The sequence below is a fragment of the Citricoccus alkalitolerans genome, assembly GCF_039528175.1.
Lineage (GTDB): Bacteria > Actinomycetota > Actinomycetes > Actinomycetales > Micrococcaceae > Citricoccus > Citricoccus alkalitolerans.
The window spans coordinates 71635-129305 of the sequence record NZ_BAAALH010000002.1; the positions used below are offsets into that span (position 1 = coordinate 71635).

At 69.5% G+C, this 57671-nt stretch carries 47 protein-coding genes, 2 tRNA genes and 1 riboswitch; of the genes, 24 read left to right on the plus strand and 25 right to left on the minus strand.

Annotated elements, in window-relative coordinates:
- The first annotated feature begins 213 nt into the window (after positions 1–213).
- Complete coding sequence (locus ABD134_RS06265; RefSeq protein WP_344227836.1) at positions 214–1110, plus strand: DUF2382 domain-containing protein; 897 nt, start codon at positions 214–216, stop codon at positions 1108–1110.
- A gap of 78 nt (positions 1111–1188) precedes the next feature.
- Here the strand turns inward: ABD134_RS06265 and ABD134_RS06270 are convergent, their stop codons facing one another.
- From ABD134_RS06270 to ABD134_RS06285, 4 genes are all read right to left on the minus strand, one after another.
- A complete protein-coding gene (locus tag ABD134_RS06270) occupies positions 1189–1881 on the minus strand; it encodes a hypothetical protein (RefSeq protein WP_344227838.1) in 693 nt (230 codons plus the stop codon).
- A gap of 23 nt (positions 1882–1904) precedes the next feature.
- The gene (locus tag ABD134_RS06275) at positions 1905–3599 is read right to left on the minus strand and encodes an ABC transporter transmembrane domain-containing protein (RefSeq protein WP_344227840.1); all 1695 of its coding nucleotides are present in this window, start codon (positions 3597–3599) and stop codon (positions 1905–1907) included.
- 206 nt (positions 3600–3805) lie between these two features.
- Positions 3806–4972, minus strand: coding sequence for a DUF1611 domain-containing protein (locus ABD134_RS06280; protein ID WP_344227842.1), 1167 nt, complete (start codon positions 4970–4972; stop codon positions 3806–3808).
- A gap of 110 nt (positions 4973–5082) precedes the next feature.
- Positions 5083–6282, minus strand: a complete 1200-nt coding sequence (locus tag ABD134_RS06285) for an MFS transporter (RefSeq protein WP_344227844.1) — start codon at positions 6280–6282, stop codon at positions 5083–5085.
- 61 nt (positions 6283–6343) lie between these two features.
- Here ABD134_RS06285 and ABD134_RS06290 point away from each other — a divergent pair, with 61 nt between their 5' ends.
- The gene (locus ABD134_RS06290; RefSeq protein WP_344227846.1) at positions 6344–7864 is read left to right on the plus strand and encodes a phosphohexomutase domain-containing protein; all 1521 of its coding nucleotides are present in this window, start codon (positions 6344–6346) and stop codon (positions 7862–7864) included.
- Positions 7865–7926: 62 nt separating this feature from the next.
- Here the strand turns inward: ABD134_RS06290 and ABD134_RS06295 are convergent, their stop codons facing one another.
- The 3 genes from ABD134_RS06295 to ABD134_RS06305 all read right to left on the minus strand — a co-directional run bounded on the left by ABD134_RS06295 (position 7927) and on the right by ABD134_RS06305 (position 13496).
- On the minus strand, positions 7927–9237 hold the full coding sequence (locus ABD134_RS06295) for a hemolysin family protein (RefSeq protein ID WP_344227848.1): 1311 nt from the start codon (positions 9235–9237) through the stop codon (positions 7927–7929).
- A gap of 41 nt (positions 9238–9278) precedes the next feature.
- Positions 9279–11486 carry a RecQ family ATP-dependent DNA helicase gene (locus ABD134_RS06300; protein WP_344227849.1) on the minus strand — a complete coding sequence of 736 codons (2208 nt, stop codon included), beginning with the start codon at positions 11484–11486 and terminating at the stop codon, positions 9279–9281.
- Positions 11487–11654: 168 nt separating this feature from the next.
- Positions 11655–13496: a phosphoenolpyruvate carboxykinase (GTP) gene (locus ABD134_RS06305; protein ID WP_344227851.1), complete on the minus strand. Its 1842-nt coding sequence runs from the start codon at positions 13494–13496 to the stop codon at positions 11655–11657.
- 280 nt (positions 13497–13776) lie between these two features.
- Here ABD134_RS06305 and ABD134_RS06310 point away from each other — a divergent pair.
- Positions 13777–13853, plus strand: a tRNA-Arg gene (locus ABD134_RS06310).
- Positions 13854–14093: 240 nt separating this feature from the next.
- Complete coding sequence (locus ABD134_RS06315; protein ID WP_344227853.1) at positions 14094–15284, plus strand: AI-2E family transporter; 1191 nt, start codon at positions 14094–14096, stop codon at positions 15282–15284.
- A 16-nt stretch (positions 15285–15300) separates the two neighbouring features.
- On the opposite strand, the gene ABD134_RS06320 is transcribed toward ABD134_RS06315, so the two are convergent.
- From ABD134_RS06320 to upp, 3 genes are all read right to left on the minus strand, one after another.
- The gene (locus ABD134_RS06320; protein WP_344227854.1) at positions 15301–15855 is read right to left on the minus strand and encodes a SixA phosphatase family protein; all 555 of its coding nucleotides are present in this window, start codon (positions 15853–15855) and stop codon (positions 15301–15303) included.
- Between the two features lie 27 nt (positions 15856–15882).
- Positions 15883–16719, minus strand: coding sequence for a winged helix-turn-helix domain-containing protein (locus ABD134_RS06325; protein ID WP_344227855.1), 837 nt, complete (start codon positions 16717–16719; stop codon positions 15883–15885).
- A gap of 397 nt (positions 16720–17116) precedes the next feature.
- On the minus strand, positions 17117–17752 hold the full coding sequence (gene upp, locus ABD134_RS06330) for a uracil phosphoribosyltransferase (RefSeq protein WP_344227857.1): 636 nt from the start codon (positions 17750–17752) through the stop codon (positions 17117–17119).
- A 91-nt stretch (positions 17753–17843) separates the two neighbouring features.
- Here upp and tadA point away from each other — a divergent pair, with 91 nt between their 5' ends.
- From tadA to sufU, 4 genes are all read left to right on the plus strand, one after another.
- On the plus strand, positions 17844–18320 hold the full coding sequence (gene tadA, locus ABD134_RS06335; RefSeq protein ID WP_344227859.1) for a tRNA adenosine(34) deaminase TadA: 477 nt from the start codon (positions 17844–17846) through the stop codon (positions 18318–18320).
- Between the two features lie 64 nt (positions 18321–18384).
- Positions 18385–18474: transfer RNA gene (locus tag ABD134_RS06340), tRNA-Ser, on the plus strand.
- Between the two features lie 149 nt (positions 18475–18623).
- Positions 18624–19925 (plus strand): cysteine desulfurase, encoded by a 1302-nt coding sequence (locus ABD134_RS06345; RefSeq protein WP_344227861.1) that lies wholly within the window; start codon positions 18624–18626, stop codon positions 19923–19925.
- Positions 19922–20380 (plus strand): Fe-S cluster assembly sulfur transfer protein SufU, encoded by a 459-nt coding sequence (gene sufU, locus ABD134_RS06350; RefSeq protein WP_344227863.1) that lies wholly within the window; start codon positions 19922–19924, stop codon positions 20378–20380. Before ABD134_RS06345 ends, sufU begins: the two co-directional genes overlap by 4 nt.
- Here sufU and ABD134_RS06355 read toward each other — a convergent pair.
- Entirely contained in the window at positions 20377–21738 is a 1362-nt protein-coding gene (locus ABD134_RS06355) for an aminomethyl transferase family protein (protein ID WP_344227864.1), read from the minus strand. The genes sufU and ABD134_RS06355 overlap by 4 nt on opposite strands.
- A gap of 121 nt (positions 21739–21859) precedes the next feature.
- On the opposite strand from ABD134_RS06355, the gene ABD134_RS06360 reads away from it, so the two are divergent.
- The 10 genes from ABD134_RS06360 to ABD134_RS06405 all read left to right on the plus strand — a co-directional run bounded on the left by ABD134_RS06360 (position 21860) and on the right by ABD134_RS06405 (position 35071).
- The gene (locus ABD134_RS06360) at positions 21860–22798 is read left to right on the plus strand and encodes a LysR family transcriptional regulator (RefSeq protein WP_344227866.1); all 939 of its coding nucleotides are present in this window, start codon (positions 21860–21862) and stop codon (positions 22796–22798) included.
- A gap of 12 nt (positions 22799–22810) precedes the next feature.
- Positions 22811–23269 carry a 23S rRNA (pseudouridine(1915)-N(3))-methyltransferase RlmH gene (locus ABD134_RS06365; protein WP_344227868.1) on the plus strand — a complete coding sequence of 153 codons (459 nt, stop codon included), beginning with the start codon at positions 22811–22813 and terminating at the stop codon, positions 23267–23269.
- Between the two features lie 234 nt (positions 23270–23503).
- Positions 23504–23773: a hypothetical protein gene (locus ABD134_RS06370; protein WP_344227870.1), complete on the plus strand. Its 270-nt coding sequence runs from the start codon at positions 23504–23506 to the stop codon at positions 23771–23773.
- A gap of 137 nt (positions 23774–23910) precedes the next feature.
- Entirely contained in the window at positions 23911–28956 is a 5046-nt protein-coding gene (locus ABD134_RS06375) for an ATP-dependent helicase (protein WP_344227871.1), read from the plus strand.
- Positions 28953–29444, plus strand: coding sequence for a VOC family protein (locus ABD134_RS06380; RefSeq protein ID WP_344227873.1), 492 nt, complete (start codon positions 28953–28955; stop codon positions 29442–29444). The genes ABD134_RS06375 and ABD134_RS06380 overlap by 4 nt, the downstream gene beginning before the upstream one ends.
- Before the next feature lie 3 nt (positions 29445–29447).
- A complete protein-coding gene (locus ABD134_RS06385; RefSeq protein ID WP_344227875.1) occupies positions 29448–30362 on the plus strand; it encodes a DNA-formamidopyrimidine glycosylase family protein in 915 nt (304 codons plus the stop codon).
- A 42-nt stretch (positions 30363–30404) separates the two neighbouring features.
- The gene (locus tag ABD134_RS06390) at positions 30405–31595 is read left to right on the plus strand and encodes a glucose-1-phosphate adenylyltransferase family protein (protein ID WP_344227877.1); all 1191 of its coding nucleotides are present in this window, start codon (positions 30405–30407) and stop codon (positions 31593–31595) included.
- A gap of 55 nt (positions 31596–31650) precedes the next feature.
- Positions 31651–32670: a pseudouridine synthase gene (locus tag ABD134_RS06395; RefSeq protein WP_344227879.1), complete on the plus strand. Its 1020-nt coding sequence runs from the start codon at positions 31651–31653 to the stop codon at positions 32668–32670.
- Between the two features lie 5 nt (positions 32671–32675).
- Positions 32676–33287, plus strand: a complete 612-nt coding sequence (locus ABD134_RS06400) for a DedA family protein (protein WP_344230757.1) — start codon at positions 32676–32678, stop codon at positions 33285–33287.
- Positions 33284–35071 carry a hypothetical protein gene (locus ABD134_RS06405; protein ID WP_344227881.1) on the plus strand — a complete coding sequence of 596 codons (1788 nt, stop codon included), beginning with the start codon at positions 33284–33286 and terminating at the stop codon, positions 35069–35071. The genes ABD134_RS06400 and ABD134_RS06405 overlap by 4 nt, the downstream gene beginning before the upstream one ends.
- Here ABD134_RS06405 and ABD134_RS06410 read toward each other — a convergent pair.
- A complete protein-coding gene (locus ABD134_RS06410; protein ID WP_344227882.1) occupies positions 35068–35376 on the minus strand; it encodes a hypothetical protein in 309 nt (102 codons plus the stop codon). The two genes, ABD134_RS06405 and ABD134_RS06410, sit on opposite strands and share 4 nt — an antisense overlap.
- Before the next feature lie 48 nt (positions 35377–35424).
- Between ABD134_RS06410 and ABD134_RS06415 the strand changes: the two genes are divergently transcribed.
- The 3 genes from ABD134_RS06415 (at position 35425) to ABD134_RS06425 (ending at position 38161) form a co-directional block, all read left to right on the plus strand.
- Entirely contained in the window at positions 35425–36621 is a 1197-nt protein-coding gene (locus ABD134_RS06415; protein ID WP_344227883.1) for an NADH:flavin oxidoreductase/NADH oxidase, read from the plus strand.
- A gap of 73 nt (positions 36622–36694) precedes the next feature.
- Positions 36695–37234, plus strand: coding sequence for an NUDIX hydrolase family protein (locus tag ABD134_RS06420; protein WP_344227885.1), 540 nt, complete (start codon positions 36695–36697; stop codon positions 37232–37234).
- Between the two features lie 3 nt (positions 37235–37237).
- Positions 37238–38161 (plus strand): DUF6707 family protein, encoded by a 924-nt coding sequence (locus ABD134_RS06425; protein ID WP_344227887.1) that lies wholly within the window; start codon positions 37238–37240, stop codon positions 38159–38161.
- 4 nt (positions 38162–38165) lie between these two features.
- Here ABD134_RS06425 and ABD134_RS06430 read toward each other — a convergent pair whose 3' ends face one another.
- Positions 38166–39296, minus strand: coding sequence for an FUSC family protein (locus ABD134_RS06430; RefSeq protein WP_344227889.1), 1131 nt, complete (start codon positions 39294–39296; stop codon positions 38166–38168).
- Positions 39297–39384: 88 nt separating this feature from the next.
- Here ABD134_RS06430 and tgt point away from each other — a divergent pair, with 88 nt between their 5' ends.
- Complete coding sequence (tgt, locus tag ABD134_RS06435; protein ID WP_378108274.1) at positions 39385–40740, plus strand: tRNA guanosine(34) transglycosylase Tgt; 1356 nt, start codon at positions 39385–39387, stop codon at positions 40738–40740.
- A 7-nt stretch (positions 40741–40747) separates the two neighbouring features.
- Here the strand turns inward: tgt and ABD134_RS06440 are convergent, their stop codons facing one another.
- Positions 40748–41638 carry an SRPBCC family protein gene (locus ABD134_RS06440; protein WP_344227891.1) on the minus strand — a complete coding sequence of 297 codons (891 nt, stop codon included), beginning with the start codon at positions 41636–41638 and terminating at the stop codon, positions 40748–40750.
- Between the two features lie 70 nt (positions 41639–41708).
- On the opposite strand from ABD134_RS06440, the gene ABD134_RS06445 reads away from it, so the two are divergent.
- Positions 41709–42779: an aldo/keto reductase gene (locus ABD134_RS06445; protein WP_344227893.1), complete on the plus strand. Its 1071-nt coding sequence runs from the start codon at positions 41709–41711 to the stop codon at positions 42777–42779.
- Between the two features lie 41 nt (positions 42780–42820).
- Here the strand turns inward: ABD134_RS06445 and ABD134_RS06450 are convergent, their stop codons facing one another.
- From ABD134_RS06450 to ABD134_RS06500, 11 genes are all read right to left on the minus strand, one after another.
- Positions 42821–44590 (minus strand): dipeptide ABC transporter ATP-binding protein, encoded by a 1770-nt coding sequence (locus tag ABD134_RS06450; protein WP_344227895.1) that lies wholly within the window; start codon positions 44588–44590, stop codon positions 42821–42823.
- On the minus strand, positions 44590–45459 hold the full coding sequence (locus tag ABD134_RS06455; protein WP_344227896.1) for an ABC transporter permease: 870 nt from the start codon (positions 45457–45459) through the stop codon (positions 44590–44592). The genes ABD134_RS06450 and ABD134_RS06455 overlap by 1 nt, the downstream gene beginning before the upstream one ends.
- On the minus strand, positions 45456–46496 hold the full coding sequence (locus tag ABD134_RS06460; RefSeq protein WP_344227898.1) for an ABC transporter permease: 1041 nt from the start codon (positions 46494–46496) through the stop codon (positions 45456–45458). Before ABD134_RS06460 ends, ABD134_RS06455 begins: the two co-directional genes overlap by 4 nt.
- 3 nt (positions 46497–46499) lie before the next feature.
- Positions 46500–48326 carry an ABC transporter substrate-binding protein gene (locus ABD134_RS06465; protein WP_344227901.1) on the minus strand — a complete coding sequence of 609 codons (1827 nt, stop codon included), beginning with the start codon at positions 48324–48326 and terminating at the stop codon, positions 46500–46502.
- A 51-nt stretch (positions 48327–48377) separates the two neighbouring features.
- Positions 48378–49808, minus strand: a complete 1431-nt coding sequence (locus ABD134_RS06470; protein ID WP_344227903.1) for an LLM class flavin-dependent oxidoreductase — start codon at positions 49806–49808, stop codon at positions 48378–48380.
- Positions 49809–49839: 31 nt separating this feature from the next.
- The gene (locus ABD134_RS06475; RefSeq protein WP_344227905.1) at positions 49840–51114 is read right to left on the minus strand and encodes an acyl-CoA dehydrogenase family protein; all 1275 of its coding nucleotides are present in this window, start codon (positions 51112–51114) and stop codon (positions 49840–49842) included.
- Positions 51111–52484, minus strand: a complete 1374-nt coding sequence (locus ABD134_RS06480) for an acyl-CoA dehydrogenase family protein (RefSeq protein WP_344227906.1) — start codon at positions 52482–52484, stop codon at positions 51111–51113. The genes ABD134_RS06475 and ABD134_RS06480 overlap by 4 nt, the downstream gene beginning before the upstream one ends.
- A gap of 92 nt (positions 52485–52576) precedes the next feature.
- Positions 52577–52691, minus strand: a riboswitch (SAM riboswitch).
- Between the two features lie 164 nt (positions 52692–52855).
- Positions 52856–53293 (minus strand): cyanase, encoded by a 438-nt coding sequence (gene cynS / locus ABD134_RS06485; protein ID WP_344227908.1) that lies wholly within the window; start codon positions 53291–53293, stop codon positions 52856–52858.
- Between the two features lie 14 nt (positions 53294–53307).
- Positions 53308–54153 carry a formate/nitrite transporter family protein gene (locus ABD134_RS06490; protein ID WP_344227909.1) on the minus strand — a complete coding sequence of 282 codons (846 nt, stop codon included), beginning with the start codon at positions 54151–54153 and terminating at the stop codon, positions 53308–53310.
- Between the two features lie 300 nt (positions 54154–54453).
- Positions 54454–55152 carry a queuosine precursor transporter gene (locus ABD134_RS06495; protein ID WP_344227911.1) on the minus strand — a complete coding sequence of 233 codons (699 nt, stop codon included), beginning with the start codon at positions 55150–55152 and terminating at the stop codon, positions 54454–54456.
- 192 nt (positions 55153–55344) lie between these two features.
- Complete coding sequence (locus ABD134_RS06500) at positions 55345–56343, minus strand: ABC transporter substrate-binding protein (protein ID WP_344227913.1); 999 nt, start codon at positions 56341–56343, stop codon at positions 55345–55347.
- A 158-nt stretch (positions 56344–56501) separates the two neighbouring features.
- Here ABD134_RS06500 and ABD134_RS06505 point away from each other — a divergent pair, with 158 nt between their 5' ends.
- The gene (locus tag ABD134_RS06505; RefSeq protein WP_344227915.1) at positions 56502–57524 is read left to right on the plus strand and encodes a VOC family protein; all 1023 of its coding nucleotides are present in this window, start codon (positions 56502–56504) and stop codon (positions 57522–57524) included.
- Positions 57525–57671 lie beyond the last annotated feature (147 nt).

A 57671-nucleotide genomic window follows, 5' to 3' on the forward strand; every position in this document is an offset into this window, starting at 1 on the left:
TGACGATGCCGCGACCCAGGCCTTTTGTGTGGGGTTCGGGCGGATGCTCAGGGTGCACTCCCCCGAACCTGTGCGCCGGCTGATGGTCCACTCTGAATGCGCCGACGGCAGCCTTCTCTCCTGTCGTACAGATGCATCAGGGTCTAGGGTCGAGAACGTGATGCCGGTCGGGCCATCGCTCGCCGGTCACCCTATGACGAAGGAGCGCACACCATGCAGGACTTCACATCAGTCGACCAGCTTCAGGACGCGACCGTTGTTGGCAATGACGGCGAAAAGATCGGAACGGTCGGCCAGGTTTACCTGGACGACCGGACCAACCAGCCCACGTTCGTCACGGTGAAAACGGGGCTGTTCGGGATGAAGGAAACGTTCGTTCCCGTCTCCGAGGCCACCCGAAACCAGGATGGGTTGCAGGTACCGTTCGACAAGGCGTTCATCAAGGACGCTCCGAATATCGACGCCGATGGCTCGCTCTCCCCCGAGGAGGAGTCGCGCCTCTACGAGTACTACTCCATGGACTACCGGAACACCGATGCCGCCGCTGATAGGCCTGACGACGGGGCACGCGGTACCGACTGGGACGCCGGCCTGGCTGCTTCCAATGGCACCGCTGCCACCGGCGTGGGTGGCCTGGGCACTGCGCGTGGCGGCACGGACCAATCGGCCGCCGACCTGGACGAGGATGTCAACGCTGCCGGCGGGGTCGGCGGTGCCGTCGATCAAGACCGCGAGACCGTGGTCGCCCGCGACGAGCACCTCAACGTGGGCACGGAGCGCCGCGAGTCCGGCAACGTCCGGTTGCGTAAGCACACCTACACGGACACCGAGACTGTTGAGGTGCCGGTGAGCCGGGAAGAGGTCGTCGTCGAGCGCGAGCCGATCGATCCGTCCTCCCCCGAGGACCTGCGCGATGGCGGAGACGAAGACGTCGTCGTGACCACCCATGAGGAGGTCCCCGTGGTGAACAAGACGGCAACCGCCGAGAAGGTGACCGTGGACAAGAACACCGTCCGGGACACTGAGCAGGTCAGCGGAACCGTGCAGCACGAGGACGTCGAGGTCGACGGTGACGACACCACCACCGGCCGGGAAGGCCGCCGCGGCTGACCCCGCCCCCACACGTCACCCTCACAGCCCGGCGGCGCCTGACCCATCACGGGTCGGGCGCCGCTGGCGGTTGGGTTCTCAGTCCTCCTGGCCCTGCTCGCGCTGGAGGATGTGGAGGAATTGCAGGGCCTCCTCCGCGGTGAGCACCGTGTGTGCGGAGAGTTCCAGGGCGGCGTCCTCCACCCGGCCATCACGGACCAGGGCGGTCAGCTGGTCCCGCAGGTAGGGCGGCAGGTCGTCCGAGGACACGCGGACGGTCGTCTCGTCCCGCACCACCTCGAGTTCGAACGGCCGGTCGGCCGGCAGGCTCTCCTCCAGCCAGTCCTCCGGGACCACGAGGTCGGTGGCGTCGGCGATGTCCGCCGGGGGCACACGGGTGCCAGAGGTCTCTGCGGGATTGACAGCGGCGGGCGAGGCGGGCTCGGCGGCCGGCTTGGTCCACATCTGCGGATAGGTGGCGAGGGCCTGGACGTCCATCATGGCTTCGAAGGTGCCGAGTCCGGTGGAGCGGCGGTAGGCGGTGACGGCCTCGGCGGTGCGGCCGGCCGCGATCAGCCGATAGACCTCGCGGTGCGCAGCCTGGTCCATCCGGTTCGAGGCGACCTTGGCGTTCTCAGAACTGATGCGGCCGGCCAGGGCCCCCCGCCGGGGGCGGTGACCTGACGTCCCGGAAGAGGTACCGGAGGCGGCACGGCGCGACAGCACCCATGCGCCGCCACCGACGACGGCGGCCACGACCACCAGGATCAACACCGGAATGAGGTACTCCATAATCCCAGTCTAGGGCGAGACCCTCAGGGTGCGTCGACGGTCCAGACCCGGTGTCCCGGGGCCATCCGTCCGGGATTCTGCGAGGTGAACAGGACCACCCCGGGATAGGTCTCCAGCTCGGCCTGCAACAGCCGCAGGCCCTCCGCGTCCAGGTCTGCATCGATGCCGTCCAGTATCAGCAGCGGCGGGTTGTCCAGCAAGGCGCGGCCCAGCTTGAGGCGGGCCACCTGCGAGCCCGTCAGCGGCTGACCCCCGTTCTTGAGCCGCGTGTCCTCACCGCGGGGGAACGCCTCCAGGACGCGGTCCAGACCCACCCGCTCGATGACCTCCCGCGCCTGTTCGTCCGTGGCCTGAGGATTGCGGTAGGTGATGGCCCGGGACACGGTGCCCCGCTCGAGCGGCACGCGCACGGAGGCGTGACCGAGCAGCTTGCGCCGTTGCCGGCCCGGTGCCCGGGTGTAGTCGTAGCCGTCCACGAGCATCTCGAGGCCGGGGACCTCACCACCCGGCTCCGTCGCTGTGTTCTGGCCGGCCAGGAGGTTCACCAGGAACGGCTGGATCCGCCCCGGGTCATGGGACGTGATCTGGATGACCTCTCCGGCTCCGGCCCGCAGCAGGGGGACGCGCTGGCCCTGGACCACCATGCTGCGGATTTGCAGCCCGTTGCGGTCGGTATCCGAACGTTCCCGTGCCACGTCCTTCCAGTTCTGCTCACGGTCCTTCTCGGCCTTCCGGAGCACCTCGGCCTGGGCCAGCAACGGCGCCTGGATGCGTCGGGCTGCCTTGTAGTTCTGCCGGTACTCGACCACGCGGCCCAGGTCTCCCAGCGGGGTGGACATCACGCCCACCAGGGTCATGGCGGAGGCCACGCCGGCGGTGTCGATCATGCCGAGGGTGCCGAGCACCACCACAGCGGCAGTGGCCAGGGAGGCCGCCGTGATGGCGGAGGCGCGGACCAACCCCGTGATGCGGGCCCGGGACACGGCGGCGTTGACCACCTTGCCCGAGTCCCGGTCCAACGCGTTGAGCTCGCGGTTGATGCCCCCAGCGGCCTGGATGGACTCCCCGGCGCGGACGGTGTCCGCGATGCGGGCGGACATCCGGCCACGACGCCGGCGCAGGTACCTCGCGCGGGTGAAGGTCGCCTTGGCCAGGGGTGGCACCGCCAGCCCGAGCAGCACGATGGGTATGCCGACGGCCAAGCCGACCTGCCAGTGGGAGATGGCCAGCACGCCGAGCACGACCACGATCAGGGGCAGCGAGGTCAACAGGGGCACGAGACCCTGGGAGACCCAGTTGCGCACGGAGGTCAGGTCATTGGAGGCACGGGTGATGGTCACGCCCAGGGACGGCTTGCCGGATCCGGCCAGCGTGGTGCCGATCAGCTTGCGGCGCAGTTCGTAGACATAGTCCTGTCCGAGGTCCTCCCCCACCACGCGCTCTCCCCAGCGGGCGCCGAAGATGGACACCACGGTGAGGGCCAGGAGGGACAGCTGCAGCCATGGGACGTAGATGCCCACCTCCGCCACGGCGGCGGGGTCCAGGGCGGATCCGTCCGGGGCCGTCCCCGCCTTGAGTGACGCATTGACCTGGGCGGGCATCCCCAGCAGGGAGTTCACTGTGAAGGACATGACCAGCGCCATGATCGCCTGGAAGATGCCGAGCAGGAACAGGATCACCAGGAGATGACGGCGTCGCCCCGCCCAGACAGTCGGCATCCGCTCCCCCTGGCCGACCGCCTCCGTCGTCCCCTCGTCCTCCTGGTCTGTGGCGGCACCGACAGCACTGCCGGTGGGGTCCTCAGCGCGGTACTCCGGGGGGCCGTCGGCCAGTGCCTCGGCGGTGGCATCAGCCGACAGCCGGAACCTGCGCTGGGAGCCGGTCCGGCCGTCGTCGTGCTGCTGGTTCTCAGGGCGATCCGGGTTCAGGATGTCCTCCAGTCCTGGGGCAGCAGGGCGGTCGCGACGGTTGCGCTCGTGAGTTCGTAGGTGTCGATGACGGGAACGCCCAGGCAGGCCAGGACCTCATGGGCCTCGGCGGTGGCCAGTGGCGAGGAGGTCAGCACCCCCGAGACCGCTGCCACGTCCAGGCCGGCGCCCTGCAGTTCGCGGACGCCGCCCACGGCGCCGAGAGCGTCACCGGCGGCGAAGACCACGCGGTCCACCACAGACTGGAAGAGGGGATCGCGCAGCAACCGGGCGGTCTCGCCCTGGTACACGCCGTCGGCGATCTCGACGATCACCACATCGGTGTCGGTCTCCGCCATGGCATCCACCAGGTTCACCGTCAGCGAGCGGACCTGCTCGAAGTCGAGCTTGAAGGTGGTGGGATACCCGAAGTCGGTGAAGTCCAGGACCTTGGCGGCGCCTCCGTCCACGTAGATCATCGGGTCGTTGCCGGCACCCGTGCCGGTGGACTTTCCGGCGGAGACCTTCAGACCGGCGTTGGTCAGGCCGTTGATGAGGGTGGCCATGGCGGTGGACTTGCCGGAGTTCATCGAGGTGCCGAGCACCGCGACCACGGTCGGGCGGCCCGGCAGGGCGGCGTCCAGCTCCCCTGCGGGGGAACCGAGGGCCGGAACCGGGTCCAGCGAGTACGGGGCGAACCGGCAGAGGTTGACGATCCCGGACTCGTCTGCGAGCAGGCCCAGCGGCTCGATCCTCGTCGGATCGTCCATGTTGGCATGCTGCACGGTGACCGTGCCGGCCACGCCGCCGGCGGCCACCAGGTGGCAGGGTTCCAGGGAGTCCGGCACGTGGGCCAGGAACTGGTCCGCGGCGTAACGGTGACCGTAGGCCAACAGGATGATCGCTCCGGGGAACAGGATGGCCTTGCGGGACTCGGGGGTCTCGACGCGCTTGTGGTTGAGGATCTCGCTCACGCGGGCCACGACCACGTCGCCGGCCTGCGGGGTGACCGTGGGGCCGCTGGCCAGATGGAAGGCGGAGCGGTCCGCCTCCAGGGCCTTGCTCACGAACCGGGTGGTGTAGGCAGCCTGGATGCGAACCGGAAGCTCCGCCCGCTGGTAGGTGGCGCCGGCGGTCTCAACGATGGTCAGGGCACTGGTCGGGTGGCTCATCTCGATGGTCATGGCGTGGCCTCTCACGGTGTTCCGGCGACCGTTCGGGGTGTTCCGCCGGCCTCGAGAACCATGGAACCAACACCCCATGAGGGGTGCATGAGTCCGGAATGAGAGCGTTCTCATCTACCGCGCATGAACCAGGCCAGGATCGCCGCGACCACCGCGAGGGCTGCCGTCATGAGCACGGTCCCGGGCCAACCGGCCCCGGCCAGGAACACCCCGCCCAGCCAGCCGAAGAGGCTGGAGCCCGCGTAGTAGCCGAAGTTGTAGAGCGAGGCCGACTGCGCCCGGCCGGCCACCGCCGCCGCACCCGCCCAGCCCGATGCCACCGCGTGAGCCCCGAAGAACCCGCCGGTGAAGACGATCGTTGCCGGCAGCACCACCCACAGGGAGGGGACCAGGGTGAGCAGCACCCCGGCGATCATGACCGCCGTGGACACCAGCAGCACGGGGCCGCGCCCGTGTCGCCCGGCCAGTCGACCGGCCAGCGGCGAGGTCCAGGTGCCGGCCAGATAGGCCACGAAGACCAGGGACACCAGCGCGATGGGCAGGTTGAACGGGTCACCGGCCAGGTGGAATCCGAGGTAGTTGTACATCGCCACGAACCCACCCATCAGCAGGAACCCCTGGGCATAGATGACCAGTAGGGCCGGGGAGCGTAGATTGCCCGCCAGCGCGCGGACCGCCTCCCGGAACGTGGTGCGGTACGGGGTGAATCCGCGGGCGGTTGGGGCCAGGAGCAGGAAGGCGATGGCACAGGCCACGGACAGCACGGTGACGGCCAGCACGCCGATTCGCCAGTCCGTCAATTCTCCGATGGGCGCGGCCAGGAGGCGCCCGGCCAGCCCCCCAAGGGTGGTACCGGAGATGTACGTCCCGGCTGCCAGCGCCGAAGAGGCGGCGCTGACCTCCTCGTTGAGGTAGGCCAGGGCCAGCGCCGGGACACCCCCGAGGGCGAAACCCTCGATGAGGCGGAAGGCCAGGATCGCCTCGAGGCCCGGCACCGCGACCGCCGTCAGCGAGAAGACGCAGGCCGCCATGATGGCCCACCCCATGACCCTTTTCCTGCCGAAACGGTCACCGGCGTAGGACCACGGGATCACGCCGATGGCCAGTCCCAGGGTGGCCAGGGAGACCATGAGGGCGGCATCGGAGGCGGTGATGCCGAGGTCCCGGCTGATCAGCGGGAGCAGGCCCTGCGGGGAGTACAGCTGGGCGAAGGTCGCGACGCCGGCCAGGAACAGTCCCAGCAGCAGGCGGCGGTAACCGGGCGTCCCGGGGACATGTCCGGGCCACGGTCCTGTTGCGCCTGTCTCCACGGCCCCGACTCTAGCGCCGTGACCAGGGCGGAGGGGCCGCGCTGACCTAGGATTGACTCCCATGACGACTTCTGTGGATCTGAGCCAGTCCTTCAAGGCCTATGACGTGCGCGGCATCGTCGGGGAATCGATCACTGAGGAGTCTGTGCGGGCCGTGGGTGCAGCCTTCGTGGACGTTCTGGGGCTGGCGGGTTCCCGGGTGCTGGTGGGTGGGGACATGCGCCCGTCCTCGCCCGAGTTCGCCCGGGCCTTCGCGGACGGGGCCACCTCTCGCGGTGCGGACGTGGTGATGCTGGGACTGATCTCCACGGACATGCTGTACTACGCCTGTGGCGTGGAGCAGGCCGCCGGGGTGGTCTTCACGGCCTCCCACAATCCTGCCGCCTACAACGGCATGAAGATGGCGAAGGCCGGTGCGGTCCCGGTGTCCTCGGACACCGGGCTGTACGAGATCCGTGATGTGGCCCAGCGCTACCTCGAGGGCGGCGTGATCCCAGGGGTGGAGGCCACCGGGGTGGTGACTGAGCAGGACATGCTTGCCGCGTACGCCTCTTACCTGCGTTCCCTCGTGGACCTGTCCGGCATCCGGGAGTTGAAGGTCGTGGTGGACGCCGGCAACGGGATGGCCGGCAAGACCACTCCCGCCGTTCTCGGCGACTCCGTGCTGGATGGCCTGCCGTTGCAGATCGAGCCGTTGTATTTCGAGCTGGACGGAACCTTCCCCAACCATCCGGCGAACCCGCTGGAACCGGAGAACCTGCGAGACCTGCAGCGGGCCGTCCTGGCCCACGGCGCGGACCTCGGACTGGCCTTCGACGGCGACGCCGACCGCTGCTTCGTGATCGATGAGCAGGGCGCGCCGGTCTCTCCCTCCGCCGTGACCGGACTGGTGGCCCGCCGCGAGATCGCCCGGGCCCAGGCCGGGGACACCGTCAACGGGACCGTGCAGGCCCCGGAGCCCGAGCCGGTGATCATCCACAACCTCATCACGTCCCATGCCGTGCCCGAACTGGTCGCGGCCCAGGGCGGCCGCGCCGTGAAGACCCGGGTGGGGCATTCCTTCATCAAGGCCGTCATGGCCGCCGAGGGTGCCGTGTTCGGCGGGGAGCACTCCGCGCACTACTACTTCCGTGACTTCTACAATGCGGACACCGGGATGCTGGCCGCCATGCACGTCCTGGCCGCCCTCGGCACCCAGGAGTTGCCGCTGTCCGAGCTGGCTGCCGAGTACGACCCGTACACCGCCTCCGGTGAGATCAACTCCGAGGTCGAGGACAAGGCCGGCGCCGTGGACCGGGTCTTGGAGGTGTTCGCCTCCGGGTGGATCGAGGCCGGCCGCGTCGACGGCGGCCTCGCGGCGACCTGCGAGCCATGCCTGCAGGACCAGGGTCTGGCCGGCATCGACGTGCTCGTGGACCGCATGGACGGCACCACAGTGACCGCGGTCGACGGCTCCTGGTGGTTCAACCTGCGCCCGTCCAACACCGAACCGTTCCTGCGCTACAACGGCGAGGCCCGCGATGCCGGCACCATGGCCCACATCCGCGACACCGTCCTGAAGCTCGTCCGCCAGGACACCTGAGCCACTCTCCCGGCCCGCCGGGCGCCCCCAGCTCGATCCCACTTTGAGGGCAGAGATTAGTACTAATCTCTGCCCTCAAAGCCTTCGGGGTGCGGGGTGCGGGTGATCCGGACCCGTCCGACCCGGTGGCCGTCCATGTCTAGGACCTCCAGGCCCGCTCCTTCGGCCTCCACCCGGTCCCCGGCCTCGGGGACGCGCCCCAGCTGGGCCATCACGTAGCCGCCAACGGTCTCGTAGGAGCCGTCGTCCGGCAGTTCGACGCCGGTCTGCTGGGCCAGTTCCTGCAGGATGAGTCCGCCGTCCACCTCGGCGTCCTCTCCCCGCTCCAGGGCGTTGTCCTCCGCGGCCAGACTGTCATCGAACTCGTCGTAGATGTCCCCGACGAGTTCCTCCAGCAGGTCCTCCAACGTGACGATCCCGTCGGTGCCACCGTATTCGTCGATGACCAGGGCGATCTGGTGGCCGCTGGAGCGCATGCGGCTCAGGGCATGCAGCACGTCAACAGTGCCGGGCAGTACGGTGATCTCGCGGGCGATCCCGGCCAAGGTGGTTGACGGGTCCGGCACCCGCAACAGGTCGCGGATGTGGATGAAGCCGAGGATGTCATCCGAGTCCTCCCCGGTGATGGGATAGCGCGAGTTGGGCAGGTCCGCCAGCTGCCGCATGGCCTCGGCCACGCTGACGTCTCCGGCCAGGAAGTTCACCTCGGGCCGAGGCCTCATGACCTCCACCACCGTGCGGTCCGCGGCATCGAACACGGACTGCAACACGTGCCGGTCAGTATCCTCGAGCGCCTCCGACGTGGACACCATCGAACGGATCTCCTCGGCTGAGACCGCCTCCTGGTGGGCCTTCGGATCGCCGCCGAGCAGCCGGACCACCAGGTTGGTGGACACCGAGAGCAGCCAGATGGCCGGGCGCATCAGGACGGCGAACGCTCCCAGCGGCGGAGCCAGGACCTTGGTGAAACCCACCGCGTTCTGCATCGCCATCCGCTTCGGCACCAACTCACCGAAGACGAGGGAGAGATAGGCGATGACCAGCGTCATGCCGATGAGTGCCGCTGTACTGGCGGTCTGCTCCCCCAGCCCCCAACCGACCAGGACGGGTGCGAGGTCCGGCGCGATCGTGGAGGCCCCATAGGCCGAGGAGAAGAAACCGGCGACGGTGACGCCGATCTGCACGGCGGACAGGAACAGGTTGGGGTCACGGACCAGCGCCGCGGTCTTGGCACCCCGCGGTCCGCTGTGCTCGATCGCCTGGACCTGGGATTGCCGCAGGTTGACGATGGCCATCTCCGTGCCGGCGAACACACCGCCGATGAGCACGAAGAGCACCACGAGGGCCACATTCAGCAAGGTGTCGAGGTCCATGCGACCACGTTATCTCCCCGCGTCTTCCCCCGCCGGGCTGGTCAGCCGTTCAGAGCCAGGACGAAGGGCAGCACGCCACTGGCTCCGGCGCCACGCAGCACGCGGCCGGCCTCGGTCAGCGTCCAGCGGCTGTCCGTGCGATCGTCGACGAGGAGCACCGGGCCGTGCTGTCCGGCTTCCCTGGCCGAGGCCAACTGGGTGGCCAATTCCTCGGGGACGGAGAACATCCGCCAGACCGAGGCCAGCCGGAAGGCGCTGTTGCCCCCGGACTCCCCTCGAGGCCCTCCGTCCACGAGCTCGAGAGAGCCCAAATACGGCAGGCGGCCGATCCGGGCGATGCCCTCCGCGAAGGAGCCCACCAACTGGGGGCGCGAGCGGGACGGCACCGACACCACCGCGATGGGCCGTTCCGCCCAGTCCCAGGACGCCAGGACCTGGACGGCCCCCTGCAACAGGTCCTGCTCCACGGGGGCATCCTGGATGCCTCCCTCCGTGACAGCGAACAGGGTGCGCAGCCGTCCGCCCCAGCCCAGGTCCGTCAGTCGGGCCACGGCCCGGCCTTCGGCGACCTGGGACTCCTCCGGGATGCGGCCCTTCAGGGGCACCCCCAGCCGGTCCATGCCGCTGGGCCAGCTCCGGCGTGGCTCGACGGGCACGCCTACCCGGCCCAACGCCTTCGAGGCACTGCCCTTGGCCGTCTCGTCGATGCCCGTGGGGAACCACGGGCCGGCACAGTTGTCACACCGGCCGCAGGGCGCTGCCTCGGGATCATCCAGGACGTGTGAGAGGAACTCCATGCGGCATCCGGACGTGTTCTCGTAGTCCAGCATGAGCTTCTCCTCGGCCAGCCGGGCCTGGGCCACCCGGCCATAGCGTTCGCCGTCATACGTCCACGGCTGCGCGGTCCGCTGCCAGCCGCCCTGGATACGTTCCACGGCCCCGTCCACGGCCAGGACCTTGAGCAGCAGCTCCAAGGGCGTGCGCTTCAGGTCCACCCGGGTCTCCAGGGCAGGGACGGACAGCGGTCTTCCGGCGGCCTCCAGCTCTCCCAGTACGGCCCGTGCCCGGTGCTCCTCCGGCATGGACGTGGTGGCGAAGTAGCGCCAGATCTCGCGGTCCTCGGTGCCGGGCAGCAGCAGCACATCCGCGTGGTCCGTGGCACGGCCGGCGCGGCCGACCTGCTGGTAGTAGGCCACCGGGGAGCTGGGCGCGCCGAGGTGGACCACGAAGCCCAGGTCAGGCTTGTCGAAGCCCATGCCCAGCGCGGAGGTGGCGAGCAGGGCCTTGACCCTGTTGTCCTTCAGCGCCTGCTCCAGTTCAGCCCGCTGTTCCGGATCCGTCCGCCCGGTGTAGGACACCACCTCGTGGCCGGCATCCCGCAGGGCACGTGCGGTGTCCTCGGCCGCGGAGACGGTGAGTGCGTAGACGATCCCGGACCCGGGCAACGAGTCCAAATGGGTCAGTAGCCAGGCGAGCCGGCTGGCCGGACTCGGCATGCGCAGCACCCCGAGCCGCAGTGAGGAACGGGCCAGTGGGCCACGCAGGACGAAGACCTCCCCTGAACCGTCTGCGCCGGCCACGCCGAGTTGTTCGGCGACGTCCTGGACCACGCGCTCATTGGCCGTGGCCGTGGTGGCCAGCACCGGCACACGGCGGTCACCGGCACCGGGCAGTTGGGCGATGAGGTCCCGGATCCGCCGATAGTCGGGACGGAAATCGTGGCCCCAGTCCGAGATGCAGTGTGCCTCATCCACTACCAGCATCCCGGTCCGGCGGATGAGGTCCGGCAATTGCACGTCCCGGAACTGCGGGTTGTTGAGCCGTTCGGGGGACACCAGCAGGACGTCCACCGTGTCCGCGGCGAGCCGCTCCCGGATCTGGTCCCATTCGGTGGCGTTCGCGGAGTTGATGGCCTCGGCGCGTACCCCGGCCCGGGCCGCGGCGGAGACCTGGTCCCGCATCAGCGCCAGCAACGGGGAGACGATCAGGGTCGGGCCCGCGCCCCGTGCACGCAGGAGCAGGGAGGCCACGAAGTAGACGGCGGACTTGCCCCAGCCGGTGCGCTGGACCACCAAGGCGCGGCGCCGATCAGCCACCAGGGCCTCGATCGCCTCGAACTGACCGGGGTGGAAATCGGCGTCCTCGCGGCCCACCAACCGGCTCAGGACCTCCCGGGCCTCGGCCCGCAGTTCCTCCCGGGCCGTTGAGGTCCCACCGGGGAAGTTTCCGTCGTTGTCGTTGTGCGCCATGCGGCCAGTATTCCAGTCGGGACGGACGCCCCAGCGCGCGGGGGACCGAACAGTGCAGGAGGGCGCCGTCGTCGTGCCCTGTGGAGGAGGCGACCCTCGTGGTCCGGCCCGGTCAAACGCCGCCGCCCGGCACCGAATCGGTCCCGGGCGGCGGCGTAGCCGACGGAGTCAGCCGTTGACGCGCTGGCGCAACCCGTCCAGCTGGCCGGCGATCGAGGCTGGCAGGGAGGCGCCGAAGCGGGCGAACCATTCCTCGATGGAGGCGACCTCGTCCTTCCATTCCCCGGTGTCCACGCGGAGCGCGTCCTCGAGGTCGGCGGCGGACAGGTCCAGACCGGTGAGGTCCAGTGCGTCCGCGGTGGGGATGTAGCCGACCGGGGTCTCGGTGGCGTCAGCCGTGCCCTCGAGGCGTTCCACGACCCACTTCAGCACGCGGGAGTTCTCCCCGAAGCCGGGCCAGGCGAAGCCGCCGTCCCGATTGCGGCGGAACCAGTTGACCAGGTAGATCTTCGGCAGCTTGGCCTGGTCCACCTCTCCGGAGACCTTGACCCAGTGCTCCAGGTAGTCGCCCGCGTCGTAGCCGATGAACGGCAGCATGGCCATCGGGTCGCGGCGGACCACGCCCACGGCGCCGACGGCGGCCGCCGTGGTCTCGGAGGAGAGGGTGGCTCCCTTGAAGATGCCGTCCTCCCAGTCGAAGGACTCGGTCACCAGCGGGATGGTGGTCTTGCGACGGCCGCCGAAGAGGATGGCGTCCAGCTTGACCCCGTTGGGCTCGTTGTACTCGTCGGCCAGCATCTCCGTCTGGTCGATCGGGGTGCAGAAACGCGAGTTCGGATGGGCGGCCGGGGTGCCGGACTCGGGAGTCCAGTCGTTGCCGCGCCAGTCGGTCAGGTGGGCCGGGACCTCGTCCGTCATGCCCTCCCACCACACGCCGCCGTCATCGGTCAGGGCGACGTTGGTGAAGATCGAGTTGCCCTGGGAGATGGCCTTCATGGCGTTCGGGTTGGTGCCCCAGCCGGTGCCGGGCGCCACGCCGAAGTAGCCGGCCTCGGGGTTGACGACCCGGAATTCGCCGTCCTTGCCGGGGCGGATCCAAGTGATGTCATCACCCAGCGTCTCCGCCTTCCAGCCGTCGATGGTCGGCTCGATCAGCGCGAGGTTGGTCTTGCCGCAGGCGGAAGGGAACGCGCCGGAGATCGTGTAGGACTTCCCCTCTGGGTTGGTCAGCTTGAGGATCAGCATGTGCTCTGCCAGCCAGCCCTCGTCCCGGGCCATGACCGAGGCGATGCGCAGCGCGTAGCACTTCTTGCCCAGCAGGGCGTTGCCGCCGTAGCCGGAGCCGTAGGACCAGATGGAGCGCTCCTCGGGGAAGTGCACGATCCACTTAGTCTCGTTGCAGGGCCATGCCACATCGGCATCGCCCTCTTCGAGCGGGGCGCCGACGGAGTGCAGGGCCGGGACGAAGAACGCCTCGGTCTCCTCCATCTTCTTCAGCACGTCCGTCCCGATGCGGGCCATGATGCGCATGGAGTTCACCACGTAGGCGGAGTCCGTGATCTCGACGCCGAACTTCGGGTCGTCGGCCTCGAGGTGGCCCATGACGAAGGGGATGACGTACATCGTGCGACCGTGCATGGAACCGGCGAAGGCGTCCTTGAGGATGCCCTTCATCTCGGACGGGTCCATCCAGTTGTTGGTGAATCCGGCATCCTCCTCCTTCTCGGAGCAGATGAACGTCCGGTCCTCGACGCGCGCCACATCAGCGGGGTCGGAGAAGGCCGCGTAGGAGTTCGGGAGCTTGTCCTCGGAGAGCTTGACGAAGGTGCCTGCCTCGACCAGTTCGCCGGCCAGGCGGTCGTATTCCGCCTGAGATCCGTCCACCCAATACACGGAGTCGGGCTCCGTGAGCTCGGCGACCTCCTTCACCCAATCGAGAAGCTTGCCGTAACTGGTCGGCGCTTCCGCCACAGCGCGATCTGCGAACGCGAGTGAGGAGTTCTTGGCCATGGGGATTCCTCCATTGGGTTGCGGGTGCATTCCGGTTGGGCACAGGGGAATGCGGCCGTCAGCGGCCGGCACTCCATTGTGCGTACACCGTCTCCACGAGCCATTCTACCCACGGAGATTTCACAGTCGTTTCGGTGACGCCAGCTGACGTCTACGCACCCCGGCCCGGCGGACGACGGCGGCCCACCCGCCCCGCACGCACGTCCTCGGCCGCCCAAAACCGAGATTTGGTGAACGACCACCGGGCCGGTATAGTCTTTCAAGGCCGATCGCGGTCGATGCGCCCTTAGCTCAGCTGGATAGAGCGTCTGTCTACGGAACAGAAGGTCAGGGGTTCGAATCCCTTAGGGCGCACCAAGAGGTCTGACACACCAGGCCAGTTCAAACCCGGACCACAGCGGATCCGGGTTTTTTCATGCCTCAAGCGCGGCGTTCATTGACCCCGACTCCTCCGGCAAAGTACCCACAACCACAGCGGTCGTGCCGAGCCACGGTGATTATTCTGGTGGCTCGGCAGGAACGGTGTGGCGCCGCGGTGGACTCCGTGGTCACCTGCGCCGCGGAGCGGTAACCGGAGCATCAAGGACAATGGTGACCATGGCCACCGACGACCCCAGCGATCTCGACGAGTCCACCGACGCCCCGTCCCCTTCCCCCTCCGCACCCCCTAGTCCACCCCCGTCGCCGTCGCCGCGCGCGTCGCAGGACCACGGCAGCACGCGCTCGAAGCTGAGGGCGGCACTGGATGCCGTGGGCCACCCCTACGGATTCGGCTTCGTCCTGACCCTAGGGGCCCTGACCGCCATCCTGCTCGGTGCCGCCTTGACCTCCCTGAGCACGGTGCTCGTGTACATCGTGCTGGCACTGTTCCTCGCCCTCGCCCTCGAACCCGCGGTCCGGTTCCTGGACCGCCGCGGCCTCCCGCGCCCGTGGGGCATCACTGTCACCCTGCTGGCGTTCCTGGTCACCATCGCGGGTATCCTCTGGCTGATCGTGCCCACCGTGGTCCAGCAGGTCGCCAACTTCGTCAACAGCATCCCCGGCATGGTGGACGACTTCCTGACATCCGACCTCTACACCCGGCTGGAAGGCATCTTTGGAGAGGGACTGGGCACGCTCACCGCCCAGATCGAGTCCTTCCTCACCGACCCCAACAGCCTGGCCACGATCGGCGGCGGGGCCCTACAGGCTGGCGTGGGGATCGCCAACGGGGTCTCCGGGGCGCTGATCATCCTCGTGCTCGCGCTGTACTTCCTGGCCTCGCTGCAGTCGATGAAGCGGGCCCCCTACCGCCTGGCGCCCGCCCGGAACCGGCCGGGGATCGAAGACCTCACGGAGGAGATCACCCAGTCCGTGGGCGCCTTCCTCGCGGGCATGGTGGTCCTCGCCCTGGCCAACGCCGTGGTGGTCTTCATCCTGCACGTGGTCCTCGGGCTGGCCTTCCCGGCCCTCATGGCCGTCACGGCCTTCTGCGTCACCATCATTCCCTTGGTGGGAACGGTGCTGTTCTGGGTGATCGGCAGCTTCTTCGCCGTGTTCGTGGACCCCACCTCAACGCTGATCTTCGCGATCGCATACCTGGTCTACATGCAGGTAGAGGCCTACCTGCTGACGCCGCGGGTGATGAGCCGTGCCGTCGCCGTCCCCGGCGCCCTCGTGGTGATCGGCGCCCTGGTGGGTGGCACGCTGCTCGGACTGGTGGGAGCCCTCATCGCGGTTCCCACGACGGCGGCCGTACTGCTGATCATCCGCCGGGTGGTCCTTCCCCGCCAAGACGCCAAGACCTGAGGTCCCGGGCCGCCAGCTACGGGCGAGGCACCGTGAAGTGCGTCATCCGCGCGTCACGGCCGTCCAAGGTCGCCCATGCCCCCGGGATCCGGAAGACCTGCAGACCCAGCGTGGGATAGCGCTCTGCCATGGAGACGACGGCTTCCTCCTCCGAGTCCACGGAAGCGATCCGCATGCCCAGGTCCTGCACCCACGGCATGTGCCCGATGACCATCAGGGTCCGCACCTGTTCCTCGGTCTCATTGATGACGGCCAGGGCACGGGTGGCGTCGGCCTCATAGAGGCGTGAATCCAGGTAAGGGGTCGGCGCCTTCTCGCCCAGCTCACTGCACACCCACGTGCAGGTCTGGCGGGTGCGCACGGCATCCGAGCACAGGATCATGTCCGGGTACACCCCCTGCTCCACCAGCCACTGGCCGGCGGCAGGTGCCTCACGATTCCCGCGGCCACCCAGGGGACGGTCGTGATCGTTCACGCCGTCCGGCCAGTCCGACTTGGCATGGCGCAGGAGGATCAGCGTCTTGTCACCGGAGGTGTCGATACGGTCGGGCGTTGGGGCGTCGGCAGGCATACGGCCAGCCTACGTTCCCGTCACGGCTCAGATGCTGTATTCGGGGGCAGCCCAGACGACCACTTCGGGATGCTCGTAGAAGCGGTACCCCTGGCCGCGCACAGTCCGGACCGTTCCGGAGAGCCGACCCAGCTTGGAGCGCAGTCGGCGGATGTGGACGTCGATGGTGCGCTCGTTCGGCACCTCGTCCGAGTTCCTCCACAGGGAGTCGAGCAGTTCATCACGGCCCACGGTCCGCCCGCCGTTCTCCACCAGGTAGTTGAGCAGCTCGAACTCCTTGTACGTGAGGTTCAGGCCCTCACCGTCCAGCTGCACCTCTCGGCGGGCGAGATCGATCAGGACGCCCGGCTGACGAGTCGAGACCGGGGCAGGAGCCTGGAGCAGGTCTGGGCGGGTGCCCTGCTGAATGGTCGGGTCCCCGAGGACCTGGCGGACGACCTCGAGGTCCGATCCGGGAGCACCGGCCGGGGCGATCGCCACGGCCGCGGCGGACTGGGAACCCGGCACCAGGGATTCGACATAGTGGCGCAGCTCGTTGGCCAGCCGCGTCAGCGAGGTCCCGGCGGCCGAGGCGGCCGACTCGTCCATGCCCACGTAGATGACGAAGCCACGGGCCTCGGTCTCAGTGGCCACCGCCTGGGGGCCTGGGATCCCATTGGGGGCCAGGACCGGCATCGGCGCTGTCTGGGGCGCTTGCGGCTCTGCTTCGCCAGCGTGCTCCGCGACATTCTGGACCGAGTGGAGCGGCCGGCTGGCCGGTGTCCCATAGGTGCCGCCGTGCTCACGGTAACTGCGGACCCGTGCCGCGCGGCGCTGGGCGTTGCGGACCGAGATGTGGACGTATCCCTGGGGACTGGTTGTCATGTCGATGAATCCTTGCGTCAGTGTCCTGTTCGGCGTGAGGGCTGCGAGTCAGGCCGGATCGCGGCCGTTCCTCGCTGCAGACACTCCAACCAGGAGCCGGCCCGGCCAGACAGCCGGCACCATCGCCGAACAGTCGTCGCCCCCGAAGGGGCCGCCGAGTCGCGGAAGTTCATATGACAACACTCGGCCGTCACATTCGTTCCTTGCAAGTAACAATGGGACGGGGGTCTCACTATGTGAGACAAAAGCACCAGTTCGTGAGCAAGGTCACACCCATTCCCGGTTGTGAAACACCCATTCCGGCACTTTGGGGTCAACTTACTGCGAACCTCCTGGGTTCGCACTTTTGTTACTGCACCGGATGCCGGCCCGAGAGCCCCAGTCCGCGGCCGCGGACTTACTCCGCCAGGCCGTAGAGACGGTCGCCGGCATCGCCCAGCCCGGGGACGATGTAGGACTGCTCGTCCAGGCGCTCGTCGATCGCGGCCAGGTAGATGTCCACCTCCACCTCTGCCAATTCGCGCTCCAACCGGGAGATACCCTCCGGCGCACCCAGTAGGCAGATGCAGGTCACCCGCTGCGCATTGCGGGCATACATGAACCTCACCGCCTCCACCAGCGTGCCCCCGGTGGCCAGCATGGGGTCCAACAGGAAGACGTGGCGATTCGTCAGGTCTGCCGGCAGCCGTTCCGCGTACGTGACGATGTCCAGAGTCTCCTCGTTCCGGGCCATGCCCAGGAATCCCACCTCGGCCGAGGGGGCCATCCGCACCATGCCCTCGAGCATGCCCAGCCCCGCCCGCAGGATGGGCACCACCAGCGGGGTCGGCTTGGCCAACGCGACGCCCGTCATCCTCGCCACCGGCGTCTCGATCTCCACGGGCTGGACCTTCACATCCCGGGTGGCCTCATAGGCCAACAGCATGACGAGCTCCTCCGTCAGCTGCCGGAAGATCATCGACGGCGTCTCCTTCTTGCGGAGAACGGTCAATTTGTGGCTGACGAGCGGATGTTCCACGAGCTGTACGCGCATGGGCACAACCCTACCGGGCGCATGGGCTCCGCCATCGGCCGCCGAGCCGCCGATCCGGCCCGAAAGACCATGGGAAGGCTAAGGTCGCCCCATGCACACCTCGCACCACACGTGGATGGGTGCGGCCCTGGACCAGGCCCGCGCCGCACTGCAGACCTCCGACGTGCCGATCGGTGCCGTCGTCGTGGGCTCGGACGGGACCATCCTCGGGACTGGACGCAACGAGCGCGAGGCGACCGGGGACCCCACCGCCCATGCCGAGGTGCTCGCACTGCGCGAGGCCGCGTCCGCGCGTCGTGAGGCAGGTGACGGGGACGGCTGGCGGCTGGCGGACTGCACGCTGGTGGTCACCCTGGAACCGTGCGCCATGTGCGCCGGGGCCCTGGTGCTGGCGCGCATCCCGCGCGTGGTGTTCGGCGCCTGGGACCCCAAGGCGGGAGCGTGCGGATCCGTGTTCGACGTGGTGCGCGAACCCCGGCTGAACCACTGGGTCGAGGTGTTCGGCGGGGTGCGCGAGGCCGAGTGCGCGGGGCTCCTGACTGACTTCTTCCGGGAGCACCGCCGGTGAGCGGAGCGGGCCGACCTGAGTGGTTTGGGCCGGGCTGGCCCCCTCCGGTACAGTGGTGCGGTCTGGTGACGTGTCCGAGCGGCCGAAGGTGCAACACTCGAAATGTTGTGTAGGTTCACCCCTACCGTGGGTTCAAATCCCACCGTCACCGCCAGTTGAGAAGGCCTCCACGGCCCGGGATCCCGGGAGGTGGAGGCCTTCTCGCCTTTCCGGACCGAGGCGGAACACAAGGAACAAATCAATGCCCCCCGGTGCTATGCCAGTGGTGCATGTGGCAGAAGACCCCGGCGAAAGGCAGCGCAGATGACCGGAACCTCCGAGACGAACCACGCCCCGACGGCGGCCGAGATCGATCTCTGGCGGGAGGACTTCCCGCTTCTGGCCACCGAGGTGAACGGCCGACCGCTGGCCTATCTGGACTCGGGCGCCACGTCGCAGAAGCCGCGGGCCGTGCTGGATGCCGAGCGGCACTACTACGAGAACCTCAACGCCGCGGTCCACCGCGGCGCCCACACCCTGGCGGCCGAGGCCACGGTGCTCTTCGAGGACGCCCGGGCCACGGTCGCCGACTTCGTGGGTGCCGAGGAGGACGAGATCGTCTGGACCTCCAACGCCACCGAGGCCCTGAACCTGGTGGCCTATGCGTTCTCCAATGCCAGCGTGGGCCGCGGTGGCGCTGCCGCCGAACGTTTCCGGCTGGGCGTCGGGGACGAGATCGTGGTGACGGAGATGGAGCACCACGCCAACCTCATCCCCTGGCAGGAGCTCGCGTTCCGCACCGGCGCCACGCTGCGCTACATCCCGGTGGGCGACGACGGCGCCCTGCGGATGGACGCGACGGACGAGGTCATCACCGCACGCACCCGTCTGCTGGCGTTCACCCACGTCTCCAACGTCCTGGGGCTCATCAACCCGGTGGAGGACCTCGTGGCCCAGGCCCGCGCCGTCGGGGCGTTCGTGGTGCTGGACGCCTGCCAGTCCGTCCCACACCTGCCCGTGGACCTGAAGTCACTCGATGTGGACTTCGCCGCGTTCTCCGGTCACAAAATGCTGGCCCCCACGGGCATCGGCGCCCTCTACGGCCGCCGCGAGCTACTGGCCTCCATGCCCCCGTTCCTCACGGGCGGCTCCATGATCACCACGGTCACCATGGAGGCGGCGGAATACCTGCCGCCACCCCAGCGCTTCGAGGCCGGTACCCAGAAGGTCTCGCAGGCCATCGCCCTGGCCGCCGCCGTGGAGTACCTGAAGGGCATCGGCATGGAGCGCATCGCCGCCCACGAGGACGAGCTCGGCGCACGTCTGCTGGCCGGGCTCTCCGAGATCCCCGGTGTGACGGTGCTGGGTGGGTCCGCGCCCGGACCGCGCGTTGGCGCGGCCAGCTTCGACCTCGCCGGGGTGCATGCCCACGACGTCGGCCAGTTCCTGGACGATCAGGGCATCGCCATCCGCGTGGGCCACCATTGCGCCCAGCCCCTGCACCGGCGGCTCGGGATCACGGCCTCCACCCGTGCCAGCACCTACCTCTACAACACCACCGAGGAGGTGGACCGCTTCCTGCACGGGGTGGCCGCCACCGCGAGCTTCTTTGGAGTGAAGGCGTGAGCTCGTCCGAACTGCAGAACCTGTACCAGCAGGTCATCCTCGACTACTCGAAGAACCCCTACGGCGTCGGCCTGCTGGGCGGTGCGGCCGGCCAGTCGCACCAGCTCAATCCGACCTGCGGCGATGAGATCACCCTCGAGGTGCACCTGAGCGGCGAAGGAGCCGACCGGGTGGTCCAGCGGATCCGCTGGGAGGGGCATGGCTGCGCGATCTCGCAGGCCTCGGCCTCCCTGCTGACCGAGCTCGCCGAGGGACTGACGGTGGAGGACCTGCGCCACCGCATCGACGCCTTCCGCACCGCGATGCAGTCCCGCGGCAAGATCGCCCCGGACGAGGAACTGCTCGGCGACGCAGTGGCCCTCGGCGGGGTCTCCCGCTACGTGGCCCGGGTGAAGTGCGCCATGCTCGGCTGGGTCGCCGCCGAGCACGCCCTCGTGGAGGCCGAGACTCGCTAGTTCTTGCGGTAGTTCTCCCGGGCGAAGGCGGAGTACGGGGCCGGTTCCACGGTGGCCCGGATCCGTACCTGACGGTGGTTCTCCACGGAGGGCTTGGCCGAGGGCGTCGTCTCGCCCCACACGACGGTGACCTCGGTTCCAGGGGTGGCGGAGTCGTTCTCGATGCTGGCCAGCGAGACGAACGCCTGCTCGTTGGTGAGATAGCCGGCGTCGTGCGAGATCCCGACGTCCTGGCCGTCCACCAGGACGCGATCCACCTGGTACTGGCCGTAGCGGGCCTTGGGGAAGTCGATGTACTTCGCCGGGACCCCCGGTTCGAACTGCGTCTGGATCGCGGCGGCCACATCCTCCGGCCTCCAGACCAGGGTCACCTTCTGCCGCTTCTGTCCGGCCGCGTGCCGCTCCAGGGCGGTCCGGCCGATGAACTCATGGTCGAAGGACACGCTTCGTCCGTAGCCGAGGTCATACGGCGTCAGGTAGTAGTCCTCCACCGCCGCGGAGTCGAAGCTGCCCGCCAGGGACCCGGCACGACTGGCCGGCAACCACTCGCGGTAGGCCTCGGTGCCCTCGCCGCTGAAGATCGCCGGGAACGGGGACGGCACCCAGGCGGACTCCAGGTTGGAGGAGGAGTAGGCCTTCGAGCCGACCTGCACCAGGTCCAGCCCTTCCCCGGCGGCCAGAAGGGCGGACCGGACCCGCTCACCGTCGGCCCACGGACCGAAGAGCTCGAAGCCCGGCTGTCCCGCCATGCCATGACGCAGCGAGCGGACCTGGACGCCGTCGATCTCGAAGGTGGCCATGCCGAAGAACTTGGTCTCCGGGACCGCGGCACCCGTGGCCTTCTCCATGAGTTCGAGAGCCCGGGGGCCCTGGACCTCGAAGCGGTACTGCTTCGGGTCTCCCTGGCGGACGGCGGAGCTGGCGTCCCGCTCAAAGGTGACGTCGTAGCCGCCGGTCTCCCCGTGGTACTGCACCCAGTCCAGCACCATGTGCCAGCCGACCAGGTCGAAGGAGTCCTCCTCCAGGTAGAACAGGATGGCATCGCCGATCAGGTAGCCCTCATGGTTGACGGCGATGAACTGCTTGGCCTTGTTCGGGGCGAACTTCGCAAAGCTGTTGACGCCCACGTCGGAGAGCAGCCTCAGCGCGTCCGGTCCGGCGATGAAGAGGTCCGTCATGTGGTGGGACTGGTCCAGCAGGGCCACGGAAGTGCGCCAGGACTGCTGCTCTGAACGCCAGTTCGTGAACTCCGGCTGCACGGGGAAGACGGTGGGCTTCGACGGGGCGTGGCGCAGGTACTCGACGGGCGAGCCGGCGCGGGCGATGACGGCGGCCAGGGATTCGGGATGCTGGGACATGGGGACTCCTGAAGTAGCGGTGGTGCTCGGGTGGCGATGTCACTGCCAGCCTACGTATAGTTCTGCTGGATAAGCATAAGAATTGCTTATCCACCGATCTCGCAGATTGAGTCGCCGAACCTTGGACCTGAACCTCTTGCGGACCTTCGTGGCCGTGTACGAATCGCGGAGCCTCACCGCGGCCGCAGTCCGGCTGTACGTCACCCAGCCCGCCGTGAGCCAGGCCCTGACGCGCATGCGGCGTCAATGGGATGACCCGCTGTTCCACCGGGCGGGCCGGAGCATGGAGCCCACCGCGGCCGCCCACGCAATCTACCCCGCCTTCCGGGATGCCCTGATGACCATCGACCGGGCCCTGGACGCGGTCCACTCCTTCAACCCGGCGAGCTCGGACCGCCGCTTCACCGTGGCCATGTCCGAGTTGGGCGAGATCGGCTATTTCCCGGCACTGTTCGCCGCTGTCCGGGCCGCGGCCCCGGGTATCGGGATCGATGTGATCTCGCTGGACCTGGAGCAACTACCCGATTGGTTGACCCGGGGGACAGTGGACCTGGCCGTGACGTCGCTGCCGATCTCCGGGGCCTTCGAACACCAGGTGCTGAAATCGGAGCGCTATGCCGTGCTCATGGGCGAGGACCATCCGCTGGCAGCCCCGCCTCTCACACTGGAGGACTACCTGAAAACCGATCATGCGGTGGTGGCCGGGGATTCCGGCCGGCCAGCTCTGGACGCGGCGCTCCGGCGGCTCGGCGCACCGGTCCATCCGGCGGTCTCCGTGCGTCATTTCGCCTCGCTGCCGCCGTTGTTGTCGGCGCCGAACCACCTGATCGCCACCGTCCCGGCATCAATTGCCCGCGGCTGGGCGGAGACGTGGCCCGTGGTCCTGCGAGACCTGCCCTTCGAGCTCCCGGGAGTCGAGATCTCCCTGCTGAAGCGAACCACCAGTCAGCACACCGCGGCCCTCGATTGGTTCCACGGCACTGTGCTGCACGCCCTGCGCGGCGACCCGGGCGAGTTCTCCTCCATCGGGGCGCGGAAGCCCCTCGACTCGAGATCCTGACAGGATGGTCCTATGAGCGTGAAGGTCCTGGCCATCGGCAAGAAGCACGAATCCTGGGTGGCCGACGGCATCGACCGCTACGTCAAGCGGCTCAAGAAGCCCTTCGACATCACCTGGCAGCTGCTCCCCCACTCCTCCCGCAAGGGCGACGCCGCCCGCGAGGAGGAATCGGCCCGCATCCTGGCCAAGGTCGGCGAGCGTGACCACCTGTTGTTGCTCGACGAACGCGGCACCCACCTCGACTCCCCCGGCTTGTCCCGCCACCTGCAGGGCCGGTTCGACGCCGGCCAGAGCGTCACCCTCGTCATCGGCGGCGCCTACGGTGTGGACGGCTCCGTGCACACGCGGGCCAACACGGTCTGGTCGCTGTCCCAGCTCGTCTTCCCGCACCAGCTCGTCCGTCTGATCGTGGCCGAACAGCTCTACCGGGCGCAGGAGATCGCCGGCGGCCGGCCCTACCACCACGTGTGACGAATCCGACCACCGGCCGTGTCCAGGACGGTCATCGGCGAGATGCCCGATGAGGCCCACGGAGCGCGCCCTCGGGTCCGGATGAGACCTGCCCCAGCAAATCATCGCGGCCGAGACCTCGCCAGCGGATTTCCCCGCGACTACCTTGGGCCTCCCGAGGGATGCGCCGGACCGTAGCCGTGAAGAGGGCGGCGCGGTGCGCAAAGACCCTCACCTTCAGGAAAAGAGCAGGCCATGAAGCCTCAGCAACCAGTGACCGATGACAGTGTGAGAGTACGCCAGCTGAGCCACTACCAGTTCACCTGGGTGGCCGCTGAACCCGGCCAGCCGGGTACCTGGACCCTCCAGTTGGTGCTCGACCAGGGGGCGTGGGAGGAGATCCTCACCCTCGACGCCGACGACGCGGATGTCCTGCAGGACATCCTGACGACATCCGAAACCGTCTATTACGACATCGACCGCCGTACCCTCATGTTCGGCACCACCGCGGCCGGGAAGGGCTGACCTGCCCGAAGCCGACCGGTAACCACCACAGGGCCTCGACGTGGCGACACACGATGTCGAGGCCCTGTGGTGCACGGGCATCGGTGAGCCGGAATCGGCGCGCTGACGCGTCCGGCCCCGGGAGTAGCATGGCCGCGATGGCCCGAGACTCCCGCACCGACGCCGCGGACCCCGCCGCGGACGAGGTGCTTGCCCGCTTCACCCCTGCCACCCGCGAGTGGTTCGAGGGGGCCTTCGCCGCGCCGACCACCGCCCAGCTCGGGGCCTGGGATGCCATCTCCTCCGGTCAGCACGCCCTCGTCGTCGCGCCCACCGGCTCGGGTAAGACGCTCTCCGCGTTCCTCTGGGCCCTCGACGGGTTCCTCCGCGCCCCCGCGGCGGGCGCGGCGCCTGCAGCGGGTGACCGGCCGGCGTCGGGACGGGGCGCGGCCGCTCAGAACACCGAGAAGAAGACCAAGAATCAGACCCGCGTCCTCTACATCTCCCCGCTCAAAGCCCTCGGCGTGGATGTCGAGCGCAACCTGCGGGCCCCGCTCATCGGCATCACGCAGACGGCCAAGCGCCTCGGCGAGGCCGCACCGGAGGTCCGCGTGGGCGTGCGGTCCGGGGACACCCCCGCCCGCGAGCGCCGGCAGCTGGCCAGCCATCCCCCGGACATCCTGATCACCACCCCGGAGTCGCTCTACCTCATGCTGACCTCTCAGGCGCGGTCCACCCTGGCCGGGGTTCAGACGGTGATCGTGGACGAGGTGCATGCCGTGGCCGGGACCAAGCGGGGCGCCCACCTCGCGGTCTCCCTCGAACGACTCGACGCTCTGCTGGCGCAGCCCGCCCAGCGGATCGGGCTTTCGGCCACGGTGGAGCCGAAGGAGGAGGTCGCTCGCTTCCTCGGCGGCGTCCAGCCGGTGCGCGTCGTGGCCCCGGCCTCCACCAAGTCCTGGGACGTGCACGTCACCGTCCCGGTGCCGGACATGACCGAGCTGCCCTCGGCTCCCTCCGCGCACGATCTGGGACCGGGGTCCGGACTGCAGGCGAACGCCTCGATCTGGCCGCACGTGGAGGAGCGGATCGTCGACCTGGTGGAGGCGAACCGCTCCACCATCGTCTTCGCCAACTCCCGCCGGCTCGCCGAGCGGCTCACCGGCCGCCTCAACGAGATCTGGGAGGAACGTCAGTCCACGGAGCCGGCCCCGGAGACGCCCGACGCCGGCCGGCCCGGTTCCCCGGCCCAGGCGATGGGCGGTGCGGGTCAGTCCGCCGGCCATGCCTCCCAGGGAACCGGCACCGAGTTTGCCCGCGCTCACCACGGTTCAGTGTCCAAGGAGCAGCGCGCCCTCATCGAGGATGCGCTGAAGTCCGGTCAGCTGCGCTGCGTGGTCGCCACCAGTTCGCTGGAGCTCGGCATCGACATGGGCGCGGTGGACCTGGTCATCCAGGTCGAGTCGCCGCCGTCGGTGGCCTCCGGGCTGCAGCGCGTGGGCCGCGCCGGCCACCAGGTCGGCGAGACGTCCTCCGGCTGGTTCTTCCCCAAGCACCGCGGGGACCTGGTGGACACCACCGTGGTGGTCGAGCGCATGCTCGCCGGCCGGATCGAGTCGATGTCCATTCCGGCCAATCCGCTGGACATCCTCGCCCAGCAGACCGTGGCCGCCTGTGCCTTGGACGAGCTCGATGTCGAGGCCTGGTTTGACCTGCTCCGTCGCTCCGCGCCCTTCGCGACCCTGCCGCATTCCGCGTTCGAGTCGGTGCTCGACCTGCTCTCCGGCCGCTACCCCTCCGACGAGTTCGCCGAGCTGCGCCCGCGGGTGGTCTGGGACCGGGAGGCCGGCACCCTGTCCGGCCGCAACGGCTCGCAGTGGCTGGCGGTCACCTCAGGCGGGACCATCCCGGACCGCGGCCTCTTCGGCGTCTTCCTCGCCGGCACTGAGGACCAGAAAGCGGGCGACGCCGTCACCGCTGGCGGCGCGAAGGCCTCGGCCGGCACTGCCCGCACGGGCGGACGCCGGGTGGGCGAGCTCGACGAGGAGATGGTCTACGAGTCCCGGGTGGGAGACGTGATCGTCCTCGGCGCCACGAGCTGGCAGATCCAGGACATCACCCATGACCGGGTCCTCGTGATCCCCGCCTTCGGGCAGCCGGGACGCCTTCCCTTCTGGCGGGGCGATGCCGAGGGCCGTCCCGCCGAGCTCGGTGAGGCGGTCGGGGCCTTCCGCCGCGAGATCGGGGCCGGGAAGCCGATGTCCGAGCGGCTCGCAGCGGCCGGACTGGACGAGTGGGCCCAGGACAACCTGACCGCCTATCTGACCGAACAGCGCGAGGCCACCGGACAGCTGCCCACGGAGAAGACTCTCGTGGTGGAGCGGTTCCACGACGAGCTCGGGGACTGGCGCGTGGTGCTGCACTCCCCCTTCGGGATGCCGGTGCACGCGCCGTGGGCGCTGGCCGTCGGCGCCCGGCTGCAGGCCCGGTACGGGATGGACGGCTCGGCGATGGCCGCCGACGACGGCATCGTGCTGCGGGTGCCGATGATGGAGGACGAGCCCCCCGGAGCGGACCTGTTCCTCTTCACGGCGGAGGAACTCGAGGAACTCGTCACCGCGGAGGTGGGCGGTTCGGCGCTGTTCGCCGCCCGGTTCCGGGAGAACGCCGCCCGGGCGCTGCTCCTCCCCCGCCGGGATCCCGGCAAACGCACCCCCCTGTGGCAGCAGCGCCAACGATCGGCACAGCTCCTGGAGGTCGCGCGGAAGTACCCGCAGTTTCCGATCATCCTCGAGACCGTCCGCGAATGCCTGCAGGACATCTACGACCTCCCGGCCCTCAAGGACCTCGCCACCCGGATCGAGACGAAGTCGCTGCGGCTGGTGGAGACCACCACCCAGACCCCCTCGCCCTTCGCCCAGTCGCTGCTGTTCGGCTACGTGGCCCAGTTCATCTACGAGGGCGACTCCCCCCTGGCCGAGCGCCGGGCCGCCGCCCTCTCCCTAGACCCCGGCCTGCTCAATGAGTTGCTGGGACGGGCCGAACTCCGGGACCTGCTGGACCCGGACGTCATGGCCACGGTGGAGGCGGACCTGCAACGGCTCTCCCCGGACCGCCGGGTCAAGGGCGCCGAGGGACTCGCGGACCTCCTCCGTCTGCTCGGCCCCCTGACCGCCGAGGGCGCCGCCGCCCGTTTGCACCCCGCAGAGACCAACGTTGAAGAGACCAGGGACGAGGGGACCGACGCGGCGATCGGCTTGCTGGATCAGCTCGTCACCGCGAACCGGGCCCTGAAGGTCAGGATCAACGGCGAGACCCGGTATGCCGCCGTGGAGGACGCGGCCCGGTTGCGCGACGCCCTCGGCGTGGCCCTGCCCCTAGGCCTTCCCCTGGCCTTCATCGAGCCCGTCGAGGATCCGCTCGGCGACCTCGTCTCCCGCTACGCGCGTACCCACGGGCCCTTCACCGCCGCCGAGGCAGGGGGGACGCTGGGGCTGGGCGCCGCCGTCGTGCTCCAGGTCCTGCAGCGCCTCGCCGCCGAACATCGCGTGACCGAGGGGCAATTCCGCCCGGCGGCCGGCCACGGCGCTGACGGGGACGGTTCCCGGCCCACCGGCCCGCACGAGACCGAATGGTGCGAGGTCGAGGTGCTGCGGCGCATCCGGCGGCGGTCCCTGGCGGCGCTGCGGGCGGAAGTGGAACCGGTCGAACAGGCCGCCTATGCCCGGTTCCTCGCCGACTGGCAGCACCTGTCCCCGCACCGTGGCGGCGGGTCACCGGCCACGCTGTCCGGGATCGACGGGGTGGTCGCCGTGCTCGACCAGCTCTCCGGCGTCCCCGTGCCCGCCAGCGGGTGGGAGAGCCACGTCCTGCCCTCCCGCGTCCGCGACTACACACCGGCCCTCCTGGACGAATTGCTGGCCAGTGGTGAGTTCCTCTGGTCCGGCACGGCCGCCGCCAGTGGCAACGACGGCTGGCTCGCCTTCCACAGCGCCGAGTCCGCGGACCTGTCCCTGGTCCGGGCCGAGGGTCTCGAGCTCGATCCCGTGCACCGGGCCCTGCTGGACGTGCTCGACGGCGGCGGGGCCTGGTTCTTCGGCCAGCTCGCCGAGCGGGCGCGCACCGTCCTCGCTGCGGCAGCGGCCACGCCCGACGCGCCCGATGCGCCGACGCCGCGGGTCTCCTCCGGTGACCTCCTCCGCGCCCTCTGGGACCTGGTCTGGGCCGGACTCGTGGGCAACGACACCTTCGCCCCGATCCGCGGGCTACTGGGGCAGGGCCGCACCGCGCACAAGTCCAGGTCGCGGTCGCCCCGGGCCCGGCCGGCGCGGCCCGGCCGCAGCGCGAGGCTGTCCCGGTTGACACGACTCCAGGAGGCCTCCGGCAGCCTCGGCGCCGACGCGGGACGGACCGACGCCCTGGCGCGCCCGGCCGGCGGCCTGCCCGCTGACCTCGGGCCGATGGAGATGGCCCGGGCCGCTGGCCGCTGGTCTCTGCTGCCGGAGCCCTTGACCGATCCGACCCTCCGGGCGCACGCCACCGCCGAGTATCTGCTGGACCGCTATGGCGTCATCACCCGCGGTTCCGTGATGGCGGAGGACGTCCCCGGCGGCTTCGCCACGCAATACCGGCTGCTGACCCGCATGGAGGAGGCCGGTCAGGTCCGCCGCGGCTACTACGTGGAGCACCTGGGCGCGGCCCAGTTCTCCACGGGGGCCACCGTGGACCGGCTGCGCGGATTCGCCCAGCAGGATGTGCCGGCCCCCCAGCACGCCGGGGCACCGTCCCTCTGGCAGGGTGACCGCGCGGAGTCCGCGCCGCCGGCCATCGCGCTGGCGGCCACCGACCCCGCCAACCCCTACGGCGCCGCCCTGCCCTGGCCGGAGGTGCCCGCCGGCCCGGACGGGGTGCGGCCGACGGGGCAACGTCCCGGGCGGAAGGCGGGCGCCGTCGTCGTCCTCGTGGCCGGCGAGCTGGCCCTGTACGTGGAACGGGGCGGGCGCACCCTGCTGCTGTTCTCCGACGAGCCCTCGGCGCTCGGCGCGATGGCCACCGCGCTGGCGTGGGCCCTGCGGACGGCGCGGGTGGAGAAGATGTCGCTGGAGAAGGTCAACGGCCTGCCCCTCACCGGCACCCCGCTGGCCACGGCGCTGGCCGAGGCGGGGTTCTACTCCGCACCGTCGGGGCTTAGGTTTAGGTCATGAGCGAGACACCTCAGACCGGATCCCCCGCCACCCCGACCACCCCGGCGGCCACCACCTTCCTGATGTTCGAAGGCCAGGGCGGTCAGGCCATGACCTTCTACGTGGAGACCCTGGCCCCCTACCTCTCCGGGACCGCGGTGACCCGGCTGGAGCGCCGGACGGCCGAGTCCCCGGAGGCTGCCGGCAACCCGGATCTGGTCGGCACCGTGGCTGCCGGCGAGTTCACGGTGGCCGGCACGCCGTTCCGGGTCTTCGACTCTCCCCCGGGACATCAATTCGGCTTCACACCGTCGATCAGCATCTTCCTGGATCTGCCCGCCGGTGGGCCGGACCCCCAGGCCGAACTCGACGCGGTCGATGCCCTGGCCGGTGAGCTCTCCTCGGAGGGCGGCCACGCCCTGATGCCGGCCGACGGCTACGGCTTCTCCCGCCGCTTCGCCTGGGTCGCCGACCGCTGGGGTGTCACCTGGCAGCTCAACTGCGCCTGATCCATGCCCGAAGGTGATTCCCTGGTCCGGCTCGCCGACCGGCTGCGGCCGGTGCTGGCAGGCCAGGAACTGCTCCGCACCGACTTCCGCGTCCCCCGCCTGGCCACCGCGGACCTCAGCGGGCGGACAGTGCGGTCGGTCCGCCCCCGCGCCAAGTACCTGCTGCTCGAGGTCGGTGCTGCCGAGGGGCTGACCGTGCTCTCCCACCTCAAGATGGAGGGCCGCTGGGAGACGTACTCCCGGGTGGACAGCAACGGATCCCCGATCACGCCGCGCTGGCGCCACCCCGGCTGGCAGGCCCGGTGCGTGCTGGAGACGGTTCGTCACCAGGTGGTCGGATTCCAGCTGGGCCTGCTCGAGGTCCTGCCGACCGCTGAGGTCCCGGACCGGCTGGGCTTCCTCGGTCCCGACTTGTTGGACCCGGAGTGGGCGGATCCGGACCGCGCCGGCGAGCTGAGGGCCGAGGCGGTTCGGCGACTGCTCGTGGACCCGGAGCGGCCCATCGGACTGGCTCTGCTGGACCAACGGCTGGTCTCCGGCGTCGGCAACATCTACCGCTGCGAGGCCCTCCTGCTGGCCGGACTGGATCCGCACCGGCCGGTCTCCTCCGTCCCCGACCTGCCGGGCCTGGTGGACCTGATCCGGGGCCTGATGCGTGCCAACACGGTGCCGGCCCCGCCCGGCCGTCCGGCACCACGGCGCACCACCACGAGCGTGATGCCCGACGACCGTGTCCCCTACGGCGTGCGCGTCACCCTCCCCAGCCCCCGGCCCGAACGGCGGAACACACCGCCGTATTGGGTCTACGGCCGCCAACGCGAGGGCTGCCTGCGCTGTGGCGGGCCGGTCACGGTCGGGTCTCTCGGAGACGAGACCGTGGAACGTACCCTGTACTGGTGCAGGCAGTGCCAGCGGTGACCGTTGCGGGCCGTGGCACGTCCGATCCGCAAGGAGGCTGAGATGGCCGATCCCTTTCCGCAGGACCGCGCCCATTCCACCGTGGCCCTCGTCCTGGCCGGAGGCCAGGGCAGCCGGCTGTCCCCACTGACTGATGCCCGGTCCAAACCGGCCGTCCCGGTGGCCGGCCAGTACCGGCTCATCGACGTGGTCCTGTCCAACCTGGCCAACTCGGGTCTGAGGGATGTGTGGATCGTGGAGCAGTACCGGCCCTTCACCCTCAACCAGCACCTCGCCGGTGGCCGGCCCTGGGACCTGGACGGCACCCGTCACGGCCTGCGTCTGCTGCCCCCGGCCGAGGGACGCACCGAGGAGGGCTTCGCCGCCGGCAACGGGCACGCCCTGCACCAGCAGGTGCCGCTGCTGGAGTCCTTCGGCGCGGACACCGTGGTGGTGGTCAGCGCCGACCACCTGTACCAGTTCGACCTGCGGCCCGCGCTGGAGCAGCACCGCGCCCGGAACTCCGAGCTGACCGTGGTGACCACGCAGACGGACGAGGACCCCTCCCGCTTCGGGGTGGTGCAGGTGGACGCGGACCACACGGTCACCCGCTACGACCACAAGCCCGAGGATCCGGACGGCAACCTGGTGGCCACGGAGATCTTCATCTACGACGTCGCCGCCCTCGGGGAGGTGACCCGCCGGCTCACGGCGGAGCGGGGGGATGCGGACGGGGACTCCCTGGGCGACTACGGGGAGTCGATCGTTCCGCACTTCGTGGAGCACCGGAGCACCCACGCCTACCGGCTGGACGGGTACTGGCGGGATGTCGGCACCGTGGAGGCCTACTTCGCGGCGCACATGGAACTGCTGGACGGCACCGGCCTGGACCTGGACCGGCCCGGCTGGCCCCTGATCACCAATCCGAAGCATGCCCCTCCGGCCTGGATCGACACTCGGGCCACGGTGTCCGCCTCCTTCGTGGCGGCCGGCTGCCGGATCAGGGGCGAGATCGAGCACAGCATCGTCGGTCCCGGCGTGGTGGTGGAGGCCGGCGCCCGGGTGTCCCGGTCGGTCCTGCTCGGGGACTGCGTGGTCCCCGCGGGAGCCGAGTTGGAGTCGGTCGTCGCGGACGTCGGCGCGGAGATCCTCGGCGGACGCTCCGGCCGGACAAAACCCGGCCCCGGCAACATCACCGTCCTCGTGCCGGCCGACCGCGGGCCCGCCAGCGCGGACGAGACCACCGGGGCCTGAGCTTCCGCCCGAGCCGCCGTCCATCCGCGGCTCCGCGGTCTGGAAGACTGGGGCCGTGTCCCAGCAACCGCCCCTGCCCGTCCGTGACGGCGTGAACGCCACCCGCCTCACCGTCCCGGCCAGCGGTTGGGACACCATCCTGGACTACGTGCTCCACCGGTGGGGCCATGTGGACCCGGTGGGGATCGTCGAACGCTTCCGCACCGGCGAGGTCCGCGCCGCCGACGGCACCACGGTCACCGAGCACACTCCCCTGGGCGCCCACGACTTCGTCTGGTACTACCGCAGTGTTCCGCAGGAGGCGCCCATCCCCTTCCCCATCACGGTGCTCCATCAGGACGAACACGTGCTGGTGGCGGACAAGCCGCATTTCCTGCCCACCACGCCGGGTGGACGCTTCGTCCAGGAATCGGCTCTGGTGAGGTTGCGCAACCAGCTCGGGCTGGACCACCTGGTGCCCATGCACCGCCTCGACCGGGCGACGGCGGGCGTGGTGATGTTCTCCACCAACCCGGACACGCGGGGCGCCTACCAGGTGCTCTTCGAACGGCGCCAGATCTGGAAGGTCTACGAGGCCGTCTCGTCCCTTCCCGACGGCGGCGCGGCAGGCCGGTTCCCGCTGACCTACCGCAACCGGATGGACAAGGTGAAGGGTGTGCTCACCGCCCGCACGCTGGACTACGGCTCCCGGGAGTCGGGCCGCTGCCTGGGCCAGGCCACCCGACCGGGCCGGAAGACGAACCGGCCGACCGTGGGGGCCAATGCTCAGACCCGGATCGAGTTCATCCGAGCGGGAATCTCTGCGGGCGCCTGGGCGGGCGCCGGCGTCGCTCATCTCCGTCTGCACCCGCGCACCGGCCGCACCCATCAGCTGCGCGTGCACCTGGCCGCCCTCGGGCTGGGCATCCTCAACGATCCCTTCTATCCGGTCCTGCTCGACGCCGCCCCGGACGACTATGACCGGCCGCTGCAGCTGCTGGCCCAGACGATCGGATTCACGGATCCACTGACCGGTGCCCCACGGCAGTTCAGCTCCCGGCTGGCGCTGGCCGAACGTCCGGAGCCGGGTGCGTGACTGACATGCAGCCGGGCCTGGACACTGCCTGGGTCGAGTCGCTGGGCGGGTGGTTCCACCTGCTGACCGCAGTCCTGGTGGCCATCGATGCGCCGGTGCCTCCCGTGCCGAGCGAGCTGTTCGTCATCGGCTCGGGGGCCATGTCCCAGTTGGGCAGCGTGGCGCTGGTCCCCTCCGTTCTGGCGGCGTGGCTGGGGTGCTGGGCGGGGGACATCGGTCTGTACGCCCTGTTCCGGTTTCAGCTGACCGGGCTGCTCGACCGAGCCTCGTGGGGCCAGCGCATCCACCGCGGCATCTTGAGACTGCTGGAGAAGGCCGGTCCGGCACCGGGGTATGCCTCCCTGTTCGTGTTGCGCTTCGTGTCGGGTGGCCGGACGGCATCCATGGCCGCCTCCGGGATCGCCGGCATCCCCTGGGGTCCGTTCCTCGCCCTGTCAGGCGTCGGTTCTGCCGCCTGGTCCGTCTACATGGTGGGGCTCGGCTGGTTCACCGGCAGCGCGACAGGCCTGCCGTTCTGGGCCAGCGCCGTGGTGGGCATGGGATTGGGTACCCTTGCAGGGTTGATCATTGCGGGGATCGTCGCCATCCGGCGGCGCTCGGGGAGAGGTGATGGGTGAACGCTGAGTCGTCGTCCTCTGCTGCGCTGGAACGCATGAAGGCCGCGGCGGAGAAGTCGTCCGGTCCGGCCACCGGAGCGGGTGACGGATCACGCCCCGATCGCGTCCCCGACAGTGCCGGAAGTGCCGGAAGTGCCACGGAATCCTCTCGGCAGCCCGCCGCGGACCAGCCGCGCCTGCGGCACGCCAACACCCACGAGACCCAGGGCCCCCTCGAATCCTTCAACGACTGGCTCGACTCCCTCGGCGAGCCCGACTGGGACAAGGTCTCCCAGTCCATCTACGAGTCTCCGACCACCATGAAGGCCGCCTACGAACGGCAGAAGGCCCACCGTGAAACGGAACGTCAGCGCCGCGCCGAGGAGAAGGCCGAGGCGGAGCGGAAGGCCGCCGCCGAACGCGCCGAGGCCGAACGGCAGGCGGAGCTCGAGCGCCGGCGCGCCGCCGAGCAGGCGGAGGCGGACCGGATCGAGGCCGAACGGCTCGCCGCCGAGGAGGCCGAACTCGAGGCCCGACGCCAAGCCGAAGAGGAGGCCCGCCTCGAGCGGGAACGGATGCTGGAACTCCAGCGCGCCGAGGAAGAGGCCCTGCGGCGGGAGATGGAACGCCAGGAACACGAGGAATGGCTGGCCCGCCAGCGCGAACGTGAGACCTGGGCCCTGCAGGTCGCGGCCCGCGAGTCCGATGGGACCGACTGGGTTCCCCCGGCGGAGCGGCGCGCCATGCTCGAGGAGCGCGGCGAGAACCTGACCGATGCCCAGCTGCTGGAACGGGCCCGGGCCTCCTTGCCGGAATGGCGTCACCGTGACCGGATCGTGGAGAAGGCCCAGGCCATCGAAGCCTCCACGGTCCGCCGGACCCGGCCGGCGGCCACCGCCGCCGGGCCAGAGCCGGCGCCGCGCGGCTACATCCCGCCCTACAACCTGCCCTCCCGGGAACCGGACCCGGCACCGACCCCTCTGGACCTGCTCCGCCGGGTCACCGTGACCGTGGCCTACCTGGTGTTCGTGCTCGGCGGCGTCTACGGCCTCGGCTTCCTGGGCGAGGACGACACCGGGCCCTGGCTGCACGACCTGCATCAAGGACGGTTCGCCGGCAGCTTCTCCATGCTGTCCATGGCCTTCTGGCACCAGGTCATCTGGCCGGTGCTGTGGGTGGCCCTGGGCATCTACACGGTGCACCAGTGGTTGCCGAGCCAGGCCTCCGCGGACCGGCAACGCGCCACGGGCTGGCGGGTGGCAGCGGCCCTGGTGGCCACAGTGGCCTGGTTCGTCCTCGCCCGAACCGGGGTCATGCTCGGCGTCGAGCTGGTCGTCTGGCTGGCCCTGGGCTATCTCCTGGTGGACAGCGTCCACCAGCTGAACCTCTACACCGCCAGAAACCGCGTGGAGCGGGCCATCACGGACGGCATGATCGGGCTGTTCACAGGATGGGCCCTGATCTTCGCCGCCACGAACGCGTCCATCTGGCTGCAGGCCCTCGGCATCAATCTGCTCTGGATCCCCGGACCGGTCTGGGCCGTACTCACCCTGGTGGTGGTGGTCTGGGGCACGGCCATGATGTCCATGACCGAGCGCGGCCGCATCAGCATCGCCCTCGGCCTCTCCTGGGGCCTCGCCGCGATCCTGGTGCCCCGACTCGTGGGGTCCATGACCTCCGTCTGGGTCGCCATCGTGGCCGCCATGGGTCTCTTCATGGTGCTGTTGGCCACCGAGAACCGTCGCTATCGGATCAACCACGCCGAGCACCGGGCCGCCCTGGGCCACGAGGTCGACGAGTTCTAGTCGACCGGCGCCCACCGGCCGCGATCCCGGCGGAGCACGTCCAGTCGACCGGTCGTGGCCACGTCCCGGACACCTTCGCGCATCCGGCCGGCCGCGGCCAGGGCGGCGCTGTTCTCCGAGTCCCAGGTGGAGTCGGGAACCGTGAACCGCAGGACGATGCGCGGCATGCGTGCCACGACCTCCAGGTCCTTGGCCTCCACGTTGTGGGTCGCGGCCAGGGCCGTCTCGGCCCGGTCCATCACCTCTTCGGGGGCGTGGCCGGGCAGCAGGTCACCGATTTGGAGTCGGGCGCGGAAGGACGGCATGGGGACAGTCTAGGAATACTCCGGAACCACCTCGTGGTTGTGCCTGACATGAGTCTTCTCTTCGATCCCATCACTGTGTCCGGCCTCACCCTGCGCAACCGGCTGATCCTGCCGCCCATGTGCCAGTACAGCGTCACCGCCAAGGACGGCGTCCCCGGGCCCTGGCATCTGGCGCACCTGGGTGCCCGCGCCTCCGGTGGCTTCGGAATGGTGGTGGCCGAGGCCTCCTCGGTGGTCCCCGAGGGGCGAATCTCGGATCAGGACACCGGCCTGTGGAACGACGCCCAGCGGGATGCCTGGGCCCCGATCGTCGACTTCATCCGTTCCCAGGGTGCCGTCCCGGCCATCCAGCTGGCCCACGCGGGCTCCAAGGCCTCCACCTGGCCCGCTCACCCCGGCTACCCGGATGAAGCCATTCCGCTGGACGAGGGCGGCTGGGAGACCGTCTCCCCCTCCGGAGTCCCGGCCGTCTCCGCCGTCGGCCCCACCAGGGAGTTGAGCGGTGCCGAGATCGAGCAGGTCATCGAGGCCTTCGCCGCGTCCGCCCGACGCGCTGACGAGGCCGGGTTCGACGCCGTGCAGATCCACGGCGCCCATGGCTACCTCATCCACCAGTTCCTGTCCCCTGTCACCAACCGCCGGACCGATGAGTGGGGCGGCTCCTACGAGAACCGCACCCGCCTGGCCCGGCGGATCGTCGAGGAGGTCCGCGGGGTGTGGCCGGCGGAGAAGATCCTCGGCATCCGGCTCTCCGGTTCCGACTGGCTCGAGGACAGCTGGGGCGAGCAGGACACCGTCCGCCTCGTCCGCGAGCTCACAGGCCTGGGCCTGGACTGGGTGGATGTCTCCTCCGGCGGCATCGGGGACGTCTACCAGGGCCCCAAGGGTCCTGCCTACCAGGTACCGCTGGCCGACGCCGTCCGCGCCGGCACTGCGGACCTCGCCCTGGGCGCGGGGCAGGGCATGCCGGTGTCCGACGACGGTGCCTCCCGCCGTCTGTTCGTCTCAGCCGTCGGGGCGATCACCGATCCCGAGCTTGCCGAGTCCGTGCTCGCCGAAGGCCGGGCGGATGCCGTGGACATCGGCCGGGCCGCCCTGGTCCACCCCAATTGGCCCGTGGAGGCCGCCCAGTCGCTCGGTGACGAACGGTGGCGGCAGCTGCTGGCCCCTGCCTATCACCGCGGTTCCTGGGGCCGGCTGTCCACCCCAGTGCGCCAGCGGGAAGCCGCTGGCGTGGCGGGCTGACCCGTCTCCCCGTCTGTCCCCTCCACGGACCGTCGGCGTGACCGGTGCACCGGACTCGGGTAGAACTGAGGTCATGAGCGTTCGCACCCCCGACCCGAATCCCGGGTGGCTGTCAGAAGAGGAACTGTACGAGGCCCGCCGCCGCCTGCCCATGGTCTACGTGGAGGCCCTGCCGGTCCGCCTGGACCCCCTCGGATACGTGTCGGAGATCGGGCTGCTGTACCTGGCCGACGGTGACGGCCATCTTCGCCGCACCCTGGTCTCCGGCCGGGTGCAGTACCGGGAGACCGTGCGTGCCGCCCTCATGCGCCATCTGGAGAAGGATCTCGGCCCGCTCGCCCTTCCCCAGCTGCCGCCGTCTATCACCCCGTTCACGGTGGCCGAGTACCTCCCGAGCCCTTCTGAGACCGGGTTGACGGACGACCGCCAGCATGCCGTGGCCCTGGCGTACCTGGTCCCCGTGACGGGCGAGTGCCAGCCTCGCGGCGATGCCCTCGAGCTGTCCTGGCTGACACCGGAGGAGGCGGTCAGTGAGGCGATCCAGTCAGAGTTCATCGGTGGGCGCGGGAACCTGGTGCGTCAGGCGCTCGCCCACGTGGGCTGGGGGCGCTGAGCCATGACAGCCCCGAACCCCCAGAACTCCGCAAGGCACGACGCCGCAGGAGACTACCTGCGCTCCGTCAAGGCCCAGCAAGTCGGGCCCGGCGACCGGTTCCTGACCCGGCAGGGTGAGCCGTCGACCCCCGTGGCCCAGATCCGCACCGCCCGTGACGATTTCGGCACCCCGGCCCTCGTGGTCGCCACCCTGTCCGACGGCCGCGAGGTGCGGATCGCCTACGGCTCCACGATCCGCGTGCGCACGCACCGGCCGACACCGGCCCTGGACGTCAGCACGGACCTCTCCCCCGCGGAGGAGGGCAGCCCGGAGGCCACGGTCGTGGAGGTCGCCCAGCTGCACCCGGACAACCAGCACGTGCTGGCCGTGGCCTCGAAACTGTCCCGGGGCATCAACCTGCGCTCGGGTGCCCAGCTCGAGGACATCGACACGTTGGCCCGGCACCTGTTCATCGACCTGGATGACTCCGACGGCGCCCTGCGGCTGACGACCCTGCTGACCCAATTGCCCTATGACGGGGCGATGGGGCGCTGGAAGTCCATCGAGTCTTCCCTGGCCCTGGCCGCCAACATCCACTTCCACCGCGGTGAGGTGGCGGAGGGCCGGGCGGCCGGAGCGCGCCTGGCCGAGCCGGACCAGGATGAAGAGGATCCCATCCGCGCCCAGCGGGCCGCCGAGATCCGTCAGCGGCAGATGAACGAGCCGAACCTCTACGACCGGGAGGTGCTGCGCGCCGAGGCGAACGGCGATCCGATCGGCGAACGCGAGTGGCGCGAGTCCCGGCTGGCCACGCTGATGTACCTGCGGGCCCGCGGCGGCTCGGAGACGTTCACGGAAGAGGAGCTGGACCGGCGCGTGCGCCGCGAGGTTGCGGCGTTGCGCGCCCTGGCGAACCGGATCGCCGAGACTGCCCCGGAGGACTGACGCCTCAGCCGATCCGGGACGGGTGTTCGGAGTGGAGCACCCACTTTCGCCAGGCCCAGGGCGTCAGGACGCAGGCCATGCCCACGAGGGCGCCGATCACCGTCTCGACGAAGCGGTCGTAGATCAACCCAGTGGTGTCCACGGCGGTGGTGGAGGCGCTCATGGCCAGGACGGTGGAGAGCAGGGCCAGCGGAGTGACGGCGATCTGCGCCAGGATGTACTGACGGGCGATGTAGAGCTCGGCGGCGCACTGCAGCAGGGCGATGATCAACACGATGGCCCACAGTGGCGGGTGGATCCACAGCACCCCGGCGAGGACCAGCAGGCCCAGGAACGTGCCCAGGATGCGCTGCAGGCCGCGGTTCACGCGGTATCGCGTGGAGTGGCCGACGAGTGGGACCACGGCGGCGACCATGGCCCAGTAGTTGTGCTCGATCCCCAGCACCGGACCCAGAGCCGTCGCCAGCGAACCGGCCACCCCGGCGGCCACCACGTACCAGGCCGCCTCGGACCAGACTAGGCGGTGCCGACCGGTCGTCGGTTCACCAGCGGGCCGTTCGATGCGGTGCCGGTTCCGGGGCAGCACCCGGGAGGAGATGCCGACCAGCAACGCGAACGCGATAGTCAGCACCGCGGTCAGCATCGCCTCGCCCAGGGGCGGCTGGAACGGCACGGAGGACACCGCCGCGAAGGCGAAGATGTGGAACAGGGATCCGGATGGGCGCAGGTTCCAGTAGGCGGCCGCGACGGCGCAGGCCCCGGCCACGAGGGTGGTCAGCCCCACGAGGGCCCAGGGCTGTTCGGAACCGGAGAAACCGTTGCGTCCGGCCAGGGTGGCCAGCAGCAGCACCACGGCCATGAGGGAACCCGCCCGGGCCTGCATCTGCAGCCGGGCCCCGTGTGCCAGGTTCCGGCCGTAGATCCCGGTGAAGGCGCCGAAGGAGGCGAAGACCGCCAGGTCGATCCGGTCGATCAGCAGCAGGGTCAGCAGTGGGACGAGCACGGTGATGCCGCAGCGAACGGCGACCTCGTGGTCCCGGTGGGCGGGTGCCATGGTGAAGAACGAGGGAATGGGGTTGATATCCGCGAGCCGGGGCCTCGCTCGGCCCCTGGCCTCGTCCGTGCTGTCTTCCACCGTTCGCCTCATTCTCCTGTGGTCATGCTTCCCTCCCCCGATACATACCATTGATGGCAGACCCCCGAGAGAAGGAACCCCGCCCACCGTGACCCATCAGACGTCCCCCCGTAACCCAGCGCACGCACCGGGGACCAACGCCGCGTCCGACGCCGGCCCCGCACCCGCCGCAGCCACGCCGCGGGACTTCTCCTTCGCCATCGGCTCCCGCCTGACCGGGCCGGACGGGCAGCCGCGCCCGGGCCGCACCGGGACCATCACCACCCCGCACGGGACCATCCAGACCCCGGCGTTCATCCCGGTCGCCACGCAGGCCGCCGTGAAGGCAGTGCTGCCCGAGGCCATGGCCGAGCTCGGTGCGCAGGCCCTGCTGGCCAACGCTTACCACCTGTACCTGCAGCCGGGAGCGGACCTGCTGGACGAGGCCGGCGGCCTGGGACAGTTCATGAACTGGCACGGGCCCACGTTCACTGATTCCGGCGGTTTCCAGGTGATGAGCCTGGGCTCGGGGTTCAAGAAGGTCATCGACATGGCCGGTCCGAAGGCCCCCTCCGGCCAGGGCGCGGACGACGCCGTGGCACCCGGCAAGGAGCGACTGGCCAACGTGGACGAGGACGGGGTCTGGTTCAAGTCCCACCTCAATGGGGACCAGCACCGGTTCACCCCGGAGGTCTCCGTGGGCATCCAGCACCAGCTCGGTGCGGACATCATGTTCGCCTTCGACGAGCTCACCACCCTGCACAACTCCCGCGGCTATCAGGAGGAGGCCCTCGAGCGGACCCGCCGCTGGGCCCAGCGCTGCCTCGACGAGCACGCCCGGCTCACCGGTGAGCGCGCGGCCAAGCCCTACCAGGCCCTGTTCGGCGTCATCCAGGGGGCGCAGTACGAGGACCTGCGGCGCCAGGCCTGCGGTGACCTGGCCGCCATGCGCACGATGTTCTCCTCCCTCGAGCACGGTTTCGACGGATACGGGATCGGCGGGGCGCTGGAGAAGGCGAACCTGGGAACGATCGTCGGCTGGTGCGCCGAGGAGCTGCCGGAGGACAAGCCACGGCACCTGCTGGGCATCTCCGAACCGGATGACCTGTTCACCGCCGTGGAGAACGGAGCGGACACCTTCGACTGCGTCTCACCCACCCGCGTAGCCCGCACCGGTGCCTTCTACACCGCCGACGGCCGCTTCAACCTGCCCGGGGCCAAGTACAAGCGCGACTTCTCCCCACTGGAGGAGGGCTGCGACTGCTACACCTGCGCCCACTACACACGGGCCTACATCCACCACCTCATCAAGGCCAAGGAGATGGTGGCGCACACGCTGATCTCCGTTCACAACGAGCGCTTCACCGTGCGCCTGGTGGACCGGATCCGCGTCTCCATCCAGGACGGCACGTTTTGGGACCTGAGGGATGAGGTGCTGGGCCGTTACTACGCGCCCAAGGCCTGACCCGCCGTCACGCCAGGAGCGCGTCGAGGACGGCGGCCCAGCCGCGCTGTACAGCCCGGGCCGTTTCGGCAGCCTCCGGGTCCGCATCAGCCGGGACGTGCAGGTAGCCCCGCACCACGGACATCCGGGTCTGGCCGTACTGCATGGTGCCGAACTCGTAGACGCCCGGTGTGGCACCGTCGGTCACGCGCAGCACCACCGAGTCCTGCTGGGTCGGTTCCCCACCGTCCGGGCCTCCGGTCACCTCGATCACCGTGCCGGTCACCGCGAGGTGCCGCCCACCAGACTCGGCCCGCGCGGTGGCCTGCTGACCGACGACGGCCCCGTCCAGTCCCAGCAGCACTGTCAGCCGATGCCCCTCCGGGACCTCGCGCATCACCAGGGCCTGGGCGGTGTCCCGCCCGGCGAAATGGGTGTGGAACTCGGCGAGCAGCCGCAGCGCAGACCGCCAGCCGGGCAGCGTGCCCTCGATGTCCTCGCCCCAGGTGTCCCCCTCGGTGGCCACGCCGCTGGTGAGCCGGACGAGGGTGGCCGGCGGGCCGTCGTCGGGAACGGGTTCCACGGTGATCTCGGTGTTCCAGTCCGGGACCGGGGTGCCCTCGCCCATCCAGTCCGGTTCCACGTACGCATAGCGGTGGGGCGGATCCCAGGCGGTGATGGTGCCCACCGAGTCGCCGAAGTCGCCATGGTGGGTCACCAGGACGCCGCCGACGCGGGGCTCCAGCTCGGCCTCGACGAACCAGCGACGGTAGCCGGGGCCGGTGGCGACCGAATCCCACACCTCCTCGGCGGTTCCGGGGACGGCCACCTCCACGATGGTCCGGCAGCCCGGACCGTCGCGCTCGAACCAGGCAGTGGGTTCGCCGGTGACGGCTGGATGGCCCTGTGTTTCGCTCATCTCCCCAGCCTGCCATCCGGGGCGTACAGTGCTCCACGGTAGAAGACCGACCAACCCCTGGAGGAACTGCATGAACACCGGTGAGATCCGCCCCGTGCCCACGCCCGAACACCATGCCCCCTACGTGGCGGCTGCGGACCGCTATGAGACCACCGGCTACCGCAGGGTCGGCGCCACGGGGCTCGCGCTGCCGCCGATCAGCCTGGGACTGTGGTGGAACTTCGGGGACAACCGCCCCTTCACCACCCAGCGCGAGATCCTGACCCACGCCTTCGACCACGGCATCACCCACTTCGACCTGGCCAACAACTACGGGCCGCCCGCCGGATCCGCCGAGGAGAACTTCGGCCGCGTCCTGGCCAAGGACCTGGGCCGCTACCGGGATGAGCTGATCATCTCCTCGAAGGCGGGCTGGAACATGTGGCCGGGGCCGTACGGCAACCTGGGCTCCCGCAAGTACATCCTGGCCTCCGCCGAAGCGTCCCTGCAGCGGATGGGCCTGGACTACGTGGATCTGTTCTACTCCCACCGCGCGGATGCGGACACGCCCCTGGAGGAGACCATCGGTGCCCTGCACACCCTGGTCACCCAGGGCAAGGCGCTCTACGTGGGCCTGTCCTCCTACTCCCCCGAGCGCACGGTCGAGGCCCAGCGCATCGCCCGTGAGCTGGGCACTCCGCTGGTGATCCACCAGCCCGCCTACTCCCTGCTCAACCGCTGGGTGGAGGACGGCCTCCTGCGCACCCTGCAGGAACAGGGCATGGGGTCCATCGCCTTCACGCCGCTGGCCCAGGGCCTGCTGACGGACAAGTACCTGAACGACGACGGCGCCGTCCCCTCCGGTGGCCGCACCTCCCTCTCCGGTCACCTCACCGAGGAGAACCTCGCGATGGCACGTGCGCTGAATGAGGTGGCCGGTGAGCGCGGCCAGTCCCTGGCCCAGCTGGCCATCGCCTGGCTGCTGCGCGAGGGCGGAGTGACCTCGGTGCTGCTCGGGGCTTCCTCGACGGGCCAGCTGGACGAGAACCTGGGCGCCCTGGCCAACACCGCGTTCACGGCTGAGGAGCTGGAGCGCATCGATGCGATCACCGGCCGCGAGTCCAGCATCGACATCTGGAACGTCTCCGCCCGGATCGACTGAGATTCACCGGCCTCCCTGCACGGTCCATCCGCTCAGCCGGATCAGGGCACGTGGGTGGAGAGGGCCTGGAGCGAGCCGAGCAGCGCCCGGGTGTAGTCATGTTCCGGCTCTTCGAACACACGGTTGGCCTCCCCGTACTCCACGGCCACCCCGTCCTTCATGACCAGGATCTCGTCGCTCAGGTGATGGATCACGCCGAGGTCGTGGGAGATGAACAGGTAGGTCGTCCCGAGGGTCTCCTGCAGTTCGGACAGCAGGTCCAGCACCTGGGCCTGCACGGAGACGTCCAGGGCGGAGACGGCTTCGTCCAACACCACGACCTTCGGCTCCGGGGCCAGGGCCCGGGCGATCGAGAGCCGCTGCCGCTGACCCCCCGAGAGCCGCAACGGGTGCTTGGCCAGGTGCTCCGGGGCGAGGCCGACCACGCGGGCCAGCTGCGCCGCCCGTTCGGACTGCTCCTGCCGGTGGACCCGCCGGGCCCGTCCCGAGGCGAACGGCCCGGGGGCCGCGCCGGCATCGAGCGCATCGGTGAGGATCCGCTCGCCGCTCCACCGTGGGTCGAAGGAGCTCAGCGGGTCCTGGTAGACCACGGTCACCTCCCGGCGACGGGACCTCCTTCCGGCCAGGGACAACTCGCTCCAGGGCGCACCGTCCAGCAGGACGGTGCCCGCGTCCGGGGCGATGAAGCCCAAGGCCATGGAGGCTGTGGTGGACTTCCCCGAGCCGGACTCCCCCACGATCCCGAGGGTCCGCCCGGCGTGCACGTCGAAGGACACGTCCCGCACCACGGTGCGGTCCCGGCCATCCGGCCCCCGGTAGGACTTGGTCAGCCCGCGGGCGGACAGCACCGCGGGCACCTCCACCGCCGGGAGGGCGGACTCGGAGGCCGCGGCGCGCTCGAGCGCCCGGAGCCGACCGTCCTCCGTGAGGTACTCGCCCTTGGTGTGCCCGGAGGGCACGGCGTCCAGCAGCTGGCGGGTGTAGGGATGCTGCGGGTTCTCCAGGACCTCGGCCGCGGTCCCGGACTCCACGATCCAGCCGCCCTGCATCACCAGCACACGGTCCGCCAGCCGTCCCACCACGGAGAAGTCGTGGCTGATCAGCAGGATCGCGGTGCCGTCCGCCTTGCGCTGGGCCAGCAGGTCCAGGACCTGCGCCTGCACGGTGACATCGAGGGCCGTGGTCGGTTCATCGGCCACCACCAGGGACGGGTGGTTGGCGATGGCCGAGGCGATCAGGGCGCGCTGGCGCAGGCCGCCGGACAGCTGGTCCGGACGCTGGCCTGCCACCAGGTGCGGCTCCGGGACGCCGACCTCCGCGAGCAGCTGTTCCACCCGGGCAATCCGCTCCGCACGGTCCCGCACGCCGTGCAGGCGCAGCGATTCGCCGATCTCCGTTCCCACGGTACGCAGCGGGTCCAGGGAGACGAGGGCGTCCTGCAGGATGAAGCCGATGTCCTTGCCGCGGATGGACCGCCAGTCCGCGTCCCGCAGCGTCTGGATGTCCCGGCCCAGGGCGGTGGCCGTGTCCGCCTGCACATGGGAGCCGGGCCCGGTCAGGCCGATGAGCGTCCGGGCGGTGACGGACTTGCCCGAGCCCGATTCGCCGATGATCGCCACGCACTCGCCGGGCTGGATCCGCAGGGAGACGTCATGGACCACGTGGCTGCGGCGGCCGTGGGAATCCGAGAACCAGACGTTGAGGTTCTCCAACTCGGCCAGGGAACGGGGAGCTGATCCAACGGTGCCGGCCTCGCGGGCCAGGTCCGTCAGGAGGGTCGTGGCGGTGTCAGCGTCGGTCACAGTGGTCATCAGCGTTCTCCTTCTAGGGTGGACTCCACGAACTTGCCGAGGACGGTGGCGGTCAGGGCCGTGGCCAGCACGGCCAGGCCCGGGATGATCTCCAGCCACCAGGCCTCGATGATGTAGGGACGGCCGGCCTCCAGCAGGGCGCCCCATTCGGGCGAGGGCGGCGCCACACCGAAGCCGAGGAACGCCAGGCCGGAGGCCCAGACGATGGACTGGCCGATGCCGAGGGTCAGGACCGCCAGCAGGGGCCGCAGGGCGTTCGGCAGGATGTGCCGCGTCAGGACCCGGCCGGGGTGGTGCCCCAGGGCCTGCGCCGCCTGGACGTATCCGGACCGGCGAACGCTCATCACCTGGGCGCGGACCATCCGTGCGTAGCCGGGGGCGATCCCGAGCCCGACCGCGAGGATCAGGGTCTGGACCGAGGGCCCGTAGACGGCAATGAACACCATCGCCAGCAGCAGGATCGGGAAGGCGAAGAGAACCTCAATCCCTCGGCCGATGACGGCATCTGCCCAACGTCCGCCCAGGGCGGCCCAGGACCCGAAGACCACGGCGAGTCCGACGCCTACGGACGCGGCGCCCAGTCCGATCAGCAGCGACTGGGCCGTGCCGTGGACGATCCTCGAGTACAGGTCCCGGCCCGACTGGTCGGTGCCGAACCAGTGCTCCCAACTGGGCGGGGTCAGCGGGGCGTCCAGGGTGATGGCCCGCGGGTCATGGGTGGCCAGGACCCCGGGCGCGAACGCAGCGAGGACCAGGAGCCCCGCGAACAGACCGGCAATCCACACGGTCGCCGGAACCTGTCGCTGGGCAGCGGACGACGCCGGCTCGGTCCGGTGGGCATCGGTCGTGAGGTGGAGTTGGGCGGTCATGGTGTCTCCTTCAGTCGGGGGTCCACGAGGAGGTAGGCGGTGTCCACGATCAGGTTGGTGATTACGTAGACGAGGGCCACGAGCATGACCACACCGCAGACCACGGGTAGGTCACGGCCGTTGACGGCGGTGACCAGGACCCGGCCGAGGCCGGGCCGGGCGAAGACGTTCTCGGCGATCACGGCGGCGGAGAACTGGGCCCCCACCGCCCAGCCCGTCAGGCTGAGACCGGGCAACAGCGAGTGGCGCAGCACGTGCCGCAGCCGCACGCCGCCGTCGGACATCCCTCGGGCCCGGGCGGTGAGGACGAACGGTTCATCCAGGGTCCGCTCGAACTCGGCACGCATCACCTGGGCGAGGAAGCCGGCCAACGGGATTCCAAGGGTCAGCGCCGGCAGCACCAGGCCGGCCGTGCCGCTGCCTGAGACCACGGGGAAGAGCCCCAGCCACAGGGAGAACACGACGAGCAGGATGATGCCCAGCCAGTACTGCGGCAGGGCGGCCGCCACGGATTCAAGGCCGGAGAAGATCCGGGACAACCACGGAGTGCGGCGAGCTGTGAGCAGCAGGAGCACGATCGCCAGGGCCCAGGCCACGGCGAGGGCGGTGAACGTCAGGACCAGGGTGGGGACGATCTGATCCCCGATCACTGTGGTGACCGGCTGATACAGGGTGTAGGACGTGCCCAGGTCCCCGCGCAGCAGGCCGCCCAGGAAGGTGACGTACTGGGTGATCAACGGATCGTCGAAGCCGAACTGCTCATTGATCGGAGCCAGCTCCTCGGCGGAGCGCTCCTGCACCTGCCCGGTCTGCTGGTTCAACAGGAGCGTGGCGCGGTCCCCGGGCAGCAGGGACTGGATGAGGAAGGTGATCGAGGCCGCGGCCCAGATGACGAACAGCGCGCCGAGGATCTTCTTCCCGATGAGTGCGGCGATCGAGGCGACCGGTCGCCCGCGCCGGACGGGGCCCGGCTCGGGGCGGGGCACGGGACCGAGTTCCGCGCCTGATGACGGGGCGGGTGCGGTGGTGACGGACATGGCTCAGCCTGCGCTCTCTGGGTTCTCTGGGTTCTCTGCGTTCTCCGCGGAGAAGCCGCGGGAGGAGTCCCGTGCGCTGTCCGAGGTGAAGTGGGCGTCGTGGAAGATCGGCCCACCCTGGGCAGGCTCGAGCCAGAGGCCGCTGACCCGGTCCGAGACCGCCAGGGTGTTGGTCTGCGTATACAGGCCAATCGCGGGGGCCAGCTCGCTGAGCTGGTACTGGGCCTCGGAGAACCTCGCTGTGACCTCCTCGGCCGTGGGCGCCTGGAGGGCTTCCTGGATGGTGGTGAACACCTGCTGGTCGTCCAGGAACGTGGTGTTGGCCCCATTGGGCTCCTGCTCGGTGGAGGGGCGGTAATTGATGTTGAGGATCCCGGCGTGCGGACTGGTCCAGTACCCGACGCTGCCGTCATAGCTGTCCGGGGTGGAGTATGCGCCGGAGAAGTTCTCAGAGGGGGTGAGTGGACGCAGCTCGATGTCGAATCCGGCAGCCCGGGCCTGTTCCTGGAAGTTCTGGATGGCGGTGTTGCCGTCCGGTGTGACGATGGTGTTGAGGCCGTAGACGATCCTCACCTGCAGCCGCTGCCCGTCCTTGAGCCGGGTCCCGTCCTCCGCGCGACCGGTCCACCCGGCCCCGTCCAGCAGCTCGTTCGCCTTCTCCAGGTCGAAGGGGTACTGAGAGGCCGCGTCCGGGTCATAGCCGGGCGTGGACTGGGAGAGGTAGCCGCTGGGCTCGAACGGGACGGTGCCCAGGAAGGCCGACTCGATGTTCGCCTCGCGGTCCGTGGCGTGGCTCAGGGCCTGACGGACCGCCTGGTCCGTGAAGATTCCCCGTTCGGTGTTCAGGTTGATGACCACGGGCCGGCCCGGGGTGATGTACTGCGTGAAGTCATACCGCTGGCTCGCCTCGGCGATGTTGACGGCGGGGATCTCACCGATCGCGTCCATCTCTCCGGCGAGCAGCGAGCCGTAGCGCGAGGTGCCGTCTGGGACGATGTTCCAGCGGATGCCCTCCACGTGAGCCGGTCCCTGGTGCCGCGCGTTCTCCGGCGCCCAGCCGTAGTCCTCATTGCGCTCGAACTCGATGTACTCGCCCCGCTTCCAGTCCTTGACCGTGAAGGGACCGGAGCCGATCGGTTCGGTGCAGTTCTCCTCGGCCGTCCGGGTCTGCAGCGCCGTCGGCGACTGCAGGCCGAAGTACGACTGCGAGAGGGTGGACAGGAACGGGTCGAACGGGGCGGAGAGGTGGATCTCCACCGTGTCAGCGTCCACCACCTCGGAGTGGTCGTAGAACCCGCCCAGATGGGCCGCCGCGGTGCCGTTGCCGCCGTCCATCCAGTAGTCGAAGTTGTAGGCCACGGCCTCCGCATCCAGCGGCGTGCCGTCTGTGAAGTGGACATCATCGCGCAGGTTCAAGGTCCACACCGTCCGGCCCTCCGCGACCGACCACTCGGTGGCGATCCACGGCACCACGGAGTCGTCCTCCGTGGCGGAGACCAGGTTGTCCAGCACCTGGCGCGCCGTGAAGTTCTCCTGGATCCAACCGCCGAAGATGCAGTTGGGCTCTTGGAGGTGCCCGTACTCGAGGACGCCGCCTTGGACCGGTGCCGAGGCGGAGCCGGTCAGGGCCGCCTGTTCCTGCGACTCCTCCGAGCTGGCGACGCCGGAGGAACAGGCGGACAAGGCCAGCGCCAAACCCACGGCCAGGGTGAGGCCGATGGTGGGGGCGCCCGGCCGGCGTCGTGCTCTGGTGTTGGCCGCGGTGGTGGCTGACGGGTCAGCCGAAACACGCCGGATCTCGGGCGCGTTCGGGCAGGGTGGGGTGCTCATGGGGTTCCTTTCGGGGCCGCTGGGCGGCTCTCGTGGCCGAGTGGCGCGGGGTCAGGCGCCGGCGGGCACGGCGTCTTCGTGGCGGGCGAAGGCCCCCCGGTACTGGGCGGCCGGGTGGGTCTCCGGCAGACGGTCGCGGCCGAAGAGCTTCTGGCGCAGGGTGCCCGGGGCGTACTCGGACTGGGCCAGGCCGCGTGCGCGCAGCACCGGCAAGACCTTCTCCGCGAACTCCTCGAAGGAGCCGGGGATGACCCAGTTGATGACATTGATTCCGTCCACACCCGCTGCCTGCCACTCCTCCAGCTGGTCGGCGATCCGTTCCGGGGTGCCCACCACGCGGCTGTTGCGGTGACTGCGCCAGGCGATGTCTGCCACCACGGGCTCGCGGTCCGTGATGGCCTTGGAGACCCACTCCGCGAAGCCCTTCTGGGTGTTGGTCTCCAGATCCTTCAGTGGAGTCTCGGGTGGATAGACCCGGCCGTCCGGGTCCACGAGGGCGGAATGGGCCAGGTAGCCGTCCAGGGAGGCGTACTGCTCGTACTCCTCCAGCTTGCGCTGGGCCTCCTCCTCGGTGTCCCCGATCACGAAGCTGAGCCCCTGGTAGAACGTGATGTCCTCCGGTGCCCGGCCGGCCTCCACGGCTCGGCGCCGGGTGTCCTCGATCTGCTGGCGGGCCACGTCCGGAGTGGTCGCGATGATGAACACGGCCTCGGCGTTGCGGGCGGCGAAGTCACGGCCGGAGGCCGAGGACCCTGCCTGGAACAGCACCGGCGTGCGCTGCGGGGACGGAGAGGGTAGGTGTGGGCCCTCCACCGAGTAGCGCTCGCCCACATGGTGGATCTTGTGTACCTTCTCCGGGTCCGAGTAGCGCGAACCCGCTCGGTCCTTGACCACCGCATCCTCGTCCCAGGAGCCCTCCCACAGCTTGTAGGCGACGTCGATGTACTCCGCGGCCCAGCGGTAGCGCTCGGCGTGGTCGGTCAGCCGCGGCAGGCCGAAGTTGCGCGAGCCGTTGTCCTGGGTGCCCGTGACGATGTTCCAGGCGATGCGCCCGCCGGAGAGGTGGTCCAGGGTGGACAGCTGGCGGGCGAACTGGAACGGGTGGGACTGGAACACGTTCGAGGTGGTGGCCAGGCCGATGTGCTCGGTGACCACGGCGAGCGCCCCGAGCAGCACGGTCGGATCGTTGGAGGGGATCTGCAGACCTTCGTTGACGTACACGGAATAGTCCGCGTCGGCATCACCGTAGTGGCCCACCACGTCCGCGAAGAACATCGCGTCGAACTTCGCCGTCTCCAGGGTCTTCGCCAGGTTGATCCACGTGTTGACGTCCGTGAACTCGGTCTGGCCGGCATCCTCCCGGCGCCACTGGCCGTGGTGGATGTGGCTGGTGGTGTTCATGACGAAGGCGTTGAAGCGCAAGGGGCGCGGCGTGGTGTGGGCGGGGGTGGTGCGGCCGGGGGCCGGATTCTCGTTGCTCATGGGGACTCCTGATTGCGGAACGGGTTCGTGCTCACTGCTCGTTCGGCACGGAGCCGATGCGGTAGGAACGGGCCGGCGGGGTGGCGTTGACCTCCCAGTCCCCGACGAGGCGGGACCGGTAGATCAGGGGGTTGTGGTTGGCCAGCACGCGGGCATTCCGCCAGTGGCGGTCCAGCCGCTTCGACTGGCTCAGGGCAGAGGCCCCGCCCACCTCGAACAGGTGGGTGGCCGCGGCCAGGACGTTCTTCGCGATGACCTGCTGGGCCTGGTAGACACGGATGTAAAGGGCATTGGTGTCCTCCTCCGGCAGGACCTCTCCGGCGGCCTCCCGTCCGAGCACGCCGCCCAGCGCGGAGACCACGGAGTCGAAGGCGGCCCGTGCGGCGAACGCGGCGGAGGAGAGCTCGCCCACCACTTGGAGCACCTGGGAATCGTCCCGCGGCAGCTCCGCGGTCCCGTGGCTGAAGGAACGACGCCGGCCGCGGACGTACTCGCTGACGTCCCGCACGATGGCCTCGGCGATGCCGGTCAGCGCCGCGAGGTGCAGGAACTGCCAGCTGGCCTGGCCGGTGGCGACACGGGTGCCGTCATCCAGACCACCGGTGTAGACCTCCTCGGCCTCGACCGGCGTGCCGTGGAACACCGTGGTGCCGGAGGCGGTGAGCTGCTGGCCGAAGCCATCCCAGTCGTCCAGCCTCGAGATCCCGGGTGCGTCCACGGGCACCGTGGCGGCGATCTCCTCACCGTGGGCATCCACCGCTGCCACGATGATCCAATCCGCGTAGAGGGTCCCGGTCGAGTAGTACTTGGTGCCGTTGAGCCTCCAGGTGCTCTCGGCGTCCTGGGCCAACGTGGTGGTGCCCTCCCCCACCGCGTTGTTGATCTCCGTGATGGCGTTGCCGACCACCGCCCCGGCTCCGAGGCGGCGCAGCCACCGGTCCCGGAACGCCGGGTCCGGGTGTCCCAGCACGTTCTCCTGGTTGATCAGGTGTGCGCGCAGTGCCTGGACGAGGTTCGAGTCCGCCGCCGCCAGCTCCACGATCAGCTGGGCCTGCTCCTCGAAGGAGAGTCCGGCGCCGCCGTACTCCACCGGCACCCGCAGGGAGGTGAACCCTGCCGCGGCCAGTCGCCGGACGGCGTCGCGGTCGATGATGTGCTCGGCCTCCCGCTGCGCGGCGCTGTCCGCGATGGCGGCGAACTCCGGGGCCAGCCGCTCGCGGAGGGCCCGGTAGGACCGGCCGGACGGTTCGCCTCCGGTGGACGCGCTGGTGGCGGCGGTGGTGCGCTCGGTGGTGGTGGTCATCATGCTCCCTCGGTGGTGGATGTGGCAGCGGCCTCAGGGGCAGCGGAATTGCGGGCCGTGGAGTGGAACGGCGGGATGGCGCCGTTGACCCGGTAGTCGCCCACGGCTTGGGTGCGGTAGACCAGCGGGGTGTGGCTGGCGACCGTCCGGGCGTTGAGCCAGTGCTGGTGCAGCTGCCGGCTGGCATCCGTGGCAGAGGCCCCGCCGGACTCGAAGATCTGGTTGGTGGCCTCCAGGATCAGATCGGACACCACGAGTGACGCCTCTGACAACGCGATGTTGGCCCGGGCGTGGGCCTGGACCACCACCGGGTCCTCCAGGTCGCTGTGCCCCCGGACCTGGAGGTAAGACTCCTCCACCACGGCCGCGGTGCCGCGCACGATGTGCCGGGCCGAGCTCACCTTGGAGGAGACGGCACCGATGACCTGGTGCACCAGCGGGTCCTCCGCCGGCGTCTCCGCCGTGGCGTGGTCATAGGTACGACGCCGGCCCCGGACGAACGTGGTGATCTCGGCCAGCGCGGTGGCCCCGATCCCGGCCTGCGTGGCCGCCAGCACGATCCACAGGACGGTGTAGGCCAGCACGCCCGTGGGGACGTTGAACTCCTGGGTCCGCTGGGCCCGCACGGGGACGTGGTCCAGGGTGGTGGTGCCGGAGGCGGTGAGCCGCTGGCCGAAGCCGTTCCAGTCGTCGATGCGCTGCACCCCGGGATCGCGGGCGTCGATGATCGCGAAGACCGGGCCGTCCTCCTCGAGCCCTGGCGGGACCGCGGAGACCAGCAGGTAGTCGGCGAAGATCGCCCCGGTGGAGTAGAACTTGTCACCCGTCAGGCGGGCCACCTCCGTGGTGCCGGTGGCGGCGGCCGCCTGCACGGTGTCCGAGTCCGCATCGATCCAGTGCACGGGGCGCCGGCCCGCAGACGGGGGCAACTCCACCAGGGCATTGCCGAAGATCTTCCCCGAGGCGACCTCGGCCAACCACCACTCGGAGACCGCGCCCTGGGACTCGTTCTCGTGCTGCTCGGTGAACATGAAATGCCCGTGCAGCGCCTGGGGCAGGTTGGAATCGGCGGCGGCGAGATCCACCAGCAGGTCGGCCAGTTGCGGCAGGCTCGCGCCGATGCCCCCGTGGTCGCGGCCGAGCCGCACTCGGGTGAACCCCGCGCCGCGGAGGTGCTCTATGGCCGCGAACGCCAACTCGTGGTCCTGCTCTCGCTGTGCCGAGCCCGCAGCGATGGCCGCGAAGACGGGGGCGAAGTGCTCGGTGAGCTGGGCGTCCGTCGGTCCGGAGGGGCCGATGTCCGCCCGCAGCTCCTCGAAGGTGGGCAGTCCGGTCGGCACGGTGCGGTGTTCGAGGTGGGTGGTGTCCGTCATGGGTGTCCCCGTCGTCCATGGCACACCGGAATGGCGTTGGCCCGGAACACGGCGTCGACATAGCCTGGCGGCCGGGACACGTCTTCACGGTGGTGCCGTACTTGCCCCGCGGTGGTCCCCGGAGGCCGAATCATCACCTGGAGCACCCCACTACGGAGAGAGGGTTGCCGTCCGGCCAGCCAGGGCTTAGCACCGGATCTCGTGATTCTGATGTCGACCCTAGGCAGTCAGCACGTGGCCGCCAAGCCTCGGGTCATGTTCAGCGGCCTGGCGTCATCTGGGCCCGTTTCCGTGCCGATGTGCCGCCCCGACCGTCCTGGGCCGCCCCAGATGACGGTCTGTGACGGCCGGTGACGGAAGGGGCGGCCCGGTCACCAGCGGTAGTCCAGGAACTTGCCATCCAAGGTGATGACCACGCGGTCGCCGTCCACATCGGCACGGCGGGCAACGTCTGCCTTGAAGTTGATGGCGCTCATGATGCCGTCCCCGAACTCCTCGTGGATCAGGGCCTTCAGCGCCGGCCCGTAGACCGACATGGCCTCCATCAGTCGATAGATCGTGGGGTCGTTCATCACGGCCGGGTCGCTGCCCCGGTTCGGCTGTTGCTGCAGGCTCTCAGCCACGTCGTCGCCCAGACCGAGCATCTCGACCACGACGCCGGCCTGGGCCGCGGTCATCGGGTGCTGTCCCAGCAGCGCGGCCGTGGTCCACACCGGTGCGGCTCCGATGGCGGCCGCGAGGCCGGCCCAGGTGAGACCGGCACGGATGCGTGCGGCATTGACGAGGTCGGCAGCGTGCGCCTTATGCATGATGGGGTCCATGGTCAGCGGCTCACGGCGTGGTCGGGCAGGGCCGGCAGCTTCGGCTGACGCTTGGCCGCCGTACGGTAGTGGGTGGCGTAGAGCGTCAGGCCCACGAAGGAGAGGCCACCCACGAGGTTGCCGAGCACGGTCGGGATCTCGTTCCAGACGAGGTAGTCCATGATGGAGAACTCACCGCCCAGCATGAGGCCCGCCGGGAAGAGGAACATGTTGACGATGGAGTGCTCGAATCCCATGTAGAAGAAGAGCATGACCGGCATCCACATGATCAGGGCCTTGCCCACGACGTCCTTGGCCAGGAAGGCCGCGACCACACCGGTCGAGACCATCCAGTTGCAGAGCACGCCGCGGATGAAGAGCGTCAGCATGCCACCCGCGCCGTATTCGGCATAGCCGACGGTTCTCCCCTCGCCGATGGAGCCGATCTGCTGGGCCACCTCGTTCGGCGGGGTGTGGAAGCCGTAGGTCATGGTTACCACCATCATGACGGCCACCAGGAAGGCTCCGGCGAAGTTGCCGACGAAGACCAGGCCCCAGTTCCGCAACAGGCCTCCGATGGTCACGCCGGGCCTCTTGTCGATCCAGGCCAGCGGGACGAGGGTGAAGACACCCGTGAGCAGGTCGAAGCCGAGCAGGTAGATGAGGATGAAGCCGACCGGGAACAGCAACGCACCCACGAGGGCGTTGCCGGTCTGCACGGTGACGGTGATGGCGAATGCGGCGGCGAGGGCCAGGATGGCGCCGGCCATGAACGAGCGGATCAGGGTGTCTCGAGTGGACATGAAGACCTTGGACTCACCGGCGTCGACCATGTGTTTCACGAAGTCTGACGGGCTGACATAGGACATGGGACATCACTCCAAGGGCGAGGGGGCGGGCATACCCCCAACCTAGGAAGCGTGCGTTTCTGCGGTGTTTCCGCCCGCGCACCTGCCCACGAAATCTCCCTCACTGTCCCGGCGCGATGCAGTGAGATACCCTCCGGTCAATCCCGTCAGGGCAGCTCCCTGACCAGCTTCGATGCCGCGGGGAGGGCCAGCGCCAAGTCGCGGACGCGCTGGAAGTGGAGGTCGCCGTCGTCGTACGTCTGCGGGTGGGCCATCGGCCCGGTTACCCCGGTGACCGAGGCCGCGTGAAGTCTCGGCTCCCTACGCCTCGGGAACCGCGGCGTAGGCCGGCTCGGCCTTCTTGACCCGGCCGATGACCCACATGGTCACCGGGGACAGGACGATCTCGACGACGGACTTGAACACGAAGCCCACCAGGACGTAGTTGAGGAACGTCGGCACGTCCGTGATGCCGATGACCCCGGCAGCGATGGAGCAGAACACGAGGGTGTCCAGGAACTCACCCACCAGAGTGGAGGCGGCCAGCCGGCCGAAGAGCAGGCGTTCGCCGGAGCGGCGCTTGAGGCGGACCATGAGCCAGGAGTTGGCCAGTTGACCGACGAGGAATCCGAGCAGGGAGGCGAGCACGATCAGGGGCACGGGTGCCAGGGTCCGGACAAGGGCCTCCTGGCCGTCGTACCACTCGGCACCGGGCAGGGCGATGATGACCCAGAAGCAAAGCGCGGCGAAGACCGAGAGGGCGAAGGTGGTGACGATGGCGCGCCGGGAGGCCTTGAAGCCGTAGACCTCGGCGACCACGTCCCCGATGATGTAGGCCAACGGGAAGAGGAAGAACCCGCCGTCCGTGACGATGGCGCCGAAGGTCACGCCCTTGGAGGCACCGAGGTTGGACAGGATCAGCACGACGGCCATGACCGCCGTGAAGAGGGCATAGAGGCCGGTGCCGGTGGGGGCGAAACGGGCAGGTGCGTGCTGAGGGGCAGGTGCGGAAGAGTTCACGTGGGGTCCTTGGGCGGTGGTTCGCCGAGACCTCCAGCGCCAGGGCGCGGTGGCGGTCGGCTGTATTAACACTCACGGTGATCCGGACGCGGCGGCTGACGGTCTCAACGACCCCGCACGCACCCGCTGCCCCGGGTGGCGTTCGAACGACTCCTTATTCTTCCATATCCGTGCTGCCGGGAGTGCTCTGGCCTACTTGACGATCATGGAGTCCAGGTCCGGCTCCTGGTCGATGAACCCGTATTTCACGGCCAGCTCGCCGATGGCCTGCATCTGGTCCTCGCGGACCTCTCCTCCGAGCTCGTCCAGTGTGAGGGCCATGGCCACGTCCTCGGGAAGGTTCATGAACTCCGGCAGGAGCTTCTTGGCTTCGTCGTTGTTCTCGTCCGTGGCGGCGAGCGCCTCGGTGATGGCCGCCTGGAACTGTTCCACGGTCTCCGGGTTCTCCTCGGCGAAGGTCCCCGAGGTGAACGTGACCATGGTCGGCATGCCCTCGATCGAGTCACGGAACGAGTACCCCAGGAGCTCGTTGTCCGGATCCTCGAGCGCGGTGGTCAGGAACGGCTCCGGGATCCAGATGGCGTCTGTGTTCCCCTGCTCGAGCTGAGCCGGCATGTCCTGGAACGGCATCTCCGCGAACTTCACGTCCGCCGGATCGGAGCCGCCCCGTTCGGCCAGGTCCATCAGCGTCAGGTCCCCGAGGGTCCGTAGGGCGTTGATGGAGGTGGTCTTGCCGGCCAGGTCGCCGTAGTCCTCGATTTCCGAGTCCCCCCGCGTCACGACTCCCGAGGTGTCCTCGCCTTCGTCCGCAGAGTTGCAGTATCCGGCCACGATCTTCATGTCCAGGCCCTGGTCCACGGCCGTGAGGACAGACAGCGGGTTGCCGACCCCGAAGTCCATCTGCCCGTTGGACACGGCGGGCAGCATGGCGGCGCCGGCATTGGCGAGGGCGATCTCAACGTCGAGTCCGTGCTTTTCGAAGATGCCCTCCTGGATGCCGTAGTCGACGGCGACCGAGGCGGCCAACGGGACGAGGCCGACCGTGACCTGGGTGAGTCCGCCGGCCGCCGCGTCAGATTCACTGGAGGTGGGAGCGCCACCCGTTCCGGATGGGGAACCCGAGGAACAGGCGGTCAGGGCAAGCCCGGCCACGGCAACGGTGGACAGCAAGCTCCGGCGGGATGACTTCATGACTACTCCTGGATCGAATGTGGGGCGGGTCACAATGGAGCCGAATACCTATGACCGTAGCCATAGCCCCGCAAACTGTCTATGATTTTGTTGACAATCTTGTTCAATATCCGTGACACGCTCTCCGAGCAGCACCCCGTCCCCACAGGAGCCCGTCCATGACCGAACGCATCCGCGACATCGCCCACCTGTCCACCGTCGAGCTGTACACCCCGAAGTTCGAGGAGTCGCTCTGGTTCTTCCGGGACCTGCTGGCCATGCGTGAGGTCAGCCGCACCACGGAGAACGGTGGCGAGGTCGCCTACCTGCACTGCTGGGACGACTACGAGCCCTACTCCATCAAGCTCACCGAGAAGGAGCACGCCGGCGTCGGCCGGGTGGGCTGGCGCGCCCACAGCCCGGAGGCCCTGGAGCGCACCGTCGCCCGCATCGAGGCGACCGGACTCGGCGAGGGCTGGGTGGACGGCGAGCAGGGTCGCGGACGCACCTATCGTTTCCAGAACCCAGACCGGCATCTCATGGAGGTCTATTTCGACACCGAGTGGTACGAGGCCACGGATGAGGACCGACCGGCACTGAAGAACCAGGCGTCCAAATTCCCCGGCTTCGGCGCCAATGCCCGCCGCCTGGACCACATCAACTACCTCACCTCGGACATGGCCGGCGTATGCGAGTTCTCCGAGAACGTGATGGGCGGCTACACCACCGAGTTCATCCAGCTCAACGACGGCGACGTCGGGGCCCACTGGTACACCTTCGGACAGAAGTCCTACGACATGGTCTATTCGGACGACTGGACCGGCACCCCGGGCCGCCTCCACCACGTCGCCTTCGCCGCCGATACGCGCGAGGACATCCTCAAGGCCGCGGATATCTTCCTGGAGAACGGCATCTTCATCGAGTACGGCCCCTACAAGCACGCCATCCAGCAGGGTTTCTTCCTCTACGTGTGGGAGCCGGGCGGCAATCGCATCGAACTGGCCAACCAGGGCTCACGCCTGATCCTCGCCCCGGACTGGAAGCCAGTCGGCTGGACCCAGGAAGAGCGCGCCCGGGGGCAGGCCTGGGGCATGAAGACCATCCCGACCTTCCACACCCACGGCACCCCCGTGGTGGAGGACGCGGATTCTGCCGCGAACCCGCACGAGGCAACGAAGCGTGGCGAGGGCCTGGAGTCCTGACCTCGCGCATCCTCCGGTCATGCCCCAGAGCTTCAGTGGTTCGCCTCTGCGCCCCGGGAGGCTAGCGGCAGCACGCTGCTTCGCCGCAGCCGGCACCACCCTGGGCCAGAGTTACGAGCACGCTCGTCGCAGCGTCCGTCGGCGTGT

Excerpts from the sequence above, each read along its gene's own strand:
- ABD134_RS06390 (WP_344227877.1), top strand. The coding sequence starts at position 30,405 with ATGGCCGATCCCTTTCCGCAGGACCGCGCCCATTCCACCGTGGCCCTC.
- ABD134_RS06400 (WP_344230757.1), top strand. The coding sequence starts at position 32,676 with ATGCAGCCGGGCCTGGACACTGCCTGGGTCGAGTCGCTGGGCGGGTGG.
- upp (WP_344227857.1), bottom strand. The coding sequence starts at position 17,752 with ATGCGCGTACAGCTCGTGGAACATCCGCTCGTCAGCCACAAATTGACC.
- ABD134_RS06490 (WP_344227909.1), bottom strand. The coding sequence starts at position 54,153 with ATGTCCTATGTCAGCCCGTCAGACTTCGTGAAACACATGGTCGACGCC.
- ABD134_RS06410 (WP_344227882.1), bottom strand. The coding sequence starts at position 35,376 with ATGCCGTCCTTCCGCGCCCGACTCCAAATCGGTGACCTGCTGCCCGGC.
- ABD134_RS06475 (WP_344227905.1), bottom strand. The coding sequence starts at position 51,114 with ATGATGACCACCACCACCGAGCGCACCACCGCCGCCACCAGCGCGTCC.
- ABD134_RS06265 (WP_344227836.1), top strand. The coding sequence starts at position 214 with ATGCAGGACTTCACATCAGTCGACCAGCTTCAGGACGCGACCGTTGTT.
- ABD134_RS06425 (WP_344227887.1), top strand. The coding sequence starts at position 37,238 with ATGACAGCCCCGAACCCCCAGAACTCCGCAAGGCACGACGCCGCAGGA.
- ABD134_RS06325 (WP_344227855.1), bottom strand. The coding sequence starts at position 16,719 with ATGACAACCAGTCCCCAGGGATACGTCCACATCTCGGTCCGCAACGCC.
- cynS (WP_344227908.1), bottom strand. The coding sequence starts at position 53,293 with ATGCATAAGGCGCACGCTGCCGACCTCGTCAATGCCGCACGCATCCGT.
- ABD134_RS06445 (WP_344227893.1), top strand. The coding sequence starts at position 41,709 with ATGAACACCGGTGAGATCCGCCCCGTGCCCACGCCCGAACACCATGCC.
- ABD134_RS06480 (WP_344227906.1), bottom strand. The coding sequence starts at position 52,484 with ATGACGGACACCACCCACCTCGAACACCGCACCGTGCCGACCGGACTG.
- ABD134_RS06460 (WP_344227898.1), bottom strand. The coding sequence starts at position 46,496 with ATGTCCGTCACCACCGCACCCGCCCCGTCATCAGGCGCGGAACTCGGT.
- ABD134_RS06365 (WP_344227868.1), top strand. The coding sequence starts at position 22,811 with ATGAGCGTGAAGGTCCTGGCCATCGGCAAGAAGCACGAATCCTGGGTG.
- ABD134_RS06275 (WP_344227840.1), bottom strand. The coding sequence starts at position 3,599 with ATGCCGACTGTCTGGGCGGGGCGACGCCGTCATCTCCTGGTGATCCTG.
- ABD134_RS06290 (WP_344227846.1), top strand. The coding sequence starts at position 6,344 with ATGACGACTTCTGTGGATCTGAGCCAGTCCTTCAAGGCCTATGACGTG.
- ABD134_RS06270 (WP_344227838.1), bottom strand. The coding sequence starts at position 1,881 with ATGGAGTACCTCATTCCGGTGTTGATCCTGGTGGTCGTGGCCGCCGTC.
- ABD134_RS06370 (WP_344227870.1), top strand. The coding sequence starts at position 23,504 with ATGAAGCCTCAGCAACCAGTGACCGATGACAGTGTGAGAGTACGCCAG.
- ABD134_RS06465 (WP_344227901.1), bottom strand. The coding sequence starts at position 48,326 with ATGAGCACCCCACCCTGCCCGAACGCGCCCGAGATCCGGCGTGTTTCG.
- ABD134_RS06450 (WP_344227895.1), bottom strand. The coding sequence starts at position 44,590 with ATGACCACTGTGACCGACGCTGACACCGCCACGACCCTCCTGACGGAC.
- ABD134_RS06315 (WP_344227853.1), top strand. The coding sequence starts at position 14,094 with ATGGCCACCGACGACCCCAGCGATCTCGACGAGTCCACCGACGCCCCG.
- ABD134_RS06420 (WP_344227885.1), top strand. The coding sequence starts at position 36,695 with ATGAGCGTTCGCACCCCCGACCCGAATCCCGGGTGGCTGTCAGAAGAG.
- tadA (WP_344227859.1), top strand. The coding sequence starts at position 17,844 with ATGCACACCTCGCACCACACGTGGATGGGTGCGGCCCTGGACCAGGCC.
- ABD134_RS06380 (WP_344227873.1), top strand. The coding sequence starts at position 28,953 with ATGAGCGAGACACCTCAGACCGGATCCCCCGCCACCCCGACCACCCCG.
- ABD134_RS06295 (WP_344227848.1), bottom strand. The coding sequence starts at position 9,237 with ATGGACCTCGACACCTTGCTGAATGTGGCCCTCGTGGTGCTCTTCGTG.
- ABD134_RS06280 (WP_344227842.1), bottom strand. The coding sequence starts at position 4,972 with ATGACCATCGAGATGAGCCACCCGACCAGTGCCCTGACCATCGTTGAG.
- ABD134_RS06455 (WP_344227896.1), bottom strand. The coding sequence starts at position 45,459 with ATGACCGCCCAACTCCACCTCACGACCGATGCCCACCGGACCGAGCCG.
- ABD134_RS06500 (WP_344227913.1), bottom strand. The coding sequence starts at position 56,343 with ATGAAGTCATCCCGCCGGAGCTTGCTGTCCACCGTTGCCGTGGCCGGG.
- ABD134_RS06505 (WP_344227915.1), top strand. The coding sequence starts at position 56,502 with ATGACCGAACGCATCCGCGACATCGCCCACCTGTCCACCGTCGAGCTG.
- ABD134_RS06470 (WP_344227903.1), bottom strand. The coding sequence starts at position 49,808 with ATGAGCAACGAGAATCCGGCCCCCGGCCGCACCACCCCCGCCCACACC.
- ABD134_RS06320 (WP_344227854.1), bottom strand. The coding sequence starts at position 15,855 with ATGCCTGCCGACGCCCCAACGCCCGACCGTATCGACACCTCCGGTGAC.
- ABD134_RS06345 (WP_344227861.1), top strand. The coding sequence starts at position 18,624 with ATGACCGGAACCTCCGAGACGAACCACGCCCCGACGGCGGCCGAGATC.
- ABD134_RS06440 (WP_344227891.1), bottom strand. The coding sequence starts at position 41,638 with ATGAGCGAAACACAGGGCCATCCAGCCGTCACCGGCGAACCCACTGCC.
- ABD134_RS06300 (WP_344227849.1), bottom strand. The coding sequence starts at position 11,486 with ATGGCGCACAACGACAACGACGGAAACTTCCCCGGTGGGACCTCAACG.
- ABD134_RS06305 (WP_344227851.1), bottom strand. The coding sequence starts at position 13,496 with ATGGCCAAGAACTCCTCACTCGCGTTCGCAGATCGCGCTGTGGCGGAA.
- ABD134_RS06385 (WP_344227875.1), top strand. The coding sequence starts at position 29,448 with ATGCCCGAAGGTGATTCCCTGGTCCGGCTCGCCGACCGGCTGCGGCCG.
- ABD134_RS06415 (WP_344227883.1), top strand. The coding sequence starts at position 35,425 with ATGAGTCTTCTCTTCGATCCCATCACTGTGTCCGGCCTCACCCTGCGC.
- ABD134_RS06375 (WP_344227871.1), top strand. The coding sequence starts at position 23,911 with ATGGCCCGAGACTCCCGCACCGACGCCGCGGACCCCGCCGCGGACGAG.
- ABD134_RS06355 (WP_344227864.1), bottom strand. The coding sequence starts at position 21,738 with ATGTCCCAGCATCCCGAATCCCTGGCCGCCGTCATCGCCCGCGCCGGC.